The organism is Gordonia sp. UBA7599, from assembly GCA_002477755.1.
In the GTDB taxonomy this organism is placed as follows: domain Bacteria; phylum Actinomycetota; class Actinomycetes; order Mycobacteriales; family Mycobacteriaceae; genus Gordonia.
Map to the genome: position 1 here is coordinate 1 of DLKD01000114.1, position 54616 is coordinate 54616.

Below are 54616 nucleotides of genomic sequence, written 5' to 3' on the forward strand. Positions count from 1 at the left end.
GCGGAAGTCCTCGTCGCGATAGGCACGCGCGATCTGGTAGTACCGCTCCATCCCGGCGACCATCAGCAGCTGCTTGAACAGCTGCGGACTTTGCGGGAGGGCGTAGAACGTCCCAGGCTGCAGGCGTGCGGGAACCAAGAAGTCGCGCGCGCCTTCGGGGGTGGAGCGCGTCAGCGTCGGGGTCTCGATCTCGATGAAGTCATGGGCCGCGAGCACTCCGCGGGCCGCCGCGTTGGCACGTGAGCGCAGTCGGATCGCTGCTGCGGGGCCCTCACGGCGCAGATCGAGGTAGCGGTGGCGCAACCGGACTTCCTCACCGGGCTGCTCGTCGAGCTGGAACGGCAGCGGAGCCGATTCGTTGAGCACCTCGAGCTGCGCGGCACTGATCTCGATCGCACCCGAAGCGAGGTTCGCGTTCTCCGATCCTTCGGGGCGCAGCTCGACGACACCGGTCACCGCGATGACGAACTCGGCGCGCAGCCGGTGCGCAGCGGCCGCGACGGCCTCGTCGCGGAAGACCACCTGCACCACACCCGACGCGTCACGCAGATCGATGAACACGACGCCGCCGTGGTCGCGCCGACGCGCCACCCATCCGGCCACGGTGACGGTCTGTCCGGCCGTGTCCCGGCGCAGCGAACCGGCGAGATGAGTGCGCAGCACGAAAGTCCCCTCCCAAGGGTTGTCACAAAGGTTCCCGCACGATCGCCCGTTCCTGGGAGTGATCATGCTGATCGACGTTCGAGTCTACGGTCCCGCCCGCCCGCAGGGCCAAACGGTCCCCGGCGCCCCTCCGCCGCGCTGGACGGGGAAACGTGGCGCACGCGGTCGGCGCCCGAATATGCTGAAGTACATCGATCGCTTCACTGATCGCAATGACAGGAGAACCATGACTTTCCAAGGCAGCGGACCGCTCGATACGTCGACAGTCTCCAGCGGCGGTCTCGGCGGTGGCGGCGGCCTCGGCGGTGGTGGGCTCGGCGGTGGCCGTATCGCCCTGGGTGGTGGCGCCGGCCTGATCATCACGCTCATTGCGCTCTTCCTCGGCCTCAACCCGGGCAGTCTGCTCGGCAGCACCGGTAGCGGCTACGCGCCCACCGGGGACACGACCAACGATGCGATTTCCCAGCACATCCAGTCCTGCACCATTGAGAAAGCAAACACCGACGACATCTGCCGCATCGTCGGCACGGTCGACAGCGTCAACCGGGTCTGGTCGCAGATCCTGCCCGGCTACACCAAGCCGCGGACGAAGATCTTCAGCGGGTCGGTCAACACCGGGTGTGGCCCGGCGTCGTCGGGCATGGGGCCGTTCTACTGTCCGGCCGACCAGACCGCGTACTTCGATCCGTCGTTCTTCGAGACCCTCAAGCGCATGGGCGGCAGCGACGGCCCACTGGCTCAGATGTACGTCGTCGCCCACGAGTACGGCCACCACGTCGAGAACCTCACCGGAGTCCTCCAGAAGGGCAACCGGATGGGCAACAACGGCTCGGTGCGCATCGAGCTGCAGGCCGACTGCTTCGCCGGTGTGTGGGCGTCGCACGCCGACAAGGGCCCCGACGCGATGCTGGCGCCGGTGAGCAAGGACCAGATCGCCTCGGTGATCCAGACCGCCAAGGCGATCGGCGACGACACGATCCAGGGCTCCCGATCCAACCCCGAGGGGTGGACGCACGGCTCCGCGCAGCAGCGGGCGCGCTGGTTCATGATCGGTTACGAGTCCGGCGACCCGCGCCGCTGCGACACCTTCGCCACCAACGACCTGTAGCGCCACCAGCAACTGCTATCTGATCGGCCGCCCGCTGCTCGGGCGGCCGATCAGGCGTCTTGGTCGATCTCGGCGGCGAGGAGGCGGACCTCCTCGACGACGCTGTCCAGCGACACGCGTTCCTGCGCGCCCGTCTTCAGCTTCTTGAGCTCGATACTGGCGTCCTCCAGCTCGCGCTCGCCCAGCACGAGGGCGAAGTCCGCGCCGGAGCGGTCGGCAGCCTTCATCGCACCCTTCAGCCCCCGGTCGCCATAAGCCAGGTCGACGGCGATCCCGGCATTGCGCAATTGTGCCGCGATGACGACCAGCCGGTCCTTGGCCGCCTCGCCCATGGGCACCCCGAACACGCGGCAGCGCGCCGGCTCGTCGACGGCCACGCCCTCGGCGCGCAGCGCGAGGACTGTGCGGTCCACGCCCAGGCCGAAACCAATCCCGGAGAGGTCCTGCTTGCCGCCGAGTTGGCGCATCAGACCGTCGTAGCGGCCACCGCCCCCGATGCCCGACTGAGCACCCAAGCCGTCGTGGACGAACTCGAAGGTCGTCTTGGTGTAGTAGTCCAGGCCGCGCACGAGGCGCGGGTTGATCTCGTAGGCCACGCCGAGGCGGTCGAGGTGTCCGCGCACCGCCGCGAAGTGCCGCGCCGACTCCTCACCGAGGTGGTCGATCAGCAGCGGGGCGTCCGCGGTCATCTCACGGACCTCCGGGCGCTTGTCGTCGAGGACTCGCAGCGGGTTGATCTCGGCGCGCGCCCGGGTCGCCTCATCGAGGGGAAGACCGGACAGGAAATCCACCAGCAGTTCCCGGTAGGCCGGCCGGTCCTCGGCCGTGCCCAGCGAGGCCAGTTCCAGCCGGTACCCGGTGAGCCCCAGACGGCGGTACCCCTCGTCGGCGATCGCGATGACCTCGGCATCCAGCGCCGGATCGTCGACGCCGATCGCCTCGACCCCGACCTGCTGCAACTGGCGGTAGCGCCCCTCCTGAGGCTTCTCATAGCGGAAGAAGGGACCGCTGTAGCACAGCTTCACCGGCAACTGCCCCCGGTCGAGCCCGTGCTGCAGGACCGCCCGCATCACACCGGCCGTGCCCTCCGGGCGTAGCGTGACGCTCCGTTCACCGCGATCGGCGAACGTGTACATCTCCTTGGAGACGACGTCGGTCGACTCCCCCACGCCACGGGCGAACAGCGCGGTGTCCTCGAAGATTGGCAACTCGATGTGCCCATAGCCGGCCAGTGCGGCAGCCTTCGCGAGGGTGTCCCGGACGCGGGTGAAGTCGGCCGAACGCGGTGGGAAATAATCCGGGATGCCGCGCGGGGCCTGGAACTCGCTCACAGTCCGTGTCGTCCTTTCGGGGGCGCCGAGGCGCCCGATCCGCCGATGCCGGCGAGGAATGGGTTGGCGGCACGCTCGGCGCCGATGGTCGTCTGCGGGCCGTGGCCGGGAAGCACCACCGTATCGTCGGGCAACGGCAGCAGCTTGGCGGCGATCGAGTCCAGCAGCTGCTGGTGATCGCCTCCCGGCAGGTCCGTCCGGCCAATCGACCCCTGGAAGAGTACGTCGCCGGCGAAACAGATGCGCACCGGGTTTTCGTCGTCACCGGGCACGTCGATGCCCAGCAACACCGAACCCTGAGTGTGTCCGGGGGCAAGGTCCACTACGAATCGCAGGCCGGCCAGCTCGACCTCCTCGCCGTCGGTGAACTCGATGACCTTCTCCGGTTCCACAAACTTCATCACCCCGATCATCGTGCCCAGCGCCCGGCCCAGGCCTTTGCCCGGATCGGTCAGCATCGGCCGGTCGGCGGCATGGATGTAGCAAGGGATCCCATAGGTCTCGCAGACTTTCGCTGCATTCCACGTGTGATCGAGGTGTCCGTGGGTCAGGAGCACCGCGACCGGCGTGAGCCCGTACTGCGCGCACACCTTGTCGACCTGCTCGGCGGCATCCTGTCCGGGATCGATGATGACGGCCTCACCGCCCGGCCCGTCCGGCGACGCATCCGCCGAGACGAGGTAGCAGTTCGTCTGGAACATGCCCGCGGGGAATCCAGTGATCAGCATGGTCGTCATTGTCTCAGAAACGCAGCCCGACCCACCACGCGGCGCGGACCCGGTGTCACCACGACGCCCGCGGGACTGGCAGTATGGCAGCTGACCCATGACCGCGCCCGAGGAGAGTTCCCGCACGTGACCAGCAACGACGAGCAAGTGACCAGCAACGAGGATCGCCGTCTGGCCGCCAAGCGCAAGCTGGAGGCCAGGCTAGCCGCCGAGCGCGCCCGCCAGGTCCGCAGCCGCAACATCCTCATCGGCGTCCTCTCGGTGATCACACTGCTCGTCGCAGCCACCATCGTCTGGGTAGCGCAGAACTTCATCGGCACGGTCACCTGTGATTGGGGCAAGCCGCAGAACACGCTGGCCGACACGGTCAAGGACCGCGCCAAGATCGTCGGAGGCCAACCCCCGGAGCGCCGTGCCGAGGCCGAGAAGTACATGAACACCCTCGCCGCCGGCGTACCCAAGGAGCGCACCTCGCCCCAGCCGTCGTCGAACGTTCCGGTGCCCTTCCCCGGCACCAAGCGCTACATCAAGACCGGTTCATGGTTCGCCAGCTCCACCACCCCGATGACGCTGGACACCAACCACGGCTCCCTGCCGATCACGCTGGATCACGCGTCCGCGCCGTGCAACTCCGCGGCTATCCAGTCCCTGGCATCGCACGGCTACTACGACGGCACCGACTGCCACCGCCTGACCCGTAGCGAGAACCTGAAGGTCCTGCAGTGCGGCGATCCGACGGGGACCGGCATGGGCGGGCCCGGATGGACCACCATCGATGAGCCGCCCACCCAACTCAAGAAGGTCCCGGGCACCCAGGACTCGATGATGGGCGCCGGTCCGGTCGTCTACCCGCGCGGCACGGTCGCCATCGCCAACTCCAACAACCCGATGATGGGCCGCTCCAACACCGGCGCCGCCCAGTTCTTCATCGTCTGGTCCGACTCCCAGCTGTCCCCCGACTTCGCGGTCGTCGGCAAACTCGACGAGAGCGGGATGAAGACACTGGACGCGATCTCCAAGATCCCGACCGAACCCGGCCCCGACGGCAACAAGGACAGCGGTCGTCCCAAGGACGCCGTGACCATCAAGTCGGCCAAGGTCGGCTGAGTACGCTACGCGGCTGACACCACCGGGCCGCTCCGCAAGCTACGCGGCTGACGTAACCCGGTAGACGTCGTACACGCCCTCGATGTTGCGGACGACGTTGAGAACGTGACCCAGGTGCGTCGGGTCGCCCATTTCAAAGGTGAAACGGCTGACGGCCACGCGGTCGTTGTTCGTGGTGACCGACGCCGACAGGATGTTTAGCTTCTCGTCGGCGAGGGCCTTCGTCACGTCCGACAACAGCCGATGCCGGTCCAGCGCCTCCACCTGAATCGCCACGAGGAACACCGACGAATCCGACGGCGCCCACACCACGTTGATGAGCCGCTCGTCCTGCTCGCGAAGCGCCGCCGTGTTCGGACAGTCGGTGCGGTGCACGCTCACCCCGCCACCGCGGGTGACGAAGCCGAGGATGTCGTCACCGGGCACCGGTGTGCAGCATTTGGCCAGTTTGATCAGGACGTTGTCGACACCCTCGACGACGACTCCGGCATCGCCACCCGCGCGTCGGCGCGGTGGCATCGTCGACGGGGTGGAGATCTCGGCGAGCTCTTCCTCGGCGCTGTCGAGGCCGCCGAGCTGGGCCACCAGTCGGCTCACCACGCGGTGGGCCGACACCTGGTTCTCCCCCACCGCGGTGTAGAGCGCCGTCACATCCGGGTAGTGCAGCTCGACGGCGACCGCACTCATGTTCTCGACTGTCAGCAACCGCTGCGGGGGCAAACCACCGCGGCGGACCTCTCGTGCGATCGCCTCCTTGCCCGCGTCGAGGGCCTCTTCGCGACGCTCCTTGGCGAACCACTGACGGATCTTCGTCTTCGCGCGCGGGGAGACGACGAAATTCTGCCAGTCCCGGGACGGGCCGGCGTTGGGCGCCTTGGAGGTGAACACCTCGACGACCTCGCCGTTGTCGAGCTTTCGCTCCAGCGCCACGAGCCGACCGTTGACGCGCGCGCCGATGCAGCGGTGGCCGACCTCGGTATGGACGGCGTAGGCGAAGTCGACCGGCGTCGAACCGGCCGGGAGGGTGAACACGTCGCCCTTGGGGCTGAAGACGAAGATTTCCTTGACGGCCAGGTCGTAGCGCAGCGATTCCAGGAACTCGCCCGGATCGGCCGCCTCCCGCTGCCAATCGAGCAACTGCCGCATCCAGGCCATGTCGTCGATCTCGGCGAGCTCGGCACCCTTGTGCCCCTTGCGGTCGGCGCGGGTGCCACCCTCCTTGTAGCGCCAGTGCGCGGCGATGCCGAACTCGGCGGTGCGGTGCATGTCGCGCGTGCGGATCTGCACCTCGAGCGGTTTGCCCTCCGGGCCGATCACGGTGGTGTGCAGCGACTGGTAGACGCCGTAGCGCGGCTGGGCGATGTAGTCCTTGAACCGTCCTGCCATCGGCTGCCACAACGAATGCACCACGCCGACCGCCGCGTAGCAGTCGCGCACGTCCTCGCACAGGATGCGAATGCCGACAAGATCGTGGATGTCGTCGAAGTCGCGGCCCTTGACGATCATCTTCTGATAGATCGACCAATAGTGTTTGGGCCGGCCCTCGACGATCGCCGACAGGCGCGCCCCGGCCAGCGCCTCGTTCACCTCGTCGCGGACCTTGGTCAGATAGATGTCGCGCGAGGGTGCGCGATCGGCGACGAGCCGGACGATCTCTTCGTACCGCTTGGGGTGCAGGATCGCGAACGACAGGTCCTCGAGCTCCCATTTGACGGTCGCCATGCCGAGGCGATGCGCCAGGGGCGCGATCACCTCGAGCGTCTCGCGCGCTTTCCGGGCCTGCTTCTCCGGCGGGAGGAACCGCATGGTGCGCATGTTGTGCAACCGGTCGGCCACCTTGATGACCAGTACCCGCGGGTCCCGCGCCATCGCGATGATCATCTTGCGGATCGTCTCGGCCTCGGCGGCCGTGCCCAGTGCCACTTTGTCGAGCTTGGTGACACCGTCCACGAGGTGGGCGACCTCGGGACCAAAGTCGTCGGAGATCTGTTCCAGTGAGTAGCCGGTGTCCTCGACGGTGTCATGCAGCAATGCCGCGATCAGCGTCGTCGTGTCCATGCCGAGGTCGGCCAGGATCGTCGCGACCGCCAACGGGTGGGTGATGTAGGAGTCCCCCGACTTGCGGAACTGCCCCTCGTGTTGGGCCTCGGCCACGTCGTATGCGCGCTGGAGCAGCGCGATATCGGCCTTCGGATAGATCTCTCGGTGTAGCGCTGCCAGGGGTTCGAGGACCGGACGCACCGACGAGCGGGTCGACGTCATGCGGCGCGCCAGTCGGGCGCGGACGCGACGCGTCGCCGAGGTCGAGACGGGCATGTGGTCGGGAGTCGCCAACCGGTCGGGTGGTCCGGCGGAGTCGACTTCGGCCGGTGGGGCGGCCGGTTCGGGCGCGGCGACGATGGCGACGTCGTCGATATCGGGCGATTCGTCCATCCGCGCTCCCCTCTCCCCGCCGGGCGGTTCGTTCCAGTTTAGACGGGCGCGGCCATCCTCATCCGGTCACCAGCGCGCGGACCTGAACTGAATCCGGCACCGACCCCGCCACCACTGCGCGTCCCTCCATGCCGTCGAGTTCCATGACGACCGCTACGCCCGCGACACGTGCACCGGCCTGCGTCAACAAACGCGCAGTCGCCCCGATCGTTCCACCGGTGGCGAGCACGTCGTCGACGATCAGAACCCGGCGTCCGTCGAGGTCGAGCGCATCGGCGGGGATCTCGAGGGTCGCGGTCCCGTACTCCATTTCATAAGTGCAGGCCAACACCGGGGGCGGCAGCTTCCCGGTCTTGCGGACGGCGATCACGCCGACCCCGAGGCGTTGGGCGACCGCACCGCCGAGTAGGAATCCGCGTGCGTCGATTCCGGCGACGGCATCGACGGCGTACCCGTCACTCAATGCCGACACGACGGCATCGAACCCGGCCGCATCGGCCAGCACCGGGGTGAGATCGCGGAAGAGGACGCCCGGCGACGGGAAGTCGGGAACATCGCGGCTAAGCGCGGCGATCAGCGATCGCGCGCGCTGCGCGCTCACGAGCGCGACCACCGATCCATGTTCCACCCGGTGCCGTTGCGCGCCCGGCCGGCGATCACTCCGGACAACTTGTCCGACCACACCTGTTCACGCGGCGTCGCAAACAGCGGGATCGATGCGAGTTCACGCCACGCGACGGTCTCCAGCTCGCGCAGCTGGGCGAGCTGGTCGCCGGCGACCACGCTGACGGAGAACCGCGTCACCGCGTCGGTGGCCGGCGGATACCGGAAGTCCCCGATGTTCAGCGGATCACCGCCGAAAAAGGCATAGGCGCTCCGGACGTCGGATGCGGCGCCAGCTGCGGCGAAGCTCGCCCCGGTGTTCACCAGAAGCGCGTCGAACGCCGTGCCCAGGCCCGTGACGGTGACTGCTGGACCACCCGCGTCGACGACGTCGATTCCCGCGCGGCGGCACGATTCGGCCATGGCCGCGACCATCCCGGCACGTCGCGCGTCGGGTCCGAGGTAGGCGACGCGGACACGCATTGGCGGCGGTGGCGCGCCGTTGGGCAGCGGCGGACGCTGACCGGCGGCTTCACGTGCCCGGACGATGTCGGGACGGGCGTAACGCACACCGAACTGCGTGTTGATCGGATCGGCGAGATCACTTGCCGGGGTGAGCACATGCAGATTCCACGGCTGCGACCCGTACCCGGCGGTGCGGGCCAGTGCGTCCCGCGGCACGCATGCGCCGAACGCCTGACGGGCCTGCGGCGGGCCGAGCACGCCCCGCTGCGCCAGAACCACCTGTTCGACGGACAGGGAGTGCCCGGCGGGCGAGACCTGGGGCTGCGCCGGCTCCGCTCCCGCCGCCGGGGCGTCGATGCCCACGGCGGTGTCGGTGACGTCGAATCCGCCATGGGCGGTGCGCGCAGCTGCATCGGTGTTGCGGCCGTGGACGACGATGTTGCGGACCGCGGGTGCCTGTCCCCACCACTTGTCGTTGGGCACCAGTCGCAACCCAGACTTGGGGTCGAAAGACTCGGCACGATAGGGGCCGAGAGCGACGAACCGCGCCGGGTCGAGCGGCCCGGCCGACAGGCGGAATCCGGCGTTCCACGACTTCGCCACCGCCTCGAGGACAGCAGGTTTGCGGGCGCGGATGGCGTCGAGGATCGACGGTGCTCCGGCGTCGCGGGCCACAATGTGGGCCGGCAGCAGTGCCCCCGCCCCGAACAGCGAGCGCCAATCCCGGTAGTCGCGGCCCTTCACGTAGTGCACGACCGCCGTGTCGGCACCCGGCGCGCAGTCCACCCGCTCGATGTCGCGGTAGCCGGCGGTGGTCGCCGGGGTGAACCCCGGGAACCGACCGCTCTGAGCCACCCACGAGAGCAGGACGTCGTCGCAGGTCGGTTTCACCCCGTCGGAGTAGAGCGCCTTCGGTGAGAAGGTGTACTTCACGGTCAGCGTCGGGCCCGGTACCGCAGTGGCTTCGCCGACGTCGCGGTCGGACACCACCTGGCCCTGCGGGCCCAGGAAGCTGAAACCGCCCAGGACCCGGGTGAACGCCATGGCCACGCCGTCGGCATTGCCCTCCCGGCTGGCCGCGTTGTATGTCGACAGCCGTGCGTCAGTCCGGTAGTAGATCGGTGTGTTCTCGTCGATTCCGCATCCGGCGACCAGCGGCAGCACCACGGCGGCCGACGCCGCGATCAGGCCGAGGGTGCGGCAGTCGCGCTTGGTGATTGGCACGGTCCGAGACTAGCGCGTACGCCGTCGTTTCCCGGTGGGGCGCGCGGCATCGCCCGACGAGGCCGGCGCGGCCTCGTCTGCGGCGGTGTGGCGTGCGCTGTGGCGCCCGACGGCCACCGGCTCACCGGCGTCGACCCGCGCCCGTCGGGCCAGAACCTTGGCCGTGTGTTCGGCGATCGTGCGGTTGCGCTCCTTCAGGGTCACCAACAGCGGGGTCGCGAGGAACACCGACGAGAAGGTGCCCACGACGACACCGACAAGCTGGATGAGGGCGAGGTCCTGCAGCGTGCCGACGCCGAGCATCCAGACCGCGATCACCATGAGCGCGATGATGGGCAGCACCGAGATGATCGTCGTGTTGATCGACCGCATCAGCGTCTGGTTGACCGCCAGGTTGGCCTGCTCGGCATAGGTGCGCCGATAGGTCTTCGTGAACGACCGGGTGTTCTCCTCGACCTTGTCGAAGACGACGACGGTGTCGTAGATGGAGAAGCCCAGGATCGTCAACAGGCCGATGACGGTCGCCGGGGTCACCTCGAAGCCGACCAGCGAGTACACGCCGGCGGTGACCACGACGTCGAAGAACAGCGTCGCCAGCGATGCGGTCGACATCTCCTTGTCGAAACGGATCGCGATGTAGACCGTCACGATCACCAAGAACACGATCAGGGCGATCAGCATCTTGCGCGTGATCTCCGCGCCCCACGTCGAACTGACATCCGACGACGAGACGTCGGCGCGCGTCAGATCCGGCGCGAACCGAGTGGCCAGGGCGTCGAGCACGCGGTTGGCCTGCTGCTCGTCGAGGTGCTCGGTGCGCACCTGGATGGTCTTTGCCGCGCCGGATCCGGCGGTCTGCACGGTCTCAGGAGCCTTGCCGAGGGTGTCGCTGAAGACCTTCTCCACGCCCTCGACGGTCACCGAGGCACTGGTCGCGGGAATCGACACCTGGGTGCCGCCCTCGAAGTCGATGCCGAAGGTGAACCCGCGCACGACCATTGACAGGAGGCAGATCGCCAGGATCACACCGGTGACGATGTACCACCGCTTGCGGTGTCCGACGACCTCGAACGCCCCGGTACCGGTGTACAGGCGCGAGAGGAACGACCGATCGGTGTCGGCGTGGAAATCCGCATCGGCGACGAACGTGTCGACCGCCTCTGCCTTCTCCGAGCGCTCCTTGGCGAGCCGGTAACCGGCCGGCAACGGATCGTCACCGTCACCGGTCGCGCGCTTGGACAGGCCGTCGACACTGTCGCTCCCGAGTCCTCCCCTGCTGAAACTCATCGCTGGCCTCCTCGTGCTGCGGCCGTGGTTGTGCCGTTGTCGGCGGATGCTTCGTCGCCGGTCGCGAGTCCGACGGCCGCGCGGGCCGCCTCACGACGCTGGCGTGCCACCTCGCTGACCGCGCCGAGGCCGTTGACCGACGGCTTCGACAGGAACGGCGACCGGGTCGCCAGGACCACGAGCGGATGGGTGACCAGGAAGACGACCATGACGTCGAGGATCGTGGTCAGGCCCAGGGCGAACGCGAATCCCCGCACCGATCCGACGGCGAGGACGTAGATGACGACCGACGCGATCAGGCTGACCGCGTTACCCGTCCACACCGTGCGACGCGCACTGGCCCACCCGCGCGGTACCGCGGAACGGAACGATCTGCCCTCACGCATCTCGTCCTTGATGCGCTCGAAGTACACGACGAAGCTGTCGGCTGTCATACCGATACCGATGATGAAACCGGCGACGCCAGCCAGGTCGAGGGTGAACCCGATCCACCTGCCGAGCAGCACGATCAAGCCGTAGGACATCGCCCCGGCGAGCACCAGCGAGGCAAACGTCAGCACGCCGAGCATGCGGTAGTACGCCAAGGCGTAGAGCAGCACGGCGATGAGGCCGACGAGGCCTGCGAGCAGGCCGGCGCGCAGCGCCGACAGGCCCAGCGTCGACGAGACGGTCTCCGCATCGGATGCCTCGAACGAGAGCGGCAGCGAACCGTACTTCAGCACGTTGGCCAGGTCACGGGCCTCAATCTCGGAGAAACCGTTCTGACCGCCTGAGATCTCCGTCGAGCCGGTGATCGTCGACTGGATCACCGGCGCCGAGACGACCCGCGAGTCCAGCGTCATCGCCGTCTGGGTACCGCGGTTCTGGGCGGTGTACGTCGGCCACAGCTTCTGCGCCGCACCCTTGAAGTCCAGGCCGACCGTCCACTGGTTGGTCTGGGGCGACAGATTCGCCGACGCCGACGCGATATCGCGGCCGTCGATGATCATCGGTTCGAGGAGGTAGACCTCCTTGCCGTCGGTGCTACACGCGACCAGGTAGGACTCGGGGTCGTCGTTGCCCAGGAGCGGGTCATGGGCTTTGGGGTCGCAATTCATCTTCAGCATGTACGCCTGCAGAGCGGCGATCTGCTGCGGCGAGGCGTCCTTGGGCGCCTGGCGCAGCTTGCGCTGCTCGGCGACCGCTTCGCGTTGCTGCTCGGGCGTCAGGTTCGGAACTTCTTCAGCTCCGGTCTGGGGCTTCTTCTGCTGGGGCGCCGGCATCACCACGCCCTGTCCGTTCGGAGCCTTCGCCACGGGGCGGATGTAGAGCCGCGCGGTCTGTCCGAGGTTGCGCGCCTGGCGGCCGTCGTCGCCGGGCACCGTGATGATCAGGTTGTCACCACTGACCACGACTTCCGACCCTGCGACGCCGAGGCCGTCGACGCGCTGGGAGATGATCTGCTTGGCCTTGTCGAGTTGGTCGCGCGAGGGTCGCTTACCGTCGGGCGTCCGCGCGGTCAGCGTGACGCGGGTACCACCCTGCAGGTCGATGCCGAGCTTGGGCTCTGGGTCGCGGTCGCTGGTGAAGAACACCAGGCCGAAGACGATGGCGAGCAGGGCTAGAAAGGCGAGCAGCGGCTGCCACGGCGGGGTCTCCCGCGTCGGTCGGGCACGCTTCGCCGCTGGGCGACGCGGTGTGGTCACGGTGGTTCGGTTCTCCTGCGCTGTTACTTGTCGTCGGTGGGCTCGTCGGAGGCCGACAGCTCGGGCTGGGCGTCCTCATCGTCGGCGTCGGCGACCTCCAGGGCCGCACCCACGTAGGTCTGTGCCGCGTCCTCGAGGTCGACGATCGAGCGCACCGCGAGCTTGGTCCAGCGGCCCACGACACCCGGTGAGATCTCGACGTCGACGTACTCGTCGTTGGCGTCGATCACGGTGCCGAAGAGACCGGACATCAACTGGATCCGCGTGCCGGTGGTGAGGGCGGCCTGCATCTCCTGGATCTGGGCCATCTGCTTCTTCTGCTTGCGCGTGCCCATGAACAGCATCGCGCCCATCATGACCAACATCCCGAGGATGAGTATTTCCATGTCGACCAGTCTGCCAGACGTGTCAGTCCAACTCGTCGAACAGGTTGGGTTCCCCGCCCAGGCCGCGGACACCCCAGGTCGCGCTCAGCGCCCCGGCGGGCGGCACCAGGCCGAGGTGGTGCCACGCAGCCGCGGTGGCGACGCGTCCGCGCGGGGTGCGCGCGATGAGCCCGGCGCGCACCAAGAAGGGTTCGCAGACCTCTTCCACCGTCGCCGGCTCCTCGCCGACTGCCACCGCCAGCGTCGACACGCCGACCGGCCCGCCGCCGAAGCCCGAGACGAGCGCCGACAGCACCGCCCGGTCGAGCCGGTCGAGGCCCCGCTCGTCGACGTCGTAGACCGCCAGTGCGGCCCGTGCGATCGGCAGCGTCACCTCGCCGTCACCGCGGACCTCGGCGTAGTCGCGTACGCGTCGAAGCAGCCGGTTGGCGATACGCGGTGTGCCACGGGATCGGCCTGCGACCTCGACCGCGGCATCGTCGTGCAGCGCGATGCCGAGGATCCCCGCCGATCGGGTCAACACCGCGACGAGCTCGTCGACCTCGTAGAACTCCATATGGGCGGTGAACCCGAAACGGTCGCGCAGCGGACCGGTCAGAGCACCGGAGCGCGTCGTGGCGCCGACGAGCGTGAACGGCGCGACGTCGAGCGGGATCGACGTCGCGCCCGGGCCCTTGCCCACGACGACGTCGACGCGGAAGTCCTCCATCGCCAGGTACAACATCTCCTCGGCGGGACGTGCGATGCGGTGGATCTCGTCGATGAACAGCACATCGCCCTCGATGAGATTGGACAGCATGGCCGCGAGGTCACCCGCGCGCTCGAGCGCCGGGCCAGAGGTGACGCGGATCGCCGATCCCAATTCCCCGGCGATGATCATGGCCAGCGACGTCTTGCCCAGTCCGGGCGGGCCGGAGAGCAGGATGTGGTCGGGTGTCCCGCCGCGCCCCTTGGCGCCGCGCAGAACCAGCTCGAGCTGTTCGCGGACTTTCGCCTGACCGATAAAGTCGGCCAGCGACCTCGGCCGCAGGTTCGCGTCGAGCTCCCCGTCGGCGGCCACACGGCCCGCGCTCACGGTCCGTTCCGCCTCATCGGCGCCGTCGTCGTGCATCGGCTACTTCTTCCCCAGTAGGGACAGGCCCGCGCGCAGCGCGGCCGACGCGTCGGCGTCGGGGTTCTCGGCGAGGACGGCGGCCACGGCCTTCTCCGCCGCTGCGGCCGGGAACCCGAGGCCGACGAGGGCCTCGGTGACCTCGCCGCCCACCGTCGCACCACCAGACAGCGAGGATGCGGCACCTCCGGAGACCACGCCGACCTTGTCGCGCAGTTCGACGGTCAGCCGCTCGGCCACTCGCTTGCCGATGCCCGGCACCGCGGTGAGCGCGGTGATGTTCGACGAGGCGAGGGCCGCGGCGAGCTCGGCCGGCTCGTGCACGGCCAGGGCCGCCATCGCCAGCCGCGGCCCCACCCCGGTCACCGTTTGAAGCAGCACGAACAGGTCGCGGGCGGCCCCATCGGTAAACCCGTACAGCGTCATCGAATCCTCGCGCACGATCATCGTCGTGAGCAGCGTCGCCTCGATTCCGCGCGTCAGCGTCGCGATCGTCGCCGGTGTGGCCAGTACCCGGTAGCCCACGCCCGCACAGTCGACCACGACGTGGTCGAGGGCGACGTCGATGACCGGTCCCCGCACCGCCGCGATCATTGGCCGGCCCTCACCGCTGCAGCGTGCGCCGCCTTGAGGCGTGCGCGGTGCACCCGGGCCAGCTCCTCGGCCTTGGCCTGGGCGGCGACGAGACGGTCGTCCATCGGTCCGCGCCAGCACTGACAGATCGCCAGCGCGAGCGCGTCCGCGGCGTCGGCCGGGGTCGGACGGGTCTGCATGCCGAGGATACGGGTGACCATGGTCGTGACCTGGGCCTTGTCGGCGCGCCCCGAGCCGGTGACGGCGGCCTTCACCTCGCTGGGCGTGTGGAAGCGGACCGGGACGTCGTGCTGGGCGGCCGCCAGCGCCACGACTCCGGCGGCTTGGGCCGTACCCATCGCCGTGCTCACCTGTTGCTGGGCGAAGACGCGTTCGACGGCGACCACTTGCGGTCGGTGGGTCTCGAGCCATTGGACCGCCGCCGAATACACCAGGAGCAACCGGTCGGCGAGATCCATCGATGCGGGCGTGCGCACGACGTCGACGTCCAGGGCCGTTACCGACCGACCGCCACCGGACTCCACCAGCGCGATACCGCACCGCGTCAGCCCGGGGTCGACGCCCATCACCCGCATCGTCGGTCCTTCCCTCCTGGCGAACAACTGTTCGACAGTCTAGGAGGCGGGTCAGACAGATCGGCGGACCGACACGCGGGGAGAGTCAGTCGTCGAGCTGTGCGAGGACCTCGTCGGGGATGTCGACGTTGCTGTACACGTCCTGCACGTCGTCGCAGTCCTCGAGGGCGTCGATCAGTTTGAGCACCTTGCGGGCGCCATCGGCGTCCACCGGCACCTCGACGGAGGCGCGGAAGTCGGCCTCGGCGGAGTCATAGTCGATCCCGGCCTCCTGCAGGGCCGTGCGCACCGCGACGAGGTCGGTCGGCTCGCTGACGACCTCGAAGCTCTCCCCCAGGTCGTTGACCTCTTCGGCACCCGCGTCGAGGACGGCCATCAAGACGTCGTCCTCGGATTGGCCGCCCTTCTCCAGCGTCACCACACCCTTGCGGGTGAACAGGTAGGCGACCGAGCCTGGATCGGCCATGTTTCCGCCGTTGCGCGTCATCGCCGTGCGGACCTCGCCAGCCGCCCGGTTGCGGTTGTCGGTAAGGCATTCGATGAGCAGCGCGACACCGTTGGGCCCGTAGCCCTCGTAGGTGATGTTCTGCCAGTCCGCACCGCCGGCCTCTTCGCCGCCGCCGCGTTTGCGCGCCCGTTCGATGTTGTCGTTAGGCACCGACGACTTCTTGGCCTTCTGGATCGCGTCGTAGAGCGTGGGGTTGCCGGTCGGGTCACTGCCCCCGGTGCGGGCCGCGACCTCGATGTTCTTGATCAGCTTGGCGAACATCTTGCCGCGCTTGGCATCGATGACAGCCTTCTTGTGCTTGGTGGTCGCCCATTTGGAGTGTCCGCTCATGGGCTGCGATATTACCCGCCAGCAGTTCCCCGCCGAATCAGTGCCGCACCCGGTCGACGAAGAACTGGTGCACGCGCAGGTCGCCGGTGACCTCCGGGTGGAACGACGTGGCTACGACCGCGCCCTGTGCCACGGCCACGATCCGCCCGTCGGCACGCCCATCGGGAGTCGCCCCCTCGGGCACGCGCGCCAGCACCGACACCTCGGGACCCACCTGTTCGACCCACGGCGCGCGGATGAACACACCGCGCAACGGTGCCGCCTCGGGAAGGTCGGTGATACCGGTGAATTCGAGGTCAGCCTCGAAGGAGTCGGTCTGGCGTCCGAACGCGTTGCGGCGCACGGTGATGTCGAGCGCATCGAGGTGACGGGCGTCGGGGCGGGTGTCGAGGATGCGCGATGCCAGCATGATCATCCCCGCACACGACCCGTAGGCCGGCAGCCCCTGCGCCAGCAGGTCGTGCAACGGGTCGAAGAGCTCGAACACGCCGAGCAGCTTGGAGATCGTCGTCGACTCGCCGCCGGGAAGGACGATCCCGTCGAGTCCGTCGAGCTCGGCCGGGCGGCGCACCGGCCGCGGATCCGCACCGACGGCGCGCAGGGCAGCAACGTGCTCGCGAACATCGCCTTGGACTGCGAGTACGCCGATGGTAGGTGCGGTCACTCTTCGAGCCGGTTCGGGAAGCCGTGCTTACTCGGATCGATGAGGGTTCGCGCCAGCCCCTCCTGGGTCACTGCCGCGACCAGGCGTCCCCGCTGGTCGAACAGGCGGCCCTGTGTGAGGGCGCGCCCGTGCCCGGCCGAGGGCGAGGTCTGGTCGTAGAGCAGCCATTCGTCGGCGCGGAACGGGCGCAAGAACCACATGGCGTGATCGAGCGACGCGGATTGCACGTGCTCGTCGCGGTGGATCGACGACGCCGACCCGAGCAGCGTCATGTCGCTCATGTAGGCCAGCACGCACACGTGGGCCACATCGTCGTCGGGCAGGCGGTGCCGGTAGCGGAACCACACCCGCTGTTGGGCGGCGAAGTAGTCCGACAGCGACATCTGGTCGCGCGGCACGATCCGGATGTCGAAGTTCTCCCACTCGGCGAAGAGTTTGCGGTCGAATTCCGTCGGCGCATCGCGCCGGTCGTGAAGTTCCTCGGGCCCGACGACCGGCGGCATCTTGTCCTGGTGCTCGATCCCCTTGTCGTCGCGGATGTGGAACGACGCCGACATGGTGAAGATGGCCTCGCCGTCCTGTACGCCGGTCACACGCCGTGTGACGAAGGAGCGGCCGTCGCGGATGCGGTCAACGAGGAAGACAGTCGGCAGGTCGGGGTTACCCGGCCGCAGGAAATAGCCGTGCAACGAGTGCACACCGAACTCGTCGGGCACCGTCCGCGTCGATGACACGAGTGCCTGGCTGGCCACCTGTCCGCCGAAAGTACGGCGCAGCACGCTCGGATACGACGGTCCGCGGTAGATGTCGGTCTCGATCCGCTCGACGTGCAGGATTTCATCGATGGTGGGCATGGCACCGATTATCACCGATTGCCGCCGCCCTGTTCGACCGGACCGGCGAATGCCCGACGTTTGTGCGCTGTGCCGATCGGCAGGCGGCGAGATCCGCCCACAACAGTTGCGGGTCAACAACAGCTGCGCTGTTCGACGCAAATTGCCGCAGCGTCGCCAGGATCAGGAGGTCGCGGCCGCGTCGTCGGCCGCGTCGTCGGTGGCGTCGTCGTCGGCATCGCCGAGCACGCGGACGACGATTGCGGTCACGTTGTCGTGCGCACCGACAAGCAACGCCCCCTCGACGAGCGCGTCGACGGCGTCCTGTGCGGTCTGCGCTTCGTCGAGGACCGCCTCGAGCTCCTCGTCGGGCAGCTCACCGGTCAGCCCGTCCGAACACAGCAGCAGCAAGTCGCCGGGCTCGGTGGCGAAGGAGAAGAAATCGGCGCGCGGCGGCAGCATCCCGGCGCCGAGCGCCCGGGTGATGACGTTGCGCCGCGGATCGACGCGGGCCTGTTCGGCGGTGAGCATCCCGGCGTCGAGGTACTCCTGGACCTGCGAATGGTCCACGGTCACCTGCTCGAACACGCCGTCGCGCACACAGTAGGTCCGCGAATCGCCGATGTTGGCCACCAGCCAATGGGGCGTCTCGTCGTGCTCGACGAGGATGGCGCCGGTGAGAGTCGTGCCGGCGCGCCGCTCGCTGGAGGTGTCGATTTCGCCGATCTCGTCCTGCGCGGCGACGAATAGTTGCTCCAGCTCGTCGCGGGTCTCGGTTTGACCACCCCCGGCCTCCACGCCCGACAGCACCGTCAGTGCGATCTCGCTGGCGATCTCACCACAATCGTGGCCGCCCATGCCGTCAGCGATCAGGAACACTCCCGCACGCGCGACCGCGCCGTCCTCGTTCGCCTCGCGCACGCGTCCGACGTTGCAGGCCACGGACCACTCCAGGTGCACGCCGCCGACGACGCCGCGGCCGGAGGCCACATCGTCGCGGATGATCCCCGGCCCCTCCACCAGCGGTGTCACCAACCGCGTTCGGCGAGGCGGTGCGGCGCCGGGATGTCGTCGACGTTGATCCCGACCATGGCTTCACCCAGGCCGCGCGAAACCTTGGCGAGCATGCCCGGATCGTCGTGGAAGGTGGTCGCCTTAACGATCGCGGCGGCCCGCTGGGCGGGATTGCCGGACTTGAAGATGCCCGAGCCGACGAACACGCCCTCGGCACCGAGCTGCATCATCATCGCGGCGTCCGCAGGTGTCGCGATCCCGCCGGCGGTGAACAGCGTGACCGGCAGCTTGCCGGCCCGGGCCACCTCGACGACGAGCTCGTAGGGTGCCTGCAGCTCCTTGGCGGCAACGTAAAGCTCATCCTCGGGAAGCGAGGTCAGCCGCCGGATCTGGTCGCGGATCTGGCGCATATGGGTCGTCGCGTTGGAGACGTCGCCGGTACCGGCCTCCCCCTTGGAACGGATCATCGCCGCACCCTCGGTGATGCGCCGCAGCGCCTCGCCCAGGTTGGTGGCACCACACACGAAGGGCACGGTGAACGCCCACTTGTCGACGTGGTTGGAGTAGTCGGCCGGGGTGAGCACCTCGGATTCGTCGATGTAGTCCACGCCGAGGCTCTGCAGGATCTGGGCCTCCACAAAGTGGCCGATCCGGGCTTTCGCCATCACCGGGATCGAAACGGCGCTGATGATGCCATCGATCATGTCCGGGTCGCTCATGCGCGACACACCGCCCTGAGCGCGGATGTCGGCGGGCACGCGCTCCAATGCCATGACGGCCACAGCGCCGGCATCCTCGGCGATCTTCGCCTGCTCCGGCGTGACGACGTCCATGATGACGCCACCCTTGAGCATTTCTGCCATGCCCCGCTTCACACGCGCAGTGCCGACGTTCTCACTCACTAAAACCCACTCCTGAGGTTGTTACCACGATTACCCCGACAGTCTAGGCCAGCAGCAGGTCACCGGACGGATCGGGGCGGTGGCGACTCAGGCGCTGACCCGCTCGATGATCTCGAAGTAGTCCGGCAGCGGGGCGCGCCCGCCCAGTCGCAGCCAGCGCACCGACCGGCGCTCCGCCAACGCACGGGTGTCGCGCACCGCGTCGTTGTAGAAACGTCGCGCCATGATGACGCGCGTCTGCGCGTCGGCCATCTCCGCGATCAACTCCGTCGGCGGCGGAATGATGCCCTTGGTCGCCGCGGAAACCCGGCTCAAGACGAGAGACATCTCGTTCTCGGCGGCTTCACGCTGCGCAAAGGGTTCCGACTCGGCGCGATCGGCGTCGACCGCCAATTGCACCCCCAGTGCGTCCAGGTCCTCCTCCTCGCGCGCCCGCAACGCCGCGGCGATGGCGCGCGCGACGACGGCGCGCCGGTCCAGCGTCGCCACCAGTGCCTGCCGCGCAAGGTCTGTACGCACATGCAGGCGGTCCAGGCGGTTCGCCACGCGGTAGGCCCACAGCGCGATTGCCACCAGCAGCACCGAGCCGACGACGATCGCCACGATGGCGATTGCTCCCACAGTCCACTCCTCGCTTGTTCGTCAGTCCGCCAGCGCGACCGGGTCGTGGGCCAGCGACACCGTCTCGTAGACCCGCATGATCTGATCGGCGACGCGCGACCAGTCGTAACGCCATGCCCACTCCGCTCCGACCCGGATCTGTTCTTCGCGTGCGGCATCGTCGGTGAGGAGTTCGATCACCCCGGTGGCGAGGTCCTCGGCGGACCCCACGTCGACGAGGCGTCCGGCCCGCCCGTTGTCGAGGACGCGGCGGAACGCGTTGAGGTCGCTGGCGAGCACCGCGGCCCCCGCGGCCATTGCCTCCACGAGCACGATCCCGAAGCTCTCCCCACCGAGATTCGGCGCACAGTACACATCGGCCGACCGCAGCGCCCGGGCCTTCGTCTCGTCGTCGACGAGGCCGAGGAACACCAGCCGGTCGGCCAAGTCGCCCGCCCGGCGCCGCAGCGCCGATTCATTGCCGCCGCCGACGACGAGCACGGTGATGTCGGGGAACTCCTCGACGATCCGCGGCAGGGCCCGCATGAGGATGTCGATGCCCTTGCGGGGTTCGCCGTAGCGACCGAGGAACACGATGGTGCGACCGGGTCGCGGGTAGCCGGGCAACGGCTCTGCGTCGGCGAAGAACGGCACATTGATGCCGTTGGGGATCTCCACCGCGTCGGAACCGAGCGACTCCATCTGCCATCGGCGGGCCAGCTCGGAGACGGCGATCTTGCCCTTGATCCGCTCGTGGTACGGACGCAGGACGCCCTGGAAGATGCTCAGTATCAGCGACTTCGTCGTCGATGTGTGGAACGTGGTGACGATCGGACCATCGGCGACCATCAGGGACAGCATGGAGATCGACGGGGCGTTGGGCTCGTGCACGTGCAAGACGTCGAACTCCCCGTCGACGATCCACTGTCGCAACCCCCGGTATGCATGGGGCGAGAAGGTCACCCGCGACACCGACCCGTTGTACGGGATCGCCAGCGCCGGACCGGCGGAGACGACGTAGTCCGGCAGTTCCACGTCCTTACCCGCGGGCGCGAGCACGCTGACGTCGTGACCGCGCTCGATGAACACCTGGGCAAGCTCCACGACATGCGCCTGGACGCCGCCGGGGACGTCGAAGCTGTACGGGCAGACCATCCCGATTCTCACTGGTCGGCCTCCAGCCGGGCACGGCGCTGCGCACTCCAGTCCGCCTCCCACAGCGGTTGCAGCATGTGCCAGTCGGCGGGGTGTGCGGCGATGTTCTGCTCGAACACCGAGGCCAGTGCCTGGGTCGCGGCGTCCACGCCACCGCTCACGTCGATCGGTTCGCCGCAGGAGGCGGTCGAATAAGGCTCCTCGTCGAACCAGTGGTGGACCGGGATGAGTGCGGCACCCGTCTCGATCGCAAGCTTCGCCGGGCCGGCCGGCATTCGGGTCGGCTCGCCGAAGAACGTGACGGGCACGCCGTGCCGGGCCAAATCCCGCTCGCCGAGCAGGCAGACGATCCCACCTGCGCGCAGCCGCTTGGCCAGTTCGCCGAACGGAGGCTGCTCCCCGCCCGACAGCGGGAAGATCTCGAACCCCAGGGATTCGCGGTAGTCGACGAACCGACGGAAGAGGGACTCGGGCTTGAGCCGTTCGGCGACGGTGGCGAAGGTCCCGTAGTTCTGGACCAGCCACAAGCCCGCCATGTCCCAGTTGCCCGAGTGCGGCAGCGCCAGGACCACGCCCTTGCCCCGTGCGTGCGCCTCGGCCAGCCGCTGCCGGTCCGGGGCCGGCAGGTCCATCGTCGCCGCGGTTGGTCCCGGATCCATCGAGGGCAGCCGGAATGCCTCACACCAATAGCGCATATACGACGTCATCGCGTCGACGATGAGGTCGTCGGGCACGTCTTGGGGCGTGGTGCCGATGACCCGGGCCAGATTGCGCCGCAGCTGCTCGGGTCCGCCGCCCCGGCGCCCCATCACCGTTCCGATGCGGTCGAACAGCCCCCTCGCAACGCCATCGGGTGCGTAGCGCAGCGCTGCCCAACCGGCGCCGTAGCCCGCATCGGCGAGGCGCTCGGTGACGCGGGTGCGCAGGTCGGCCACCGCGATCAGTCCTCGTCGGTGCCGGCAGCCGACTGATCGCCACTGTCTGCGGCGGTGGCCACCAGCGGGTCGCGGGCACCCGGCGAGTTGTGGATGTTCCACATCCGCTGGCCGACGGTGATCACGCTCAGCACGGCAAGCGCCCACATCGCGATGTGGATCGCCCACGTCAGGTGCAGCCCCGGGAAGTCGGTGAGCCCGGCACCGGTCAAACCGATGATGAGGCGTTCGGGGCGCTCGATCCACCCACCGTCGCCGTTGAGTCCGGCGGCCTCCGCACGCGACTTGGCGTAGGAGATGACCTGGCTGGTGACCAGGCAGATGAGGGTCGCGACGAGGAGCAGGCGGTGCGGGGATACGACCGCCGCCCACCACGCGAGGGCGCCGAAGATCGCGCCGTCGGCGATCCGGTCGCAGGTCGAGTCGAGCACCGCGCCAAAGCGGGTACCCCACCCGCGGGCGCGCGCCATGGCGCCGTCGACCATGTCGAGCATCACGAATGCCCAGCACACCAGAGCGCCCGCGAACAGGTAGCCGTTGCCGAAGAGGACGATCGCCGCGACGACGGTGATCACCGTCCCCATCACCGTCATCATGTCCGGGGTCAGCCCGATCCGCAGCAGTGCCCGTCCGATCGGATCGGTCACCTTGGACACCGCCTGCCGACCGCCCTTGAAGCTGATCACGCCTGGCCCTCCGTTCCCCGCGCCTCGTCCATCTCGCGCCACGCATCAGCCAGCAGTTGACGCGTCTCCCGCAACAGTTGCGGCAGCACCTTGGTGTCGCCGACCACCGTGATGAAGTTCGCGTCCCCGGTCCACCGCGGCACGACGTGCTGGTGGAGGTGATCGGCCAGCGAGCCACCGGCCGCGGCGCCGAGGTTGAGGCCGACGTTGAAGGCGTCCGGCGAGGACACCGACTTGATCACCTGGATCATCCGCTGGGTGAAGGCCATCAGCTCGGCCGACTCGGCGGGCGTCAGTGCCTCGAGCTCGGCGACGCGACGGTACGGCACGATCATGGTGTGGCCCGGGTTGTACGGGTACAGGTTGAGGACGGCGTACACCGTTTCGCCGCGGGCGACGATGAGCCCGTCCTCGTCGGACATCATCGGGATGTCGATGAAAGGGTGCCCGGTCGCGCCGACCGGCCGCTCCGCGGCGGTGACATAGGACATACGGTGCGGCGTCCAGAGCCGCTGCAGGCCGTCGCCGGGAGTCATCGCCGTTTCCTCGCAGCGTCGAGCACGACGCTCATCGACTCGGCGGTCGGCGAGTCGTTGCGCCGCGACTCTTCCCATTCGTCGATGGCCACCACGGCATCGTCGACCGGCACACCGTTGAGCTGGGTGCCGTCGCGGAAGCGGAAGCTGACTGCGCCCGCCTCGACGTCGCGCTCGCCGGCCAACAACATGAACGGCACCTTGGCGGTGGTGTGGTTGCGGATCTTCTTCTGCATGCGATCGTCGGAGTAGTCCACCTCGGCGCGCACCCGACGGTTGCGCAGGCGGTCGACCACCGTCTGCAGGTGCGGCGCGAATGTCTCGGCGACGGGGATGCCGACGACCTGGACGGGCGCCAACCACACCGGGAAGGCGCCGGCGTAGTGCTCGGTGAGGACGCCGAAGAACCGTTCGATTGACCCGAACAGCGCGCGGTGGATCATCACCGGACGCTTCTTGGTGCCGTCCGAGGCGGTGTATTCGAGTTCGAAGAGCTCCGGCTCGAAGAAGTCCAACTGCAGCGTCGACATCTGCCAGGTGCGGCCCAGCGCGTCCTTGACCTGCACGGAGATCTTGGGCCCGTAGAAGGCGGCGCCGCCGGGATCGGGCACGAGCTCGAGACCGGAGGCCTCCGCCACCTGCCGCAGGGTCTCGGTGGCCTCCTCCCAGACCTCGTCGGAGCCGACGTACTTCGCCGGGTTCTTCGTGGAGAGCTCGAGGTAGAAGTCGTCGAGTCCGTAGTCCTTGAGCAGTTGCAGCACGAACTGCAGGGTGCTCGTCAGCTCGGCGTTGACCTGCTCTTGTGTGCAGTAGATGTGCGCGTCGTCCTGGGTGAACCCGCGAGCCCGGGTGAGGCCGTGAACCACACCGGACTTCTCGTACCGGTACACCGACCCGAACTCGAACAGCCGCAGCGGCAACTCGCGATACGACCGCCCGCGGGAGCGGTAGATGAGGTTGTGCATCGGGCAGTTCATCGGCTTGACGTAATAGTCCTGGCCGGGCTTGCGGACCGTGCCGTCCTCGTTGTACTCGGCATCGAGGTGCATCGGCGGGAACATGCCGTCGGCGTACCACTCGAGGTGCTTGGACACCTCGAAGAGGTGGCCCTTGGTCACGTGCGGGGTGTTGACGAACTCGTACCCGGCCGCGGCATGTTGCTCGCGCGAGTAGTCCTCCATCTCCTTGCGGATGATCCCGCCCTTGGGGTGGAAGACCGGCAGGCCCGAGCCGAGCTCGTCGGGAAAGCTGAACAGGTCCAGTTCGGCGCCGAGCCGACGGTGGTCGCGCTTCTCCGCCTCGGCCATGCGGTCGAGGTAGGCGTCCATCGCCTCCACCGACTCCCACGCCGTGCCGTACACGCGCTGCAGATCGGCCAGCGACTGGTCGCCGCGCCAGTACGCCGCCGACGTCCGGGTGAGCTTGAACGCCGGGATGTACTTGGTGGTCGGCACGTGCGGGCCGCGGCACAGATCGCCCCAGATCCGTTCCCCGGTGCGGGGATTCAGGTTGTCGTAGGCGGTGAGCTCGGCGCCGCCGACCTCCATGACCTCGTCGTCGTCGGCTGCGCCCTTGTCGTCGATCAACTCGAGCTTGAACGGCTCGCCGGCCAGTTCGGCGCGCGCCTCGTCAGTCGAGGCGTACACGCGCCGGGAGAACCGCTGCCCCGACTTGATGATCTTGCGCATCGAGCGCTCGAGCGTGTCGAGATCGTCCGGGGTGAACGGCTCGGCGACGTCGAAGTCGTAGTAGAAGCCGTCGGTGATCGGCGGACCGATCCCGAGCTTCGCGTCGGGAAAGTGGTCCTGCACGGCCTGGGCGAGCACGTGTGCGGCGGAATGGCGGATCACACTGCGCCCGTCCTCGGTGTCCGCGGCGACGGGCTCGACGTCGACGTCGGCGTCAGGTGCCCACGACAGGTCGCGCAGATTGCCGTCGGGATCACGCACGACGACGATCGCCTCCGGGCCTTTGTTGGGAGCCTCGAGGTCGCGCAACGCGGCGCCGGCCGTCGTCCCCGCGGGCACCCGGACGGTGGCGGGCACGGCGGACTGGGGTTGCGACGACACGGACGGACTCCTTGGGCGTTGGGTGGATTCAGGCGGGAAGACAGTTCGCCCTAGATCGTATCCGTGGTGCGTCGAGGTGAGGTGTGGTGGTCCCAGCTGGGTTCGAACCAGCGACCCCTCGCGTGTGAAGCGAGTGCTCTTCCACTGAGCTATGGGACCTCCGACGCTGTGAACCGGGAGCCCATGAGCGGGCACCCGGTGCCCAGTGCCGTGGTGCGCGATACAGGGATTGAACCTGTGACCTCTTCCGTGTCAGGGAAGCGCTCTCCCGCTGAGCTAATCGCGCGGGTATGGAGTTGGTGAAACGCCTTGTGGAGGTGGCGACGGGAATCGAACCCGTGTGCACGGCTTTGCAGGCCGTTGCCTCACCACTCGGCCACACCACCAATGCGAGGATCTCGCCTCGAGCGGATGACGGGATTCGAACCCGCGACCCTCACCTTGGCAAGGTGATGCGCTACCAGCTGCGCTACATCCGCATTCGCGCCCCGCCACTCCGGTCTCCCGTCGTCAGCGCGGTGCGAGTGGAAACATTATCCGAGGATCGCGGCATTGCCAAATTCGCCGGTCAGAGCTGCAGGGACCGAATCACAACGATCGGATTCCCGCCTGTCGGCCTGTCGCGGGACGTGGCAAGCTCAACAGATGCCCATCGTCGAGACCGTGACCGATCCCACTCTCGCCGCGGACGTCGCGGCCATTGCCGCGGCCACCTTCCCCCTCGCCTGTCCCCCGCACTCGCGTCCGCAAGATATCGAGGCATTCATCGCGGCGAACCTGACGGCGACCCAATTCGAGGCCTACATCGCCCATTCCGACTCCGAGGTCTTCGTGGTGCGCAGCGCCCCCGACGGTCCGATCATCGGCTACAGCCTCGTCCACCACCGCCCGCCGGCCGACCCCGGTGTCGCCGCCGTCGTCGCAGAGCCGTCGTCGGAGATCTCCAAGGTCTACGTCGCACCCGATCATCACGCACACCGGACCGGTGTGGCAGCGTCCGCGTCCCGCGCGCTGATGGCCGCGGCGATCGATTCCGCCCGGGCGCACGGCAGCACCGTGGCCTGGTTGGGGTGCAACGAGGAGAACGCCCGCGCTCTGCGCTTCTACGAGAAGTCCGGTTTCATCCGTGCCGGTACCAAGACCTTCGACCTCAACGGCGCGATCGAGCACGACTACGTACTGGTCCGGCCGGTGGACGGCTGACGCTGAGGACAGCGCAGCGACTGGGACCCGGCGCTATGCCGCGTCGGCCTCGGCGAAGCGCGACAGTGCCAGCAGGCGCGACGTGGCACGCAGGTACTTCTTGCGGTAACCGCCGGCCAGCATCTCCTCGGTGAAGATCTCATCGAGCTTGCAACCGGACGTAGTGAGCGGGATCCCGGCGTCGTAGAGCCGGTCGGCAAGGACCACCAGGCGCAGCGCGACCGACTGGTCTGTGGCCGGTGAGACGTCGGAAACGCAGACGAGGGACACGCCGTCGACCAGCGCCTTGTATTTCGACGGATGCAAGGTACTCAAGTGCTCGCAGAGGGCGGTGAAGTCGTCGAGGCTCGCACCGGGCGTCGTCTCCGCCAACCCGCCGAGCTCGGCGTCGGTGCGCGGATCGGGCGCGGGCGGGAGGTCACGGTGACGGTAGTCGGGGCCGTCGACGCGGACCGGCTCGAAGATCGCCGACAGTTTGCGGATCTCGCGCAGGAAGTCCTGGGCGGCGAAGCGGCCCTCGCCGAGCTGACCGGGCAGCGTGTTGGAGGTCGTGGCGATCGACACGCCCTTCCCGCTGAGCTCGGTCAATAGGCGGGAGACGAGCATGGTGTCGCCGGGGTCGTCGAGCTCGAACTCGTCGATGCAGATGACGGTGTGCTCGGAGAGTCGCTCGACGGTGTTGATGAAGCCCAATGCGCCCACGAGCTGGGTCAGCTCGACGAACGTCGCAAAGGCCTTGGGCCCCGGCATCGCGTGGTAGATCGACGCCAACAGGTGGGTCTTGCCGACACCGAACCCACCGTCGAGGTAGAGCCCGATCCCCTGCTTCGGGGCGTGTCTGCGGCCGAAGAAGCCGTGCTTGCCGCCGCGGACCTGACGGGCCCGGTCGGCGAAGGAACGGGCCGCCGCCAGCGCGGCCGTCTGGCTCGGCTCGCTGGGGCTGGGGATGTACGTGTCGAAGCTCACGTCGTCGAACGTCGACGGCGGGACCATCTCGGCGATGAGGGTCTCCGGCGCGACGGTCGGGTTCCGATCACACAAATGCAGCGTCATGACCCTCGAAGGGTAACCGCCCGGGACACAATGGCGTGATGTGGTTAACGGACAAAGCGAGCGAGGTCACATCCGAACGGCTCACCAGCCTGTACGCCTATCCGCCGGGCGGCGCGTATGTGCGGGCCAACATGGTTGCCTCGATCGACGGTGCGGCCGGTCTCGAGGGCCGTTCGGGCGGGCTCGGCGGACCCGGGGACCGGAAGATCTTCAGCCTCCTGCGCGCCTGCGCCGACGTCGTGGTCGTCGGGGCCAGCACCGCAGTCACCGAGGGCTACCACCAGCCCGACGGACCAGCCCTGGCCCTCGTCTCGCGCTCACTGTCGATCCCCGACGACTATGGGCCGCTGTCGCACCCGCAGACTGTCGTCCTCACATGCGCCTCCGCACCGGAGCAGCGTCGTGCGGACCTCGGCCGCGTCGGCGCGACCCTGCTCGACTGCGGCACCGACACCGTCGATCCGGCGGCGGCCATCGCCGCGTGCGTCGAGCGTGGCTGGACGCGCATCCTCCTCGAGGGCGGACCGCGCCTGTTGGGCTCCTTCGTCGCCGCGGACGCGCTCGACGAGTTGTGCCTGACCACCAGCCCGGTCATCGTCGGCGGTAGCGCACCACGCCCGGTCGTCGTCGATGCCGAGAAGGTACATCCCATGACACGCGCCCACCTGCTCTCCGACGATGACGGCTATCTGTACGCCCGATGGATCCGCGGGACCGACCAGGCACCGGGCGACGCGTAACAGCCCGTGCCGACGACACCCGACTAGTCTCGGTCCCATGCACTTGCACGGCGCGCGCGCGGGCACCGCTGCCCGGTTCCTGCTCCTCCCTCTGGCGACCCTGCTGGTCGCCGGATGTGCCGTCGGCCCCAACACCGGGCCCGCCGTGGTGCGCGAGGGCGGTTCGCCCGGGATACCGACCACGTCCGCGAAGAAGGCCGGGTTCCCCGTCCTGTCCGGGGTCCGCGCCGATCTCCCGTGGCAGGCGTGCCCACCGGCGATGGTCGCCCAGTACGGCATTCGCCCGGGCGCACAGGTACGTGTCGAGTGCGCGACGATGGTCAACCGCGCCGACCCGAACGTCGGCGGCGGCGAGGCGGTGACCGTCCCACTCGTGCGGGTGCGCCTGGCTGCCACCCCGACCGATGCGGTACCGGTCGTGGCCGTCACCGGTACCGACCTGCCCGCCGGGCAACTCGCGCTGGCACTGGCCGACGGGCCGGGCGGACAGGCCCTGCTGGCCAAACACCCCGTCGTGGCGGTCGAGCAGCGCGGCGTCGTGGACATCGACTGCATGACCCGCGCCGACCGCACCGCGATCGCCGACAACGGCATGTCCGGGCCCGGCACCTCCGCCCGCGCCCGGGTGAACCGACTGGCCGCCGCCGCGCGCAGCGCCTCCGACTCCTGCACCGACACCCTCGACGAGAACGTGCTGGCATTCACCTATGCCCTCGCGGCAACCGACGTCGAGGCGTTGCGCCGCAAGTGGGACGTCGACCGGATCGCATTGCTGGGCATCGGCACCGGGGCCCAGGTGGCACTGTCGTATGCCGCGCAGTACTCCGACCGGGTCGGGCGGCTCATGCTCGACACGCCGACGCCGTTCACCGGCTCGGCCAAGGACCGCGCGACGATCCGTGTGCGCGGTGTGGAAGACGCGTTGGCCGTCTTCACCCGGCGCTGCGCCACCAACCCGGCGTGTCGCGGGCCGGTGGATGATCCGGGCTACGTCCTGCGGTCGGTGCTGGGCAAGGCCCGCGCCGGATCCTTGACCGGGCTCTCCGACGCCGGTGTCGTCGACGCGGTGACGACCACCGTGGGGCTGGCCACCAGCCCAGACGAACTCGCTGCCCTCGTCGGCGCGCTGGCCGCCGCCGATCGCGGCAACACCGACGATCTCGCGTCGATCGTGCGGCGCACCGCGGCGTTGCAGACGCCCGACGGCATCCTCGTCAGCCGCTGCAACAACGTCACCGGTACGGTCGGGCTCAACGAGATTGAGACGCTGACGGGCGATTGGACGAAGCAGTACCCGATGGTCGGGCAGACAATGGCGATCGGCCTGGCCCGCTGCACCGGCTGGGGCACCACCTCGCCCGCGGCCGCCCCCGCCGGATTCATCGTGCCGCCCCTGGTCTTCGGGGCCAGTGCCGATCCGGTCAACGGTAGTGACCCGACCGTCCTGAACCGCCTGTTCACCGATGCGCGCACCCAGCCCGCGACGGTCACGTGGGACGGCGTCGGGTACTCGGTGGTGGCGCACAGCGACTGCGCCGCTGGCATCCTCGCCGACTTCATCGCCGCGCGAGCCGCGGGCACGACTCGCACCCACGCCTGCCCGGCCGGTTAGGGCGCCGACCTGTAGTACGGTTCGGTCGTGACGATTTCAGACCGTTACCTGTTCCCGGCCGTGCCGACCGAGAAGATCATCCGCTCCATCATGTGGCCCGTCAGCGTCATGATGATCTTCCACAAGAGCGTGGTCCTCGGTATCAACGGCCACGACACCACCGACGACTTCAAACCCGTCTACGAGGCCGCACTACGGTTCCTCAACGGTCAGTCGGTCTACGGCGAGAGCTACCTGACGGTCGAGCCGCACTACCTGTATCCACCGTCGGGAACGCTGTTGATGGCGCCGATCGCCTACATCGACCCGGAGCGCTCGCGGTGGATTTTCATCGCCCTGTCGGTGATCGCGCTGGTCGCATCGGCGTACGTCCTCACGCGGCTGTTCGGCTACCGGGCTTCGTCCTGGGTCTTCCCGACGGTGCTGTTCTTCTTCTTCCTCACCGAATCGGTCGCGAACACCCTGATCTTCACGAACTTCAACTCGTTCGTCCTGCTGGGCCTCGTCCTGTTCCTATGGTGCCTGCGCCTGGAGCGACCGTGGATCGCGGGCATCGCCATCGGATTGACGATCGCGGTCAAACCAGTACTGCTGCCCGTGCTCCTGCTGGCACTGTTCAAGTCGCGGATGTGGCGCGCGCTGATCCCCGCCATCGGCATCCCGGCGGTGCTCAACGCGGTGGGCTGGAAGATGATCGTCGATACCGACAACTTCATGGACCACACGTTCCCGTACCTGCGGGAGACGCGTGACTACTACAACAGCTCCATTCCGGGCATGGGCTCGTACTACGGTCTGCCCCCCTGGTTGAACATCGCACTTCGGGTGATGTTCGTGGCGATGGCGGCGTTCGGCCTGTGGTTCCTGTGGCGGTACTACCGCAACACCGACGAGGTGCTGTGGCTGTGCGCATCGTCGGGCATCCTCCTCGGGACGTCGTTCCTGGTCGGCCCCCTCGGCCAGGGCTACTACTCAATGCTGCTGTTCCCACTGGTCATGACCGTCCTCCGGCCGGGTTCACCGATGCGGAACTGGCCGGCGTGGCTCGGCGTGTACGGCTGTATGACCTTCGACTCCTACTACACAATCCGACTCAAGGTATGGGAGCACCTGGCGCGCAATTGGGAGGACTTCGGCAAGCACATGGAGCGGCTGACCGTCACTTTCGGCTGGTCGCTGCTGTTGATCGCGGTGTTCTTCTCGCTGCTGTGGCGCTACCTGGACGTGCGCGAGGCGGAGCGCGAGCCTTCGTCGGCCCCCGGCCCCGACGCCCCCGTCGCGGCTACGCTGGACGCGTGAGCACCGACCCCACCGATTACACCGCCCTGACCGACGAGGAGTGGGCCGCCCGGCTCACCCCCACGGAGTTCCGGGTGCTGCGCCGCGCCGGCACCGAACCCGCGTTCTCCGGCGAATACACCGACACGAAGACGACCGGCGTATACCGCTGCCGCGCGTGCGGCGAAGAGTTGTTCCGCAGCGACGCCAAGTTCGAATCGCACTGCGGCTGGCCGTCGTTCTTCACACCGCTGGCCGGCGACAAAATCATCGAGCGCTCCGACACCTCGGCCGGCATGCTCCGCACCGAAGTCCTGTGCGCCAACTGCCACAGCCACTTGGGTCACGTCTTCGCCGGCGAGGGCTACGGCACACCGACCGATCTGCGCTACTGCATCAACTCGGTCTGCCTGTCGCTCGAACCCGCAGAATAGCCGCTAGATAGCGGACGGTCCGACCTGGCCGGTTACGGTAGGGCGCGCACCAACTCCGCCGGGTCGGTGCGGGGCCCGGTGAAGAACGGGATCTCCACGCGCACGTGACGTCGCGCCTCGGTGGCACGCAGGTCCCGCATGAGGTCGACGATCCGGTGCAGTTCTGGCGCCTCGAACGCCAAGACCCACTCGTAGTCGCCGAGCGCGAACGCCGGCACCGTATTGGCCCGGACGTCGGCGTAGCCGCGCGCGGCCTTGCCGTGATCGGCGAGCATCGTGCGCCGATCCTCGTCGGGCAGCAGGTACCAGTCCAATGACCGCACGAACGGGTAGACGCACACATAGGCGCCGGGGTCCTCGCCCGCCAGGAACGCCGGAATGTGGCTCTTATTGAACTCAGCCGGCCGATGCAGCGCGGCGGCGCTCCAGAACGGGTCGCACGCGCCTCCCAGCGCCGTCTCTCGGCGGAACCGCTTGTAGGCGGCCTGCAACTCCTCGATGGTCTCCGCATGCCACCAGATCATGAAGTCGGAGTCACCCCGCATGCCCGAGACGTCGTAGACGCCGCGCACGACCAACCCGTCACGCGTGATGTCGTCGAGGAACGCCACGAATTCGGCGGCCGCACCGTCACGGTCGGTGGGCAGATCCGCCGGCCGCACGGTGAACACCGAGAACATCAGGTAGCGGATCGTGTTGTTCAGTTCGTCATAGTCCAAGCGCGCCATGACTTCACGCTACAACGCCGCGAGATGGCCCTCGACGGTGGCAGCAGCAGCGCGCGCGGACGCGATACACGCCGGCACCCCCACGCCGCGATAGGCCGAGCCGGCCACGGCCAACCCGGGAGGTAGACCGGCGAATACGGTGGCGATCCGGGACTCGTGACCGGGCGCGTAGCACGGCAGGCCCTGTGGCCACCTCGCGACGACGGAGTCGACGACCGTGACGGATACGCCCGTGCCGCACACCTGACCCATCGCGACTGCCGCGGCCGCGCGCAACTCCTCGTCGGTCGCGACGACCGGCTCGTCCAGGCGTCCGAAGGACACGCGCAGCCGAATGGGACTCGCGTCACCGTCGTAGTGCGGCCACTTGCGCGAGCTGAGTGTGAGCGCCTTCGCCGGATTCGCACATGCCTGCCGCGCCAATTCCCCGCCGGTGGCCGCGAGCACACCGGAGTACTCGGGCATCGGCGTCGCCGGGTCGACCGCCAGGGCCACCACCGCCGACGACGACGTCGCGATCCCCGCCAGTGCTTCCGCACTGTCGGGGGCTGCCACCCCCAGCAGCCGTGCCGCAACCGGCGCCGGGACGGCGACGACGACGGCGTCGAATGGCTCCCCGTCGACCTCCCACCCGCGTCCGGCCGGATCCAGCCGCGACACCTCTGCGCTCAAGTGGAGCCGGGCACCGGCCGACTCGACGAGCGCGTCGATGAGCTGGCGGTAGCCCCCGCGCAACGCGCCGAAGACCGGCGTGGTGGGCGCGCCGGGGGCCGGGAGCAGTGCCGCGATCGCCGCGGTGAGGCTGGGTGCGCCCTCATCGAGGAGGGCCGCCAGCGCGGGCGTGGCGGCCCGGACACCGGTGTCGGCCGCCAGTGCCGCGTACACGCCGCCGATCATCGGATCAACGCTGCGGGCCACGACCGAGGGGCCGAATCGGTCGGCGACCAGCTCGCCCAGCGAGCAGTCCCCACCGGGCGTCCACACCAGCGGGCGCGTCGGTTCGACCGTCATCCTGGTGATATCGGCGTCGTCGGCCAGACCATGCACCGCCTGCGGTAATGCCGGAATCCCCATCCAGGCCGGGGCCGGCAGCGGGTGGAGGCGGTCACCTGCCCACACCGCCGGCCGGGCCCCCGTGGGCACCACCAGGTCGGCGGACAGGCCTAGTTCGGCGACGAGATCGCGCGCCTCGGGCCGACGCAGCACGAACGCCTCGGCGCCGACGTCGGTACGGCGGTCGGCCACCGTCGCGTCATGGAGGAGCCCCCCGGCTCGATCCGCCGAATCGAACACCTCGATACCCGCGCCGGGGCCCAGCCCCCGGCGCAGCGCATGGGCTGCGACCAGGCCGGAGACTCCGGCTCCGATGATCCCAACCCGGGTCACGCCGAGTGCACCAGGTCGACCACGCGTGTCAGGGTGTCGGGATTCGTGTCAGGAAGGACGCCGTGGCCGAGGTTGAAGATGTGTCCGCGCGCTCCGGCGACGACGGCCCGATCCGCGTCGGCGACGACCCGCGCCACATGCTCGGCGATCACCGCGTCGCCGGCGAACAGGACCGTCGGGTCCAGGTTGCCCTGCAGCGCCGGACCCGGTCCGATCCGGCGTTGCGCCTCGTCGAGCGGCACGCGCCAGTCGACGCCCACCACGTCGGCACCCACCCGTGCCATCGGCGCCAACAGCTCACCCGTTCCGACGCCGAAGTGGATTCGCGGCACGTCGAAATCGCTGATCTCGGCGAACACTCGAGAACTGTGCGGGGCGACAAAGGTTTCGTAGTCGCGCCGCGACAGCATCCCGGCCCACGAGTCGAACAGCTGGACCGCCTGGGCACCGGCATCGAGCTGGACGCGCAGGAATGTCACCGTGATGTCGACGAGGCGCCCCATCAGGTCGTGCCACAGCGGCGGATCGCCGTACATCATCGCCTTGGTGTTCGCATAGTGACGACTCGGACCGCCCTCGATCAGATAGGACGCCAGCGTGAACGGTGCACCGGCAAAACCGATCAGAGCGGTCGGCGTCGGATCGAGCTCGGCGCGCAGCAGGGACACCGCGCGGCCGATGGCGCCAACCGCCTCGGGCACCAGCCGGCCAACAGCCGCGACGTCGGTGGCACTGCGCACCGGATTGACGATCACCGGCCCGGTACCCGCCACGATGTCCAGGTCAATCCCGGCCGCCTTCAGCGGCACGACGATATCGGAGAACAGGATCGCTCCGTCGGTGTCGTGCCGGCGTACCGGCTGCATCGTGATCTCGCAGACCATGGCCGGGTCGAAGCAGGACTCGAGCATGCCCCGGTCGGCGCGCAACGCTCGGTACTCGGGCAGGGAACGCCCGGCCTGGCGCATGAACCACACCGGTCGACGCGTCGGGGTCTGCCCGGCGGCAGCGGCAAGGAGAGGTTTCATGCTCACGCGACCACTGTGCCACAAGGCGCCGGGCACAATCTCCCTCGCTGCGCTCGACCGGCGCGCCTCCCACGGGGGCGGACCGCCGCGACCTACGTTGGAGCGGTGATCCGATCAGGTACCCCCGACGGTGGTGCCGCGACGAGCCGAGCGGGTGAACCCGCCGATTTCACGCTCGCCGTGGAGTCATTGCAGACGGCGAAGGTGCGGGCCGACATCGAGGTGTCTCCCATCCGCCCGCCGCAACGGCTTGCGCCCTACAGCTACGCCGTGGGTGCAGAAGTCCAGGCCCCCGAGCTGTTGGACGGCTCTGGCCGATCCCTCGACGACGTCCCCGCCGACGCTTCCGGTTCGGCGTTCGGCCGCCTCATCCTGCTCTACGACCCCGAGGGTCACGAGGCCTGGAGTGGCACGATCCGCCTGGTGGCCTATATCCAAGTCGACATGGAAGCCGACTTGGCCACCGACCCGATGCTGCCCGAAGTCGCGTGGAGCTGGCTGACCGATGCGCTGGGCGTGCCCGAGGGACAGAATTCCACTCCCCCCAACGCCGACCCGTCCGCACCTGTGCTCACCGCTTTGGGCGGCACCGTCACCTCGACGACTTCGGTCCGCTACGGCGACATCGCCGGCCCGCCCCGTGCCCACCAACTCGAGTTGCGCGCCTCCTGGACCGCACTCGACCCCGCCCTGGCACCACATCTGGAAGCCTTCTGCGACGTACTGGCCGCCGCCGCCGGCCTCCCGCCGACCGGGGTCACCCGGCTCAAGTCCACCGACTGAGGCGGCGCATCGCCCCCATGTGCCCAGCTTCCGATCCCACCGAACCCCCGCCGGACGGGACTGCGCCCGACGCCGATTCGTCTGGGGTCGACGCGCAGCCCGCTCCTGAACCTCTGCTCGCCCCCGCCGACGGGGTACCCGCCGTGCTGGTGGAACCCGATGGGTTCGCCGAAGCGGCGGCCCGGCTGCGATCAGGCACCGGCCCCATCGCCCTGGACACAGAGCGGGCGTCGGGTTTCCGGTACTCGCAACGCGCCTATCTGATCCAGATCAGGCGGGCTGGCGCGGGCACTTTCCTCATCGATCCGATCGCTCACCCCGACGGGTTGTCGGAGGTCATCGCGGCGCTGAACGGCCCCGAATGGGTGCTGCACGCCGCAGACCAGGACCTCCCCTGCTTACGCGAACTCGGATTCAGCTGCGCCACCCTCTTCGACACCGAGCTGGCCGGCCGTCTCTTGGGAATGACGCGGGTGAACCTGGCGGCGATGACCGCGCAATTCCTGGGACGCGAGCTGCTCAAGGGCCACGGCGCCGCCGACTGGTCAAAACGGCCGCTGCCCCACGACTGGCTCAATTACGCCGCGCTCGACGTCGAACTACTCGTCGAGTTGCGCGACGCCATGGACGCAGAGCTCCGCGAACACGGCAAGGACGACTGGGCGGCACAAGAGTTCGCCTATGTGCTGGCGCGGCCCCCCGCACCGCCTCGTCCGGACCGGTGGCGGCGCCTCTCTCACATCCACAGCCTGCGGACACCGGCTGAACTCGCCGCCGCGCGCGAACTGTGGCATGCCCGCGAGGACCTCGCACAGGCCCGCGACGTCGCGCCCGGGCGCGTCCTACCCGACGCCGCGATCATCGATGCGGCGCGCGCCAACCCCACCACCGTCGACGAGTTGACCAAACTCAAGATCTTCGGCGGGCCGCGCCAGCGCCGCCACGCGCGGCGCTGGTTGGCCGCACTGCACCGGGCCCAGGCGCTGCCCACCGGCGAGCTCCCCCCGCGCACCGCACCGACCACCGGACTGCCGCCGATCAACCGATGGGACCAACGCAATCCCGAGGCCGCCGCACGAGCGGCGGCCGTGCGCCCCGCGATCGCGCAGATCGCCGAATCGGTGTCCGTCCCGGCGGAGAACCTGCTGTCCCCGGAGGTGGTGCGTCAACTCTGCTGGCAAGGGGTGGCCGCTACGCCCGACGCCGTCGACGACGCACTGCAGTCCGGCGCGGCGCGGCGATGGCAACGCGACCTGACCCGCGACGCCATCGCGCAAGCGCTGCGCGAGATCTGAAGCCAGGTTCAGCCGGCGTCGTCAGCGGTAGCGCGTTCAACCGACGAATCCGAGGAGTCGTCGATCCGCTGCGACACCGTCTCGGTGATGGTGCGCGACAACTCCTGGGCCGACAGTCCCAGGTCGGCGAGGATCTCGCCGCGGGTCGCTGCGGCGATGAACTCCTTGGGAATCCCCCGCTGCATCACCGGGGTGCCGATCCCGGCAGCGGCCAACGCGTCGATGAGTTCGGCCCCGACGCCGCCATCGACCAGCCCGTCCTCGAGCGTGACGACGAGTCGGTGGTCGGCGGCCATGGCCACGATCGACTCCGGCACCGGCAGCACCCAGCGCGGATCGACGACGGTCACCTCGATGCCGTGCTTTTCGAGCACACTGGCCGTGTCACAGGCCAGAGCCGCGAAGGCCCCGATCCCGACCACCAGGACATCGCCGACGGGACGCGCCGAACCGGAGTTGGTCCGGCCCAGGATGTCGACACCGTCGGTGGTCCGCTCGACTGCCCGGATGTCCTCGGGCACCGCACCCTTGGCGAACCGGATGGCCGTCGGGCCGTCGTCGGTGCCCAGCGCCTCGTCGAGCTCCTCGCGCAGCCGTACCGCGTCGCGCGGTGCGGCCACCCGCAGCCCGGGAACCATCGCCATCAGCGACAGGTCCCACATCCCGTGATGGCTCGGTCCGTCGGGGCCGGTGATCCCCGAGCGGTCCAGGACGAGGGTCACCGGCTGGCGCAGCAGCGCCACATCCATCAGTAGCTGGTCGAACGCACGATTGAGGAACGTCGAATAGATGGCGACGACGGGGTGCATACCGCCCAGCGCCAGCCCGGCGGCGGACGTCAACGCATGCTGTTCGGCGATGCCGACATCGTAGAGCCGGTCTGGGAAGCGCTCCCCGAATGCGGCCAGCCCGGTCGGTGCGGCCATGGCGGCCGTGATGGCCACGACGTCGGTGCGCCGGGTCCCGGCCTCGACGAGGGCCGCGGAGAACACCGACGTCCAATCGGGCGCGGTCACCGATGCGGGTCGCCCGGTGGCCGGGTCGATCACGCCGATACCGTGCATCTGGTCTTCCTCGTGGTCCTCGGCGGGGCCGTACCCGTTGCCCTTGCGGGTTACCGCGTGCACGATTACCGGTCCGCCGAACGCCTTGGCATGGCGCAGTGCGGCCTCCAACGCGGCGGTGTCGTGGCCGTCGACGGGCCCGACGTACTTGAGTCCAAGATCGGCGAACAGCGCCTGCGGTGCCAGCAGGTCCTTGATGCCGCTCTTCATGCCGTGCATCACGGCATAGGCGGGTTCGCCGACGACGGGCATCTGCTTGATGAGCTTGCGACCCTCCTCGAGGATCCGCTCGTAACCGGGCTGCAGCCGCAACCCCGCCAGGTGTTGGGCGAGCCCGCCGATCGTCGGGGCGTAGGAGCGGCCGTTGTCGTTGATCACGATGACCACTGGCCGACGTGCGGCGGCGATGTTGTTGAGCGCCTCCCAGCACATCCCACCGGTCAGGGCGCCGTCACCGACCACCGCGACGACGGTGCGGTGCTCGCCGCGCAGCTCGAATGCCTTCGACAGCCCGTCGGCGTAGGACAGGGCGGCCGAGGCGTGCGACGACTCGACCCAGTCATGTGGGCTCTCTGCCCGCTCCTGGTACCCGGTGAGGCCGTCGCGCTGCCGCAGTTCGTCGAAGCCGTCGGCGCGTCCGGTGATGATCTTGTGGACATAGCACTGGTGGCCGGTGTCGAAGATCACTGGATCCGAGGGCGAGTCGAAGACGCGGTGGATGGCCAGCGTCAGTTCGACGACACCGAGATTCGGACCGAGATGCCCACCTGTCGCGGACACCTTGGCGACGAGGAATTGGCGGATCTCGTCGGCCAGCTGGTCCATCTCGTCCCTGGTCAGGCCAGTGAGGTCCTCCGGGGAGTGGATCGAATCCAACAGACTCATCGACGAGTCCTCCTGTCCAACTCGAGATCGCGGGCCGTGCGAATGGGACCAGTCTACGGACGTGGCGGATCGCGCAGGAGAAGTGCCATCGCCTCGACGTGATGGGTCAGCGGGAAGGCGTCGAGGCCACGGACCTCCGCGAGGCGATAACCGGCGCCGACGGCGGTCGCGACGTCGCGGGCGAACGACGCGGGGTCACAACCTACGTGGACGATCGTGGCTGGACCGGCCGCCACGACCGCCTCGATGACCGCGCGTCCGGCGCCGCTGCGCGGCGGGTCGAGGATGACTGCTCCGGGCGCGGGCAGAGCGTCGATCGCCGACGGGTTCACCGCCGACCGGTGCGTCCGGACCTGCTGGCCCTCGAAGACTGCGTCAGCCGCGCCGAGTGCGGCCGCATCGGTGTCGACAACACACACCTGTGCCGCGCCCGCGTCCAGTGCTGCACCGGCAAACACGCCCGCACCGCCGTAGAGGTCCCACACCACCGCGCCGTCCACCCGGTCGGCCAACCAGTCCGCTGCGATGCCCGCGAACACCTCCGCGGCTCCACGGTGGGCCTGCCAGAACGCCCCCACCGGCAGCTCCCAGGTGCGATCACCGACGCGGTAGCGCGCACTTCGACCGCCGACCAACGTTCGCGGCGGGAGTTGTACCGGGCGCGCGGCCCGACGCCGCTGGGCCTTGGCCCGCCTGCTACCCCGACCGCCTGCGCGGGCGTCGGTCGGTGTCGGCTTGGCGGCGATCTCGGCGAGATGGATGCCACCGAGGTCGTCGTGGACGGCCAGTACTTCCGAACCCGGCTCCAGGTCAGCGGTCGGCAGTGCCTCGAGAGCGTCGGAGAGCACAGGCTCCAGGGCACTGCAGCGCCGCGCCACGATCGCGTTGCTGTGGACCGCGCGGAATCCGACCGCCCGATCGGCGTCGACGCCCAGGCGGGCGCGGATGCGCCACCCGTGTCCCGACTGCTCGCCGGGCAGCGCCTCGACGACGAGCCCCGCGGGCGGCTCGAGTGCTCCGATGCGCGTGAGTGCGTCGGCCAGGATCGTCGTCTTGGCCGCCCGGATGGCGTCAGCCGTGCCGAATGCCAGATCGCAGCAACCCGCCCCCGCCGCCGCGGCTGGACATGACACCGGTGTCCGGTCGGGCGACGGCGAATCCACCGCCACCGTGGCTGCCCGCCAGAACGACGCATGCGAGGTATCGGTGATCTGCGCCCGCACCGTCTCGCCGGGCAGCGCCCCGGTGACGAAGACGACGCGCCCGTCGACGCGGGCCACGCCGGCACCGCCATGGGCCAGGCCGGTGATCTCGCAGCGCAGTTCCCCGTGCGCGTCGGGTTGAGCCGGCACTAGGACCCCACGCCCCGGCGGGTCTCCCCCGGCGCGACGTAGTGGGGTGCGTCCTTCAGACGGTCCGACGATCGCAACAGCCACGGCACCGAGGTCACCATCACACTCGGTTCGAACAACAACCTGCCCTTGAGACGCAGTGCGGACTGGTTGTGCAGGATCTGCTCCCACCAGTGACCGACCACGTATTCGGGGATGAACACCGTGATGACGTCGCGTGGGTTGTCGCGGCGCACGCGACGCACGTAGTCCAAGACCGGCCGCGTGATCTCGCGGTAGGGCGACGCGATGACCTTGAGGGGCACGGTGATGTCGCTACTCTCCCACTCGGCGACCAGCTTGCGGGTATCGCGGTCGTCGACGTTGACGGTGATCGCCTCAAGTGTGTCCGGGCGCATGGCGCGCGCGTATCGCACGGCGCGCCGGGTCGCCAGGTGCAGCGACGAAACCAGCACGATCGAATGGGTGCGCGGGGGCAACACCTCGTCCTCGTCGACGGCCTCGTCCAACTCCTCCTGCACCGTCCGGTAGTGGCGGTGAATCAGCTGCATCAACCCGTACAGGACGGCCATCGACACAACGGCGATCCACGCACCGGCGACGAACTTCGTGATGAGGACGACGACGAGGACCGTCGCCGTCATGACCAGCCCGATCGCGTTGACGACGCGCGAGCGCCGCATCCGCCCGCGGGCGGCAGGGTCTGATTCGACGCTCAGCAACCGCGTCCAATGCCGGACCATCCCGGCCTGGCTGAGTGTGAACGACACGAACACGCCGACGATGTACAGCTGGATCAGTGCGGTGACCTCGGCCTGGAAGACCAGGATGAACACGATCGCGGCCAGCGCCAGGAACACGATTCCGTTGGAGAAGGCCAGGCGGTCGCCGCGGGTGTACAGCTGGCGCGGCAGGTAGCGGTCCTGCGCAAGCACCGAGCCGAGGACCGGGAACCCGTTGAAAGCGGTGTTGGCGGCCAGCATCAAGATGAGGGCCGTAGCGATCGCCACCACGTAGAACGCCGGCGTGAATCCGCCGAAGACGGCGTGGGCGAGCTGGGCGATCATCGAACTCTGCCGGTAGCCCTCGGGAGTGCCGGTCAGCTCGGTGGCCGGATTGGCGACGTACTTGACCCCGGCTTCACGCGCCAGCAGGACGAGCCCCATCAACAGCGTGATCGAGAAGGCGCCGAGCAGCAGCAGGGTCGTTGCCGCATTTCGGGATTTGGGTTTGCGGAACGCCGGCACTCCGTTGCTGATGGCCTCCACACCGGTCAGCGCGGCACAGCCCGACGAGAAGGCGCGCGCCAACAGGAACACCATGGCGAATCCCGCCCAGTGCCCGGGTTCGGCTCGCACACCGAAATCTGCGGTCTCGGCGTGGATGCCGGAGCCGAAGAGCACGCGCCCGAAACCCCATGCGAGCATCACCACGATGCTGACGATGAACAGGTAGGTCGGGATGGCCAGGAATGCGCCCGATTCCCGCAATCCGCGCAGGTTGACCGCGGCGAGCAGCACGATCGCCCCCACGGCGAACCACACCTTGTGGTGGTGCACCAGGTCCACCGCGGATCCGACGTTCTCGATCGCCGAGGCGATCGATACCGCGACGGTCAGCACATAGTCGACGAGCAGAGCGCTGCCCACGACCAGGCCCGCGCGGGGCCCGAGGTTCACGGTCGCCACCTCGTAGTCACCACCGCCGGACGGGTAGGCGTGCACGTTCTGGCGGTAGCTCGCCACCACCACGGCCAGGACCACCGCCACCGCGAGCGCCACCCATGGTGTGTAGGCGTACGCGGTGAGACCGGCGACGGACAGCACCAGGAAGATCTCCTGCGGCGCGTACGCGACCGACGACATCGCGTCCGAGGCGAAGACCGGTAGCGCTATCCGCTTGGAGAGCAGCGTCTCACCCAGGCGGTCACTGCGGAAGGGACGGCCGACGAGCAGGCGCTTGAGCGCGACCGGCACCTGGGACAGGGAGGACACCACGCTCACATTAGGCCGATGAGTGTACGTTCATCAACGTGCGGATAGTCATCATGGGTTGTGGCCGCGTCGGGGCCTCCCTCGCCGAGGCGATGGCTCGCCGTGGGCACAGTATTTCGGTGATCGATCGCGACCCTGCCGCCTTTGCGCGGCTGGGGCCCGACTTCACCGGGACGACGACGGTGGGGCTCGGTTTCGACCGAGATGTGTTGACCCGCGCGGGAATCGAGACGGCGGACGCTTTCGCCGCGGTGTCCTCGGGCGACAACTCCAACATCGTGGCCGCCCGCGTCGCCCGGGAAACCTTCGGCGTGGGGCGCGTCGTCGCCCGCATCTACGACGCCGGCCGCGCCGAGGTCTACGCACGGCTCGGCATTCCGACGGTGGCGACAGTGCCGTGGACCACCGAGCGCTTCGTCGCCGAGCTCGACGACGACGGTGACGCGGTCGCCTGGCGCGACCCCAGCGGCAGCGTGGACCTCATCGACCTCGACATCGACGAATCGTGGATCGGGACGTCGGTGGCGCGGTTCGAGGAGGAGACCGGGTGCCACATCGTCTTCCTCAACCGTGTCGGGCGGGCCATTCTGCCCGAGGCACGGACCGCACTGCAGGACGAGGACATCGTCTACGCCGCGGTGCGCTCCACCGACCGCGCGGCCGTTCGCGCCGCTGCCGCCGCACCCCGACCGGCACACGACTGAGCACCGGAGGACCCACACCGTGAAAGTCGCCATCGCCGGAGCCGGCGCCGTCGGACGATCCATCGCCCGCGAACTGCTCGCCAACCGCCACGAGGTCACGCTGTTCGAGCGGGAGGCCCGCAATGTCGACCCCGACGCCGTCGTCGGTGCCGACTGGGTGACCGGCGACGCCTGCGAGCTGGCGAACCTCGAACGCGCCGACCTGCAGGACTACGACGTGATGATCGCGGCCACCGGCGACGACAAGGCCAACCTCGTCGTCGCCCTTCTCGCCAAGACGGAGTTCGCGGTGAACCGCGTCGTCGCCCGCGTCAACGACCCGCGCAACGAGTGGCTGTTCGGCGAGGACTGGGGCGTGGATACGGCGGTGTCCACACCGCGGATCCTGGCCTCCCTCGTCGAAGAGGCCGTCAGCGTCGGCGACCTCGTCCGGTTGATGACGTTCCGTCAGGGCCAGTCGAATCTGGTCGAGATGACGCTGCCCGACAACACACCCCTGGCCGGGCGGCCGGTGCGCAAGCTGACACTGCCGCGCGACGCTGCACTGGTGGCCATCTTGCGCGGGAACCGCGTGATCGCACCGCAGCCAGACGACTCAGTGGAGGGCGGCGACGAACTGGTCTTCGTCGCTCCCGAGGACGTGGAAGGCGACCTCAAGGCGGCGATGCACCTGGAGTGAGCGGGTCTCACTCCACCACGTGCTCTTGCGAGTCCTCCGCGGCAGGCTCTTCCAGCGTCTCTTCCGACTTCTCGGCGCGGCGCACCAGCAGGATGGTCGCGAACACCGCCGCGATCGTCAGGGGCCAGCCCATACCGATACGCGTGGCGGCGAGCAGACCGGTGTGCCCGGTGTCGTAGAGGTGCGACTGCACCAGGTAGCGGGCGATGAACACCGCAGCCCACACCGCGGTCGCCAGGTCGTAGGCGATCAGCGTCGGCCGGTGCGCACGCCACTGCGTGCCGGCGCCGTTGACGAGGTTCCACACGACACCGATCAGGGGCCACCGGACGATGATCGAGACGACAAGCACCGCCGAGTAGACGAGCATCGTCCAGATGCCGAACAGGAAGTAGCCCTTCGCGTCGCCGGTGCGGTGCGCGATGAACGCGCAGATCGCCACCCCGATGAAGCCCGACAGTGCCGGGCTGAGGTCCTCTCGGCGCACCAACCGGTACACGAGGATCGCCGTTGCCGTGGCAAGCGCGGCGATGATTGCCCCGCGCAGGCCGAACCAGGCATTGGCGGGGACGAAGACGAGAATGGGAAGCGACGAATAGACCAGGCCGGACACGCCACCCATCTGCTCGAGCAGCGTGCGGGTCGGCGCCTCGTCGTCAGAGTCGTCGGCGTCGTCGCCGATTGCCGCACCGTCCCCGATCCGCGACTCAGTCACCGGCAAGCTCGTAGTAGGGGTTGAAAATCATCTTGGTGCCGTCGTGCTCGGCCACCCGGCCGCTGACCCACAGCTTGCGCCCGGGTTCGATGCCGGGGATCCGGTTGCGCCCCAACCACTTCAACGTGACGGTGTCGGTCCCGTCGAAGAACTCCGCGACCACGCCGGCTTTGGCATTGGCCGAACACGTCTGCACCGAGCGGAGTTCGCCAAAGATGCGGACCCGCTCCCCTCGCGAGCACTCCGACGCGCATTGCGCGCCGTGGGAGCGAGACTCGTCGGCGATCTCCGCCGCATCGGCGACTTCGAGGTCCTCGACGAGCCTGCGCGTCATCCGCCGCAGATAGCCCGCTGTGGCCATCACACCCCCTGGGCGAGAGAATTCCTTACGTTTGCGTTGCCCAGGGTAAACCTTGCGGGAGGATCACGTCATGCCCAGTCCGTTGGTCGCGATGGCCGGCACCGGCTCCGACGCCGACTACGTCGTGCGGGCGTTCGGACCCGCCGCCCGCCAGGCCGGGCGCGAGCTGGTCGCGCTGCAGCCGGGGGCCGACCTCGTGGACGACTACGTCCGCGCCCTGGACGCCGCCGCCGACGAGTACGGCCCGATCCTCGTGGGCGGGGTGTCCATCGGCGCCAGCATCGCCACCGCGTGGGCCACTCGCGCCGGCCCGCAGCGCTGCGCGGGCGTATGGGCGGCCCTGCCCCCGTGGTCCGGGTCGCCGGCCGGCAGTCCTGCGGCGGCCTCGGCCAGCGCCACCGCCGATGCGATGGAGCGCGACGGACTCTCGACCACCATCGAGACCATGGCTGCTGGCAGCCCGCGATGGCTGGCCGACGAGCTGACTCGCTCGTGGACCGCCCTGTACCCCGGTGTCATCGGGCAGTTGCGCGCCGCCGCCGGCCTGGTCGGGCCCGACCCTTCACTACTGGCCGGGCTGGCCGTGCCGCTGGCCGTCGTCGTCAGTGACGACGACCCGATCCACCCGGCCGCGGTAGGCCTGCAGTGGGCGGCGGCCGCACCCCGAGCCGCCGTGCGGCGGACCACCCTTGATCAATGGGGCCACGAGCCCGCGGTGTTGGGCCGGTTGGCTACGCAAGCCTGGGCTGACGCCGTCGCGCGCTAAGTGTGGCCAGCTACCAGCGCCGCGACCGGTTGCGCAGCCGCTGCATCGCCGTGCCCCGCGACACACCCGACGACGAGCGGCCCGACGGGTTCGCCTCCTGCACGGTTTCGGCGTCCTCGGCCCCCGGTGCGGCGTCATCGGCAAAATCGGCGGGCAGGTCGTCGATCGAGAGCTGACCGTCGTCGACCATCTGCTGCTGGGCCACGCGCACCTGCTGGGCGAGGATCGACGGCAGGATGAGCGGCAGCGGTTCGCGCGGCGGACAGGGGTCGGCTCCGCGACGGACGACCGATTCGGCGAGGACCGCGCGCGCCAGCTGCGCGAGCTGGTCCGTCGTTTCCGGCGGCCCGCTGGCCACGCAGCGGACCATCCAGCGCGGTCCGTCGACGCCGATGAAGCGGTGCGTCTCGTCGCCGGGAACTTCGGCGACGAGTTCGCGGCCCCAATGCCCGAACTCGGTGCGCGTGGACGCGCCTTCGGCTCGCACGGACTCGGCCAGTTCGCGCACGACCTCGCGCCACTGGCCCGGTGACCTCGGCGCCGCGTAAGCGGCCACGCTCACGCGCCCGACCGGGGTGAGCAGGTAGACCGCCTCCGGCTCGTGCTCGACCGACATCTCCACACTGACCTGGCCGCCCTCGACGACCGGGACCAGCACCGACCCTAGGTCCAGGTGCGAATTGGCCAGTTCTTCGGAGGTGGTCGCCAAGTCTCCAATGTCGTAGGGGCCGCCCGCTTCACCGACCCGCGCCGTCGCCGTCATCTCGTCAATCCTTCCGATACCGGCCTAGAGGGCCGCGTGTCCACCGCTCGACCCGTATCCACCGGCCCCACGGCTCGTGTCATCGAGCTCGTCGACTTCACACAGGTCGGGCAGTTCGACGCGCTGCACCACCAGCTGCGCGATCCGATCGCCCCGCTTGATGACGATCGGCTCATCCGGGTCGAGATTGATCAAGCAAACCTTGATCTCGCCGCGATAGCCCGCATCGATCGTGCCCGGCGTGTTGACGATCGACAGGCCCGCGCGCGCGGCCAGTCCCGAGCGCGGGTGGATGAGGCCGACGGTGCCGTGCGGCAGTGCTACTGCGATCCCGGTCCCGACCAGCTGGCGGCGCCCGGGAGCCAACTCGGCATCGGTCGTCGAGTACAGGTCGACGCCGGCGTCGCCGGGGTGGGCCCGGACGGGCAGCGGAAGGTCCTTGTCGAGGCGCTTGACTCGCAGCGGGACGGAGGGGGCGGGTGACGCGATTCGATCGGGCACAACCGCAGACTACGCTGAGCGGCGTGACTAGTGACGCCCAGACTCTTCGATACGACGAACGGCTGTGGGTGCCCCTCTGGTGGTGGGGTGCGGCGGCCGTCGTCACCGTGGTCCTCGGCTACGAGATCCGACTCGGTGCCCACCGCGCGGCCTGGAGCTGGTGGGCGTTCCCGGTCGTCGCCCTCGTCTTCGCCGCCCTGTTGGTGTCGATGGGCCGCCACCGCGTACGCGTCGGTGGCGACGGTGAACTACTCGCCGGTGGCGCCCGCCTGCCCCGTTCGGTCGTCGGTCGGGGTGCTTCGGTCCCGGCGAGCGCAAAGAGCGCGGCCATGGGCCGCCAACTCGACCCGGCCGCGTTCCTGGTCCACCGCAGCTGGGTCGCTTCGATGGTCCTGCTCGTCCTCGACGACCCGGACGACCCCACGCCGTACTGGCTGGTCTCCACCCGTCACCCGGACAAGGTGTTGGCTGCGATGGGCATCGCCGACGCCCGTCTCGACGGCACCCCCGAATCCCCCGTCCACGTCGAGCCGCAGGGACGCGGCATCCTCGGCGCCGTGGCCGCCGCCACGTTCCCGCCGTTTCTGTGGTTGATGTTCCGCATCCCGCCCGAATCGATCCACGGCCTGGTGTCGCGTCTCATCCGGCTGGTCGGCACGCTTCCCGGACTCGGCCGACTCACCGGTGGTGTTCTCGTCGTCGACGACCCGATCTTGCGCCAGGACGTGCTGGGCACGACCTTCCCCGCACCGATGGGCCTGGCCGCCGGATTCGACAAGAGCGCCGCGGCCGCACGCTCGTGGGGGCCGCTGGGATTCGGATACGCCGAGGTCGGGACGATCACCGGCCAGGCCCAACCCGGCAACCCCAAGCCGCGTCTGTTCCGACTGCCCGCCGACCGCGCCCTGGTGAACCGGATGGGGTTCAACAACCCCGGCGCCGACGCGGCCGCCGCACGTTTGGCCCGCGCTCGCCGCTCACCGCGAACCCACTCGGTGCCGATCGGGGCCAACATCGGCAAGACCAAGGTCGTCGACCTGGCGCAGGCCGCAGACGACTACACCCATAGCGCCGCAACCCTCGGCCCCCTGGCCGACTTCATCGTCGTCAACGTCAGCTCTCCCAACACGCCGGGCCTGCGCGATCTGCAGGCCGTCGAGGCGCTGGCGCCGATCTTGGCCGCAGTGCGCGCCGCCACCGACCGCCCGGTGCTGGTGAAGATCGCCCCCGATCTCGCCGACGACGACGTCGATGCCGTCGCCGACCTGGCCGTCGAAGCGGGTTTGGCCGGCATCGTCGCCACCAACACGACCATTTCGCGCGATGGCCTGCAGTCGCCGGCAGCACAGGTGACCGAGGCCGGGGCGGGTGGCCTGTCCGGGCCACCTGTCGCGGACCGGTCCCTGGAGGTGCTGGCACGCCTGCACGCACGCGTCGGCGACCGCCTGGTGCTGGTCAGCGCCGGCGGTATCGAGAACGCCGACGACGCCTGGGCGCGCATCCGTGCCGGGGCCACCCTGCTGCAGGGCTACACCGGGTTCATCTACGGCGGACCGCTGTATGCAAACCGCATCCACGCGGGCCTGGCGGCCCGGGTGCGCGGCGCCGGCTTCGCGTCGATCGCCGACGCCGTCGGCACGGCTGCGCGCAACACCCGGTCCTGACCAACGCGACGCCGGGCTATCCCGCGGCCGGCTCCTCGTAGGTGCCCACGATCACCGCACGGGCGATGGCATGTCCGAACAGGTTGAACCCCAGATAGGCGGGAGTGGCGCCCTCGGGCAGGCCCAGCGACTCCACGTCGAGTGCGTGCACGGCGATGAAGTACCGGTGCGGGCCGTGCCCGGCGGGCGGGGCGGCGCCGACGAAACGGCGGCCCGACGCGTCGTTGGCGAGGGTCACCGCGCCGGCGGGCAGCGAACCCGGCTCACCGTCGCCGACCCCGGTGGCCAGTGAGGTCACCGACGCCGGGATGTCGGCGACCGCCCAATGCCAGAAGCCCGACGCGGTGGGCGCATCGGGGTCGTACACGGTGATCGCGAAACTGCGCGTCTGCTCCGGGAAGCCCGACCAGCTCAACTGCGGCGACGCATCCTCACCGCCCGCGCCCATGATGCCGCTGACCTGCGGCTTGGCCAACGGGGCGCCGTCGGTGACGTCGGTCGACGTCAGCGTGAACCCGGGCAGCACGGGTAGCGCGGCGTACGGGTCGTAGGTGCGGGTGGAGTCGGACATGGGGCGATCACCTCTCGATGGGTTCAGCTGTGCAGGAGGAAATGCTCGAAAACCTTGGTACCGAACAACACTGAGTCGACGGGTACCCGTTCGTCAACCCCGTGGAACAGGGCGGAGAAATCGAGGTCGCGCGGCAGCTGCAATGGGGAGAATCCGAAGCACCGAATGCCCAACTTGGCGAACGCCTTGGCATCGGTGGCTCCCGACAGCATGTACGGCACGGTGCGCCCGTCGGGGTCGTGGGCCAGGATCGCCGCGTTCATTGCGTCGACGAGGCGCCCGTCAAAAGTCGTCTCATACGGCTCCAGGCGGGTGATCCACTCCCGTTCGACGTTCGGACCCAGCAACGCGTCGATCTCCGCCTCAAAGGCCGCCTGTCGGCCGGGCAGCACGCGGCAGTCGACGACCGCCTCCGCGTGCTGCGGGATCACGTTGGCCTTGTATCCGGCGCTCAGCATCGTCGGGTTGGCCGTGTCGCGCAGCGTCGCACCGATGACGCGCGCGAACCCGCCGATCTTGTGGAGTGCTGTCTCCAGGTCGGGTGTGTCGACGCCCAGATCCAGGCCGGTCTCCTCCGACACCGCGGCCAGGAACTCGCGCACCGCGTCAGTGAGGACCAGTGGGAAGCGGTGGGCACCGATCCGGGCGACGGTCTCCGCCAGCGCGGTGACCGCGTTGTCCTCGTGCAGGAACGACCCGTGCCCGGCGATGCCGGTGGCGCGCAGCCGCATCCACGAGACGCCCTTCTCAGCCGTCTCCACCAGGTACAGGCGCTTGTCGCTCCCATCGGGCCGGTCGACGGTCAGGGAGAAGCCGCCGACCTCACCAACGGCCTCGGTGACCCCGTCGAACAACTCCGGACGGTTCTCAACCAGCCAGTGCGATCCCCACGTGCCGCCGGCCTCCTCATCGGCGAGGAAGGCGAACACCAGCTCACGTGGCGGTACTGTGCCCTCCCGACCGAATTGGCGGGCCAGCGCCAGCGTCATCCCGGCGGTGTCCTTCATGTCGACGGCGCCGCGCCCCCAGATGTAGCCGTCGGCGATCGCACCGGAGAACGGGTGCACCGACCAGTCCGCCGCCTCGGCGGGCACGACGTCGAGGTGGCTGTGCACGAGCAGGGCGCCCGACGTGCTCGCCGGATCGCCCGGCAGGCGCGCGAAAACGTTGCCCCGGCCCGGCTGACCGGACTCGACGTAGGTCGTCTCATACCCGGCCTCGGCCAGCTGATCGGCGACCCAGTGCGCGCACTGCGCCTCCCCCTTCGTGGTCTCCGGCTCGCCGGTATTCGACGTGTCGAAGCGGATCAGTTCGGCAATCAGGTCGACGACTTCGTCGAGGGCGCGGGGGGTGTTCACACCTCCATTATGCGAATTTGGGTAAACCGCGCGTCCTCGGTTAGGGTTATCCGGCACTCGTCCGAGTGGCGGAATGGCAGACGCGCTAGCTTGAGGTGCTAGTGCCCTATTAACGGGCGTGGGGGTTCAAGTCCCCCCTCGGACACAACAGCTTTGCCCACCTGGGCGCGGCGCGCTTCGATCGATCGCCCGCCCCAATCGATGCATCAGCCGTGGATCAACCATCATGAGTCGACGTTCGACGGCTGGCGCGTAACGCGGACTCCCTGATTTCGGCACTGAGATTTCCCCGACGCTGTGCGATTCCGCCGGGTTTCCGGTGAATGCGCGTTCTTACCCGGCAACCGTGATCGCAGCGTGATACGTTCCCCGCACTGTGACACGCGTCATCATCTGGGGGCGGCAAGTGCTCGTCGCAGTAGTCCTACTACACAGGGAGTTTCTCGATGAGTAAAGAATTGTCCCTCGACACCGCGGCAGCGGTGTCGAGGCTGCGGAGTACGAGGGGGGGGGGAGGACTTCGCGTTCTAGTCGCTTTGGCGACGTTGATCGCGCTCCTATTCGTCTCTGCTTGCGGTCCCGACAAGAGCGATAGCGGTTCAGGTACAGACGCACCATCGCAGGGTGAGGTATTCCTGACCCCGGCCAATGCACCGGGACCCGATGCGTTCAGCGCCGCACCATTGGCACCACAACCCAATCCGGCCGTGGCGCAACCGGTGACCGAGCCCAACGCGCGGGTCGACGTACCCAAACCTCCGCCGGCAACAGCCGCCCCCGCCGGCGGCCCCGGCCTCTACGGCGGCACCAATGACAACAGCCTCAATGACCCACAAGGCGTCATCGACTTCTTGGCCGCCAATCCCGACAAGGCCAAAGCCTGGGTCGATGCCCTCAACAAAGACCCCGAACTCCTCGTTCCCGGAGGCCTTCCGCTCACGGTGGAGAAAATCCCCGCCTACATCAATTCCTTGGTGGGGGTGATCCTGATGACCGACACGCGCGTGACCAATCACGGATTCAAGAACGGTGTGGCCAACCCGTTCCAAGCAGTCCTGCAAAAGGGCACCGCGGTACTCGTCGATGCAAAGGGCGTGCCACGCGTCCGCGGCTTCTGCGGAAATCCCCTCATTCGCCCGAAGGCCGTCAGCACCAAGGTCGTCTACGTGGGAAACCGCTGGGCCGACTTCAACCTGACCAAAATCACTGTCATTCAGTCCTCCACGACGATCTTGACGTCACTCCAAGTCGTCAACATCTCGGCCATCAACACCAATGTCGAAAACCGGCTGTATATCAATATGCCGTGCTTCTACCAGTTGATCACCATCTGGTTCCCGCCGCCCACGTTCCCCGGCCGGATACCACCACCGCAACAGCCGCAGCGGACACCGCCGCCGCAGCAGCCGCCCGCGGAGGGCGAGTACCCGCCACCACAGGAGCAGCAGCCGCCGACCGAAACGCAAGAGCGACCGCCGACCGAGACGCAAGAACAACCGCCTGCTGAGCAGCACCACGAACCGCCTCCGCAGCAACAGGAACCGCCGCCGCAGCAGCAAGAACAGCCACCGAGCGGTGGGGAGAGCTTCAAGTAATTAGCAACTGACCTCGCGCGCCTCGGTTGTGATCCCCCGCCGCCAATCGGCGGTGCCCGATCACAATCGGGGCGCGCGAGTCTCGTTCAGGATCGGTCGAAGGCGGCGAGGATCTCGGCCGCACCGAGTGCGGGGGTCAATTCCCCCGCATCGATGCGCGCTTCAATGCCTGCTCGGGCCGCATCGACAGCCGGATCTGCGTCCAACCGCGCCAACAGGGCGTCGTGGACCATCGTCCACATCCAGTCGACCTGCTGGCGGCTGCGGTGCGAGTCGAACCGGCCGTCGGCGACCATCGCTTCGCGGTGGCGCTGCACCGCCGCCCAGTACTCGTCGACGCCGGTGTCCTCCAACGCGCTCATGGTCAGTACCGGCGGTGTCCAGAACGCGTCGTGCGGGTAGATCAGGCCCAGTGCACCGCGCAGCTCGCGGGCGGCGGCGCGTGCCTCCATGATGTGCTTGCCGTCGGCCTTATTCACAACGACGACGTCGGCGAGCTCCAACACGCCCTTCTTGATCCCCTGTAACGAGTCACCGGTGCGCGCCAGGGTTAAGAAAGTGAACGTGTCGACCATGTTGGCAACCGTCACCTCCGACTGCCCGACGCCGACTGTTTCCACCAACACCACGTCGTAGCCGGCGGCCTCGACCAGCACGATCGTCTCCCGCGTCGCCTTGGCGACACCACCGAGCGTGCCGGCCGTCGGGGACGGTCGGATGTAGGCGTCGGGATGGGCGGCCAGCCGGCCCATGCGCGTCTTGTCGCCGAGGATCGATCCGCCGGTCCGCGTGGATGACGGGTCGACGGCCAGCACCGCGACGCGATGCCCCTGCGAGATCAGGTACATCCCGAGCGTCTCGATCGTGGTCGACTTCCCCACCCCGGGGACGCCGGTGATGCCGACGCGGAACGACTTGCCCGCATGCGGCGTCATCGCCAGCAGCAACTCCTGGGCACGGACCCGGTGCTGCGGGTTCGTCGATTCGACGAGGGTGATCGCGCGTGCCAGATCGGCGCGGCGCCCCGCCAACACCCCCGCACCGAGTACCTCCGGATCGGTACGGTCCGAAGCAGGAGGCACTACTTCGCGCCCGAGAGCTGCAGCCCCAAGCTGTCGGCGAGCTTGGTGATCAGTTCCACCGCAGAGTCGGCGATGACCGTGCCAGGCGGGAAGATGGCCGCGGCCCCGGCCTCGTAGAGCTCGTCGAAATCGCCGGGTGGGATGACCCCTCCGACGACGATCATGATGTCGGGCCGGCCGACCTCGGCGAGCGCATCGCGCAGCGCCGGCACCAGGGTCAGGTGGCCCGCGGCCAGCGACGAGACGCCGACGACGTGGACGTCGTTGTCGGCGGCCTGGGCGGCCACCTCTTCCGGCGTCGAGAACAGCGGGCCCACGTCGACGTCGAAGCCCAAATCTGCGAACGCGGTGGCGATCACCTTCTGGCCGCGGTCGTGTCCGTCCTGGCCCATCTTGGCGACCAGGACGCGCGGGCGGCGGCCCTCGGCCTTGGCGAACGCGTCGACGATCGCCGTCGCGGCGTCGATGCTGCCCGATTCTCCCGCCTCATGGCGATACACACCGCTGATGGTACGGATCTGGGCCTGGTGGCGCCCGAACACCTTCTCCATCGCGTCGGAGATCTCACCGCCGGTGGCGCCGTGCCGGGCCGCATCGATGGCCAAAGCCATCAGGTTGTTGTCCAGGTTCGAACCGCCGGCCTCGCCCGCCGCCCGGGTGAGGTTGGCCAACGCGGAGTCCACCGCGGCCTGATCGCGGTCGGCACGCAGACGCGCGAGCTTGTCCAGCTGTTCGGCACGCACCTTGGAGTTGTCGACCTTGAGGACGTCGATCTCCTCGTCCTGCGCGGGACGGTACTTGTTGACGCCGACGAGCGGCTGGTGACCGGAGTCGATCCGGGCCTGGGTGCGCGCCGCCGCCTCCTCGATGCGCAGCTTCGGCAGGCCCTCGTTGATGGCCTGTGTCATGCCGCCGGCCTCTTCGACCTCGGCAATGTGCGCCCGAGCTCGTTCGGCGAGCTGCGCGGTGAGCCATTCGACGTAGTACGAGCCAGCCCACGGATCGATCGGGCGCGTCGTCCCAGACTCCTGCTGCAGGAGTAGCTGCGTATTGCGGGCGATGCGCGCGGAGAAGTCGGTCGGCAGCGCGATCGCCTCGTCGAGTGCGTTGGTATGCAGCGACTGCGTGTGCCCCTGGGTCGCGGCCATCGCCTCGACGCAGGTCCGTGCGACGTTGTTGAACACATCTTGGGCGGTGAGCGACCAGCCCGAGGTCTGTGAATGCGTGCGCAGTGACAGGCTCTTGGCCGACTTGGGATCGAACTTCGCGACCAACTCACTCCAGATCAGGCGCGCCGCGCGGAGCTTGGCGACCTCCATGTAGAAGTTCATCCCGATGCCCCAAAAGAACGAGAGGCGCGGCGCGAATTTGTCGATGTCGAGGCCGGCAGCGAGGCCCGCGCGGATGTACTCGACGCCGTCCGCGAGTGTGTAGGCGAGCTCGAGGTCGGCCGTGGCTCCGGCTTCCTGGATGTGATAGCCGGAGATCGA

Annotated in this window: 52 protein-coding genes, 5 tRNA genes and 1 pseudogene; 16 read left to right on the forward strand and 42 right to left on the reverse strand. The window is 68.8% G+C overall.

The features are described from left to right. On the reverse strand, positions 1 to 663 hold a 663-nt coding region (locus B4L26_RS12655; RefSeq protein WP_290719218.1), incomplete at its 3' end, for an amino acid--tRNA ligase-related protein. A gap of 226 nt (positions 664 to 889) precedes the next feature. Between B4L26_RS12655 and ypfJ the strand changes: the two genes are divergently transcribed. After that, positions 890 to 1771, forward strand: a complete 882-nt coding sequence (ypfJ, locus tag B4L26_RS12660; RefSeq protein ID WP_290719219.1) for a KPN_02809 family neutral zinc metallopeptidase — start codon at positions 890 to 892, stop codon at positions 1769 to 1771. 50 nt (positions 1772 to 1821) lie between these two features. Here the strand turns inward: ypfJ and hisS are convergent, their stop codons facing one another. Together hisS and B4L26_RS12670 are read right to left on the reverse strand one after the other, a co-directional pair. Beyond that, on the reverse strand, positions 1822 to 3102 hold the full coding sequence (gene hisS, locus B4L26_RS12665) for a histidine--tRNA ligase (protein ID WP_290719220.1): 1281 nt from the start codon (positions 3100 to 3102) through the stop codon (positions 1822 to 1824). Next, entirely contained in the window at positions 3099 to 3830 is a 732-nt protein-coding gene (locus B4L26_RS12670; RefSeq protein ID WP_290719221.1) for an MBL fold metallo-hydrolase, read from the reverse strand. The genes hisS and B4L26_RS12670 overlap by 4 nt, the downstream gene beginning before the upstream one ends. 126 nt (positions 3831 to 3956) lie before the next feature. Between B4L26_RS12670 and B4L26_RS12675 the strand changes: the two genes are divergently transcribed. Beyond that, positions 3957 to 4937 (forward strand): peptidylprolyl isomerase, encoded by a 981-nt coding sequence (locus B4L26_RS12675; RefSeq protein ID WP_290719222.1) that lies wholly within the window; start codon positions 3957 to 3959, stop codon positions 4935 to 4937. A gap of 39 nt (positions 4938 to 4976) precedes the next feature. Here the strand turns inward: B4L26_RS12675 and B4L26_RS12680 are convergent, their stop codons facing one another. From B4L26_RS12680 to B4L26_RS12795, 24 genes are all read right to left on the reverse strand, one after another. After that, entirely contained in the window at positions 4977 to 7370 is a 2394-nt protein-coding gene (locus tag B4L26_RS12680) for a RelA/SpoT family protein (RefSeq protein WP_290719223.1), read from the reverse strand. A 58-nt stretch (positions 7371 to 7428) separates the two neighbouring features. Next, positions 7429 to 7971 carry an adenine phosphoribosyltransferase gene (locus B4L26_RS12685; protein ID WP_290719224.1) on the reverse strand — a complete coding sequence of 181 codons (543 nt, stop codon included), beginning with the start codon at positions 7969 to 7971 and terminating at the stop codon, positions 7429 to 7431. Continuing rightward, positions 7968 to 9662 (reverse strand): ABC transporter substrate-binding protein, encoded by a 1695-nt coding sequence (locus B4L26_RS12690; RefSeq protein WP_290719225.1) that lies wholly within the window; start codon positions 9660 to 9662, stop codon positions 7968 to 7970. Before B4L26_RS12690 ends, B4L26_RS12685 begins: the two co-directional genes overlap by 4 nt. A gap of 9 nt (positions 9663 to 9671) precedes the next feature. Continuing rightward, positions 9672 to 10949 (reverse strand): protein translocase subunit SecF, encoded by a 1278-nt coding sequence (gene secF / locus B4L26_RS12695; RefSeq protein WP_290719226.1) that lies wholly within the window; start codon positions 10947 to 10949, stop codon positions 9672 to 9674. After that, positions 10946 to 12634: a protein translocase subunit SecD gene (secD, locus tag B4L26_RS12700; protein ID WP_290719227.1), complete on the reverse strand. Its 1689-nt coding sequence runs from the start codon at positions 12632 to 12634 to the stop codon at positions 10946 to 10948. The genes secF and secD overlap by 4 nt, the downstream gene beginning before the upstream one ends. Before the next feature lie 23 nt (positions 12635 to 12657). Next, entirely contained in the window at positions 12658 to 13020 is a 363-nt protein-coding gene (yajC, locus tag B4L26_RS12705; RefSeq protein WP_290719228.1) for a preprotein translocase subunit YajC, read from the reverse strand. 22 nt (positions 13021 to 13042) lie between these two features. Further along, entirely contained in the window at positions 13043 to 14131 is a 1089-nt protein-coding gene (gene ruvB, locus B4L26_RS12710; RefSeq protein WP_290719229.1) for a Holliday junction branch migration DNA helicase RuvB, read from the reverse strand. A 3-nt stretch (positions 14132 to 14134) separates the two neighbouring features. Further along, entirely contained in the window at positions 14135 to 14725 is a 591-nt protein-coding gene (ruvA, locus tag B4L26_RS12715; RefSeq protein ID WP_290719230.1) for a Holliday junction branch migration protein RuvA, read from the reverse strand. Next, positions 14722 to 15300, reverse strand: coding sequence for a crossover junction endodeoxyribonuclease RuvC (locus B4L26_RS12720; RefSeq protein ID WP_290719231.1), 579 nt, complete (start codon positions 15298 to 15300; stop codon positions 14722 to 14724). The genes ruvA and B4L26_RS12720 overlap by 4 nt, the downstream gene beginning before the upstream one ends. An 85-nt stretch (positions 15301 to 15385) precedes the next feature. Then, a complete protein-coding gene (locus B4L26_RS12725) occupies positions 15386 to 16138 on the reverse strand; it encodes a YebC/PmpR family DNA-binding transcriptional regulator (protein WP_290719232.1) in 753 nt (250 codons plus the stop codon). 37 nt (positions 16139 to 16175) lie between these two features. Beyond that, the gene (gene pdxT / locus B4L26_RS12730) at positions 16176 to 16802 is read right to left on the reverse strand and encodes a pyridoxal 5'-phosphate synthase glutaminase subunit PdxT (protein WP_290719233.1); all 627 of its coding nucleotides are present in this window, start codon (positions 16800 to 16802) and stop codon (positions 16176 to 16178) included. Further along, positions 16799 to 17656 (reverse strand): acyl-CoA thioesterase, encoded by an 858-nt coding sequence (locus B4L26_RS12735; protein ID WP_290719234.1) that lies wholly within the window; start codon positions 17654 to 17656, stop codon positions 16799 to 16801. Before B4L26_RS12735 ends, pdxT begins: the two co-directional genes overlap by 4 nt. Positions 17657 to 17818: 162 nt before the next feature. After that, positions 17819 to 18667 (reverse strand): PP2C family protein-serine/threonine phosphatase, encoded by an 849-nt coding sequence (locus B4L26_RS12740; RefSeq protein ID WP_409563450.1) that lies wholly within the window; start codon positions 18665 to 18667, stop codon positions 17819 to 17821. Continuing rightward, positions 18664 to 19551, reverse strand: a complete 888-nt coding sequence (pdxS, locus tag B4L26_RS12745; RefSeq protein ID WP_290719235.1) for a pyridoxal 5'-phosphate synthase lyase subunit PdxS — start codon at positions 19549 to 19551, stop codon at positions 18664 to 18666. The genes B4L26_RS12740 and pdxS overlap by 4 nt, the downstream gene beginning before the upstream one ends. A gap of 87 nt (positions 19552 to 19638) precedes the next feature. Then, the gene (locus tag B4L26_RS12750; RefSeq protein WP_290719236.1) at positions 19639 to 20172 is read right to left on the reverse strand and encodes an NUDIX hydrolase; all 534 of its coding nucleotides are present in this window, start codon (positions 20170 to 20172) and stop codon (positions 19639 to 19641) included. A gap of 21 nt (positions 20173 to 20193) precedes the next feature. Continuing rightward, positions 20194 to 21318, reverse strand: coding sequence for a glycosyltransferase family 4 protein (locus B4L26_RS12755; protein ID WP_290719237.1), 1125 nt, complete (start codon positions 21316 to 21318; stop codon positions 20194 to 20196). Beyond that, complete coding sequence (locus tag B4L26_RS12760; protein ID WP_409563451.1) at positions 21315 to 22241, reverse strand: phosphatidylinositol mannoside acyltransferase; 927 nt, start codon at positions 22239 to 22241, stop codon at positions 21315 to 21317. Before B4L26_RS12760 ends, B4L26_RS12755 begins: the two co-directional genes overlap by 4 nt. A gap of 5 nt (positions 22242 to 22246) precedes the next feature. Beyond that, a complete protein-coding gene (gene pgsA / locus B4L26_RS12765) occupies positions 22247 to 22927 on the reverse strand; it encodes a phosphatidylinositol phosphate synthase (protein WP_290719238.1) in 681 nt (226 codons plus the stop codon). Next, complete coding sequence (locus B4L26_RS12770) at positions 22924 to 23463, reverse strand: HIT family protein (RefSeq protein WP_290719239.1); 540 nt, start codon at positions 23461 to 23463, stop codon at positions 22924 to 22926. Before B4L26_RS12770 ends, pgsA begins: the two co-directional genes overlap by 4 nt. Then, positions 23460 to 25532, reverse strand: coding sequence for a threonine--tRNA ligase (thrS, locus tag B4L26_RS12775; protein ID WP_290719240.1), 2073 nt, complete (start codon positions 25530 to 25532; stop codon positions 23460 to 23462). The genes B4L26_RS12770 and thrS overlap by 4 nt, the downstream gene beginning before the upstream one ends. An 84-nt stretch (positions 25533 to 25616) precedes the next feature. Next, a tRNA-Val gene (locus B4L26_RS12780) sits at positions 25617 to 25691 on the reverse strand. A 52-nt stretch (positions 25692 to 25743) separates the two neighbouring features. Further along, positions 25744 to 25818 (reverse strand) — tRNA-Val (locus tag B4L26_RS12785). A gap of 26 nt (positions 25819 to 25844) precedes the next feature. Beyond that, a tRNA-Cys gene (locus B4L26_RS12790) sits at positions 25845 to 25918 on the reverse strand. Positions 25919 to 25938: 20 nt separating this feature from the next. Next, a tRNA-Gly gene (locus B4L26_RS12795) sits at positions 25939 to 26011 on the reverse strand. Between the two features lie 166 nt (positions 26012 to 26177). Between B4L26_RS12795 and B4L26_RS12800 the strand changes: the two genes are divergently transcribed. Beyond that, on the forward strand, positions 26178 to 26735 hold the full coding sequence (locus B4L26_RS12800) for a GNAT family N-acetyltransferase (protein WP_290719241.1): 558 nt from the start codon (positions 26178 to 26180) through the stop codon (positions 26733 to 26735). A 33-nt stretch (positions 26736 to 26768) separates the two neighbouring features. On the opposite strand, the gene zapE is transcribed toward B4L26_RS12800, so the two are convergent. Further along, positions 26769 to 27788, reverse strand: coding sequence for a cell division protein ZapE (gene zapE / locus B4L26_RS12805; protein ID WP_290719242.1), 1020 nt, complete (start codon positions 27786 to 27788; stop codon positions 26769 to 26771). Between the two features lie 38 nt (positions 27789 to 27826). On the opposite strand from zapE, the gene B4L26_RS12810 reads away from it, so the two are divergent. The 4 genes from B4L26_RS12810 to msrB are packed head-to-tail and all read left to right on the forward strand — an operon-like array spanning position 27827 to position 31852. Beyond that, entirely contained in the window at positions 27827 to 28528 is a 702-nt protein-coding gene (locus tag B4L26_RS12810) for a dihydrofolate reductase family protein (RefSeq protein WP_290719244.1), read from the forward strand. 37 nt (positions 28529 to 28565) lie between these two features. Then, positions 28566 to 30140 carry an alpha/beta hydrolase gene (locus B4L26_RS12815; RefSeq protein ID WP_290719245.1) on the forward strand — a complete coding sequence of 525 codons (1575 nt, stop codon included), beginning with the start codon at positions 28566 to 28568 and terminating at the stop codon, positions 30138 to 30140. A gap of 27 nt (positions 30141 to 30167) precedes the next feature. Further along, entirely contained in the window at positions 30168 to 31439 is a 1272-nt protein-coding gene (locus B4L26_RS12820) for a glycosyltransferase family 87 protein (protein WP_290719246.1), read from the forward strand. Beyond that, positions 31436 to 31852, forward strand: a complete 417-nt coding sequence (msrB, locus tag B4L26_RS12825) for a peptide-methionine (R)-S-oxide reductase MsrB (RefSeq protein ID WP_290719247.1) — start codon at positions 31436 to 31438, stop codon at positions 31850 to 31852. The genes B4L26_RS12820 and msrB overlap by 4 nt, the downstream gene beginning before the upstream one ends. Before the next feature lie 32 nt (positions 31853 to 31884). Here the strand turns inward: msrB and hemQ are convergent, their stop codons facing one another. The 3 genes from hemQ to hemE are packed head-to-tail and all read right to left on the reverse strand — an operon-like array spanning position 31885 to position 34994. Continuing rightward, positions 31885 to 32580 (reverse strand): hydrogen peroxide-dependent heme synthase, encoded by a 696-nt coding sequence (hemQ, locus tag B4L26_RS12830; protein ID WP_290719248.1) that lies wholly within the window; start codon positions 32578 to 32580, stop codon positions 31885 to 31887. Positions 32581 to 32589: 9 nt separating this feature from the next. After that, positions 32590 to 33966, reverse strand: a complete 1377-nt coding sequence (locus B4L26_RS12835) for an FAD-dependent oxidoreductase (protein WP_290719249.1) — start codon at positions 33964 to 33966, stop codon at positions 32590 to 32592. Then, entirely contained in the window at positions 33963 to 34994 is a 1032-nt protein-coding gene (gene hemE, locus B4L26_RS12840) for a uroporphyrinogen decarboxylase (RefSeq protein ID WP_290719272.1), read from the reverse strand. Before hemE ends, B4L26_RS12835 begins: the two co-directional genes overlap by 4 nt. 105 nt (positions 34995 to 35099) lie before the next feature. On the opposite strand from hemE, the gene B4L26_RS12845 reads away from it, so the two are divergent. Together B4L26_RS12845 and B4L26_RS12850 are read left to right on the forward strand one after the other, a co-directional pair. Further along, the gene (locus tag B4L26_RS12845) at positions 35100 to 35777 is read left to right on the forward strand and encodes a DUF3000 domain-containing protein (RefSeq protein WP_290719250.1); all 678 of its coding nucleotides are present in this window, start codon (positions 35100 to 35102) and stop codon (positions 35775 to 35777) included. 17 nt (positions 35778 to 35794) lie between these two features. Continuing rightward, on the forward strand, positions 35795 to 37072 hold the full coding sequence (locus B4L26_RS12850; RefSeq protein ID WP_290719251.1) for an HRDC domain-containing protein: 1278 nt from the start codon (positions 35795 to 35797) through the stop codon (positions 37070 to 37072). A gap of 8 nt (positions 37073 to 37080) precedes the next feature. Here the strand turns inward: B4L26_RS12850 and dxs are convergent, their stop codons facing one another. Genes dxs through B4L26_RS12865 form a run of 3 tightly spaced genes read right to left on the reverse strand, consistent with a single transcriptional unit; the run spans position 37081 to position 42367 of the window. Beyond that, entirely contained in the window at positions 37081 to 39021 is a 1941-nt protein-coding gene (dxs, locus tag B4L26_RS12855) for a 1-deoxy-D-xylulose-5-phosphate synthase (RefSeq protein ID WP_290719253.1), read from the reverse strand. A 53-nt stretch (positions 39022 to 39074) separates the two neighbouring features. Then, on the reverse strand, positions 39075 to 40373 hold the full coding sequence (locus B4L26_RS12860) for a class I SAM-dependent RNA methyltransferase (protein ID WP_290719254.1): 1299 nt from the start codon (positions 40371 to 40373) through the stop codon (positions 39075 to 39077). Further along, positions 40373 to 42367 carry an APC family permease gene (locus tag B4L26_RS12865; RefSeq protein ID WP_290719274.1) on the reverse strand — a complete coding sequence of 665 codons (1995 nt, stop codon included), beginning with the start codon at positions 42365 to 42367 and terminating at the stop codon, positions 40373 to 40375. The genes B4L26_RS12860 and B4L26_RS12865 overlap by 1 nt, the downstream gene beginning before the upstream one ends. A 38-nt stretch (positions 42368 to 42405) precedes the next feature. Here B4L26_RS12865 and B4L26_RS12870 point away from each other — a divergent pair, with 38 nt between their 5' ends. Together B4L26_RS12870 and B4L26_RS12875 are read left to right on the forward strand one after the other, a co-directional pair. Then, a complete protein-coding gene (locus B4L26_RS12870) occupies positions 42406 to 43071 on the forward strand; it encodes a potassium channel family protein (RefSeq protein ID WP_290719256.1) in 666 nt (221 codons plus the stop codon). Between the two features lie 19 nt (positions 43072 to 43090). Next, positions 43091 to 43750 (forward strand): potassium channel family protein, encoded by a 660-nt coding sequence (locus tag B4L26_RS12875; RefSeq protein WP_290719257.1) that lies wholly within the window; start codon positions 43091 to 43093, stop codon positions 43748 to 43750. Positions 43751 to 43757: 7 nt separating this feature from the next. Here the strand turns inward: B4L26_RS12875 and B4L26_RS12880 are convergent, their stop codons facing one another. Next, complete coding sequence (locus B4L26_RS12880; RefSeq protein WP_290719276.1) at positions 43758 to 44432, reverse strand: DUF3159 domain-containing protein; 675 nt, start codon at positions 44430 to 44432, stop codon at positions 43758 to 43760. Positions 44433 to 44457: 25 nt separating this feature from the next. Then, a complete protein-coding gene (locus B4L26_RS12885; RefSeq protein WP_290719258.1) occupies positions 44458 to 44826 on the reverse strand; it encodes an OB-fold nucleic acid binding domain-containing protein in 369 nt (122 codons plus the stop codon). Between the two features lie 70 nt (positions 44827 to 44896). Between B4L26_RS12885 and B4L26_RS12890 the strand changes: the two genes are divergently transcribed. Next, positions 44897 to 45592: an alpha/beta fold hydrolase gene (locus tag B4L26_RS12890; RefSeq protein ID WP_290719260.1), complete on the forward strand. Its 696-nt coding sequence runs from the start codon at positions 44897 to 44899 to the stop codon at positions 45590 to 45592. 10 nt (positions 45593 to 45602) lie between these two features. On the opposite strand, the gene B4L26_RS12895 is transcribed toward B4L26_RS12890, so the two are convergent. Beyond that, complete coding sequence (locus B4L26_RS12895) at positions 45603 to 46355, reverse strand: DUF3710 domain-containing protein (RefSeq protein ID WP_290719261.1); 753 nt, start codon at positions 46353 to 46355, stop codon at positions 45603 to 45605. Positions 46356 to 46379: 24 nt separating this feature from the next. Then, positions 46380 to 46856 carry a dUTP diphosphatase gene (gene dut / locus B4L26_RS12900; protein ID WP_290719262.1) on the reverse strand — a complete coding sequence of 159 codons (477 nt, stop codon included), beginning with the start codon at positions 46854 to 46856 and terminating at the stop codon, positions 46380 to 46382. 23 nt (positions 46857 to 46879) lie between these two features. On the opposite strand from dut, the pseudogene B4L26_RS12905 reads away from it, so the two are divergent. Together B4L26_RS12905 and B4L26_RS12910 are read left to right on the forward strand one after the other, a co-directional pair. After that, positions 46880 to 47320: pseudogene (locus B4L26_RS12905) on the forward strand (DUF3093 domain-containing protein); the annotation flags it as partial. 81 nt (positions 47321 to 47401) lie between these two features. After that, positions 47402 to 48520, forward strand: a complete 1119-nt coding sequence (locus tag B4L26_RS12910; RefSeq protein ID WP_290719278.1) for a quinone-dependent dihydroorotate dehydrogenase — start codon at positions 47402 to 47404, stop codon at positions 48518 to 48520. Between the two features lie 16 nt (positions 48521 to 48536). Here B4L26_RS12910 and B4L26_RS12915 read toward each other — a convergent pair whose 3' ends face one another. Next, positions 48537 to 49091: a YbhB/YbcL family Raf kinase inhibitor-like protein gene (locus B4L26_RS12915; RefSeq protein ID WP_290719263.1), complete on the reverse strand. Its 555-nt coding sequence runs from the start codon at positions 49089 to 49091 to the stop codon at positions 48537 to 48539. A 23-nt stretch (positions 49092 to 49114) separates the two neighbouring features. After that, complete coding sequence (locus tag B4L26_RS12920; protein ID WP_290719264.1) at positions 49115 to 50449, reverse strand: M20/M25/M40 family metallo-hydrolase; 1335 nt, start codon at positions 50447 to 50449, stop codon at positions 49115 to 49117. A 59-nt stretch (positions 50450 to 50508) separates the two neighbouring features. Here B4L26_RS12920 and B4L26_RS12925 point away from each other — a divergent pair. After that, positions 50509 to 50594, forward strand: a tRNA-Leu gene (locus tag B4L26_RS12925). A 391-nt stretch (positions 50595 to 50985) separates the two neighbouring features. Further along, positions 50986 to 52044 (forward strand): DUF6777 domain-containing protein, encoded by a 1059-nt coding sequence (locus tag B4L26_RS12930; RefSeq protein WP_290719266.1) that lies wholly within the window; start codon positions 50986 to 50988, stop codon positions 52042 to 52044. 86 nt (positions 52045 to 52130) lie between these two features. Here B4L26_RS12930 and meaB read toward each other — a convergent pair whose 3' ends face one another. Together meaB and B4L26_RS12940 are read right to left on the reverse strand one after the other, a co-directional pair. Then, on the reverse strand, positions 52131 to 53126 hold the full coding sequence (gene meaB / locus B4L26_RS12935) for a methylmalonyl Co-A mutase-associated GTPase MeaB (protein ID WP_290719268.1): 996 nt from the start codon (positions 53124 to 53126) through the stop codon (positions 52131 to 52133). Further along, a partial coding sequence (locus B4L26_RS12940) for a methylmalonyl-CoA mutase family protein (RefSeq protein WP_290719269.1) occupies positions 53126 to 54616 on the reverse strand: 1491 nt, incomplete at its 5' end. The genes B4L26_RS12940 and meaB, both read right to left, overlap by 1 nt.

Excerpts from the sequence above, each read along its gene's own strand:
- ruvA (WP_290719230.1), bottom strand. The coding sequence starts at position 14,725 with ATGATCGCGGCGGTGCGGGGACCGGTCATCGACGTCGCCCTCGACCAC.
- B4L26_RS12770 (WP_290719239.1), bottom strand. The coding sequence starts at position 23,463 with ATGACTCCCGGCGACGGCCTGCAGCGGCTCTGGACGCCGCACCGTATG.
- B4L26_RS12735 (WP_290719234.1), bottom strand. The coding sequence starts at position 17,656 with ATGCCCACCATCGATGAAATCCTGCACGTCGAGCGGATCGAGACCGAC.
- B4L26_RS12885 (WP_290719258.1), bottom strand. The coding sequence starts at position 44,826 with ATGGCCACAGCGGGCTATCTGCGGCGGATGACGCGCAGGCTCGTCGAG.
- B4L26_RS12720 (WP_290719231.1), bottom strand. The coding sequence starts at position 15,300 with ATGCGGGTGATGGGCGTCGACCCCGGGCTGACGCGGTGCGGTATCGCG.
- B4L26_RS12850 (WP_290719251.1), top strand. The coding sequence starts at position 35,795 with ATGTGCCCAGCTTCCGATCCCACCGAACCCCCGCCGGACGGGACTGCG.
- B4L26_RS12725 (WP_290719232.1), bottom strand. The coding sequence starts at position 16,138 with ATGAGCGGACACTCCAAATGGGCGACCACCAAGCACAAGAAGGCTGTC.
- B4L26_RS12670 (WP_290719221.1), bottom strand. The coding sequence starts at position 3,830 with ATGCTGATCACTGGATTCCCCGCGGGCATGTTCCAGACGAACTGCTAC.
- dxs (WP_290719253.1), bottom strand. The coding sequence starts at position 39,021 with ATGAGTCTGTTGGATTCGATCCACTCCCCGGAGGACCTCACTGGCCTG.
- B4L26_RS12890 (WP_290719260.1), top strand. The coding sequence starts at position 44,897 with ATGCCCAGTCCGTTGGTCGCGATGGCCGGCACCGGCTCCGACGCCGAC.
- B4L26_RS12915 (WP_290719263.1), bottom strand. The coding sequence starts at position 49,091 with ATGTCCGACTCCACCCGCACCTACGACCCGTACGCCGCGCTACCCGTG.
- B4L26_RS12680 (WP_290719223.1), bottom strand. The coding sequence starts at position 7,370 with ATGGACGAATCGCCCGATATCGACGACGTCGCCATCGTCGCCGCGCCC.
- hemQ (WP_290719248.1), bottom strand. The coding sequence starts at position 32,580 with ATGGCGCGCTTGGACTATGACGAACTGAACAACACGATCCGCTACCTG.
- secF (WP_290719226.1), bottom strand. The coding sequence starts at position 10,949 with ATGAGTTTCAGCAGGGGAGGACTCGGGAGCGACAGTGTCGACGGCCTG.
- B4L26_RS12815 (WP_290719245.1), top strand. The coding sequence starts at position 28,566 with ATGCACTTGCACGGCGCGCGCGCGGGCACCGCTGCCCGGTTCCTGCTC.
- B4L26_RS12895 (WP_290719261.1), bottom strand. The coding sequence starts at position 46,355 with ATGACGGCGACGGCGCGGGTCGGTGAAGCGGGCGGCCCCTACGACATT.
- hemE (WP_290719272.1), bottom strand. The coding sequence starts at position 34,994 with ATGAAACCTCTCCTTGCCGCTGCCGCCGGGCAGACCCCGACGCGTCGA.
- ypfJ (WP_290719219.1), top strand. The coding sequence starts at position 890 with ATGACTTTCCAAGGCAGCGGACCGCTCGATACGTCGACAGTCTCCAGC.
- B4L26_RS12800 (WP_290719241.1), top strand. The coding sequence starts at position 26,178 with ATGCCCATCGTCGAGACCGTGACCGATCCCACTCTCGCCGCGGACGTC.
- B4L26_RS12810 (WP_290719244.1), top strand. The coding sequence starts at position 27,827 with ATGTGGTTAACGGACAAAGCGAGCGAGGTCACATCCGAACGGCTCACC.
- yajC (WP_290719228.1), bottom strand. The coding sequence starts at position 13,020 with ATGGAAATACTCATCCTCGGGATGTTGGTCATGATGGGCGCGATGCTG.
- zapE (WP_290719242.1), bottom strand. The coding sequence starts at position 27,788 with ATGACGCTGCATTTGTGTGATCGGAACCCGACCGTCGCGCCGGAGACC.
- ruvB (WP_290719229.1), bottom strand. The coding sequence starts at position 14,131 with ATGCACGACGACGGCGCCGATGAGGCGGAACGGACCGTGAGCGCGGGC.